The 56,425-nt window shown below is 63.1% G+C and carries 55 protein-coding genes (2 of these 55 only partly in view); 26 read left to right on the top strand and 29 right to left on the bottom strand.

The features are described from left to right. The 3 genes from zapE to E8E95_RS29390 form a co-directional block, all read right to left on the bottom strand. On the bottom strand, positions 1-731 hold the 5' portion of the coding sequence (gene zapE, locus E8E95_RS29400; RefSeq protein ID WP_280355885.1) for a cell division protein ZapE. The gene continues 364 nt to the left of window position 1, outside the view; the window shows 731 of its 1,095 coding nt (coding positions 1-731); it begins with the start codon at positions 729-731; its stop codon lies off the left edge, out of view. Between the two features lie 95 nt (positions 732-826). Further along, a complete protein-coding gene (locus E8E95_RS29395) occupies positions 827-2,173 on the bottom strand; it encodes a tryptophan--tRNA ligase (RefSeq protein ID WP_280355883.1) in 1,347 nt (448 codons plus the stop codon). 29 nt (positions 2,174-2,202) lie between these two features. Beyond that, a complete protein-coding gene (locus E8E95_RS29390) occupies positions 2,203-2,832 on the bottom strand; it encodes an alpha/beta fold hydrolase (RefSeq protein WP_280355881.1) in 630 nt (209 codons plus the stop codon). 126 nt (positions 2,833-2,958) lie between these two features. Between E8E95_RS29390 and E8E95_RS29385 the strand changes: the two genes are divergently transcribed. Further along, entirely contained in the window at positions 2,959-3,399 is a 441-nt protein-coding gene (locus tag E8E95_RS29385) for a DUF1043 family protein (RefSeq protein WP_028628476.1), read from the top strand. Positions 3,400-3,484: 85 nt separating this feature from the next. Here E8E95_RS29385 and cysN read toward each other — a convergent pair whose 3' ends face one another. After that, positions 3,485-5,386: a sulfate adenylyltransferase subunit CysN gene (gene cysN / locus E8E95_RS29380; RefSeq protein ID WP_280355880.1), complete on the bottom strand. Its 1,902-nt coding sequence runs from the start codon at positions 5,384-5,386 to the stop codon at positions 3,485-3,487. Positions 5,387-5,398: 12 nt separating this feature from the next. Then, entirely contained in the window at positions 5,399-6,316 is a 918-nt protein-coding gene (cysD, locus tag E8E95_RS29375) for a sulfate adenylyltransferase subunit CysD (RefSeq protein ID WP_077525922.1), read from the bottom strand. Between the two features lie 321 nt (positions 6,317-6,637). Here cysD and mltB point away from each other — a divergent pair, with 321 nt between their 5' ends. After that, positions 6,638-7,735: a lytic murein transglycosylase B gene (gene mltB / locus E8E95_RS29370; RefSeq protein ID WP_280355879.1), complete on the top strand. Its 1,098-nt coding sequence runs from the start codon at positions 6,638-6,640 to the stop codon at positions 7,733-7,735. A 48-nt stretch (positions 7,736-7,783) separates the two neighbouring features. Here the strand turns inward: mltB and E8E95_RS29365 are convergent, their stop codons facing one another. Beyond that, positions 7,784-8,542 carry a Nif3-like dinuclear metal center hexameric protein gene (locus E8E95_RS29365; protein WP_280355877.1) on the bottom strand — a complete coding sequence of 253 codons (759 nt, stop codon included), beginning with the start codon at positions 8,540-8,542 and terminating at the stop codon, positions 7,784-7,786. A gap of 111 nt (positions 8,543-8,653) precedes the next feature. Here E8E95_RS29365 and algW point away from each other — a divergent pair, with 111 nt between their 5' ends. The 3 genes from algW (at position 8,654) to E8E95_RS29350 (ending at position 12,775) form a co-directional block, all read left to right on the top strand. Beyond that, positions 8,654-9,805, top strand: coding sequence for a Do family serine endopeptidase AlgW (algW, locus tag E8E95_RS29360; protein ID WP_280355876.1), 1,152 nt, complete (start codon positions 8,654-8,656; stop codon positions 9,803-9,805). A 129-nt stretch (positions 9,806-9,934) separates the two neighbouring features. After that, positions 9,935-12,034 (top strand): TonB-dependent siderophore receptor, encoded by a 2,100-nt coding sequence (locus E8E95_RS29355; RefSeq protein WP_280355875.1) that lies wholly within the window; start codon positions 9,935-9,937, stop codon positions 12,032-12,034. Between the two features lie 12 nt (positions 12,035-12,046). Further along, entirely contained in the window at positions 12,047-12,775 is a 729-nt protein-coding gene (locus tag E8E95_RS29350; protein WP_280355874.1) for a DUF4198 domain-containing protein, read from the top strand. 64 nt (positions 12,776-12,839) lie between these two features. On the opposite strand, the gene hisC is transcribed toward E8E95_RS29350, so the two are convergent. The 10 genes from hisC to E8E95_RS29300 all read right to left on the bottom strand — a co-directional run bounded on the left by hisC (position 12,840) and on the right by E8E95_RS29300 (position 20,740). Then, a complete protein-coding gene (gene hisC, locus E8E95_RS29345) occupies positions 12,840-13,892 on the bottom strand; it encodes a histidinol-phosphate transaminase (protein ID WP_280355872.1) in 1,053 nt (350 codons plus the stop codon). A 2-nt stretch (positions 13,893-13,894) separates the two neighbouring features. Then, complete coding sequence (gene hisD, locus E8E95_RS29340) at positions 13,895-15,223, bottom strand: histidinol dehydrogenase (protein ID WP_280355870.1); 1,329 nt, start codon at positions 15,221-15,223, stop codon at positions 13,895-13,897. Between the two features lie 123 nt (positions 15,224-15,346). Continuing rightward, on the bottom strand, positions 15,347-15,982 hold the full coding sequence (hisG, locus tag E8E95_RS29335; RefSeq protein ID WP_077525003.1) for an ATP phosphoribosyltransferase: 636 nt from the start codon (positions 15,980-15,982) through the stop codon (positions 15,347-15,349). A gap of 89 nt (positions 15,983-16,071) precedes the next feature. Beyond that, the gene (gene murA, locus E8E95_RS29330) at positions 16,072-17,337 is read right to left on the bottom strand and encodes a UDP-N-acetylglucosamine 1-carboxyvinyltransferase (RefSeq protein WP_179061779.1); all 1,266 of its coding nucleotides are present in this window, start codon (positions 17,335-17,337) and stop codon (positions 16,072-16,074) included. 19 nt (positions 17,338-17,356) lie between these two features. Further along, entirely contained in the window at positions 17,357-17,596 is a 240-nt protein-coding gene (locus tag E8E95_RS29325) for a BolA family protein (protein WP_077525005.1), read from the bottom strand. A gap of 109 nt (positions 17,597-17,705) precedes the next feature. After that, the gene (locus E8E95_RS29320) at positions 17,706-18,014 is read right to left on the bottom strand and encodes an STAS domain-containing protein (RefSeq protein ID WP_280355867.1); all 309 of its coding nucleotides are present in this window, start codon (positions 18,012-18,014) and stop codon (positions 17,706-17,708) included. After that, positions 18,011-18,655: an ABC transporter substrate-binding protein gene (locus E8E95_RS29315; RefSeq protein ID WP_280355865.1), complete on the bottom strand. Its 645-nt coding sequence runs from the start codon at positions 18,653-18,655 to the stop codon at positions 18,011-18,013. The genes E8E95_RS29320 and E8E95_RS29315 overlap by 4 nt, the downstream gene beginning before the upstream one ends. 11 nt (positions 18,656-18,666) lie before the next feature. Then, a complete protein-coding gene (mlaD, locus tag E8E95_RS29310) occupies positions 18,667-19,134 on the bottom strand; it encodes an outer membrane lipid asymmetry maintenance protein MlaD (RefSeq protein WP_280355863.1) in 468 nt (155 codons plus the stop codon). After that, complete coding sequence (gene mlaE, locus E8E95_RS29305) at positions 19,134-19,931, bottom strand: lipid asymmetry maintenance ABC transporter permease subunit MlaE (protein WP_280355861.1); 798 nt, start codon at positions 19,929-19,931, stop codon at positions 19,134-19,136. Before mlaE ends, mlaD begins: the two co-directional genes overlap by 1 nt. After that, complete coding sequence (locus tag E8E95_RS29300) at positions 19,931-20,740, bottom strand: ABC transporter ATP-binding protein (protein WP_179061784.1); 810 nt, start codon at positions 20,738-20,740, stop codon at positions 19,931-19,933. The genes mlaE and E8E95_RS29300 overlap by 1 nt, the downstream gene beginning before the upstream one ends. A 229-nt stretch (positions 20,741-20,969) precedes the next feature. On the opposite strand from E8E95_RS29300, the gene E8E95_RS29295 reads away from it, so the two are divergent. From E8E95_RS29295 to E8E95_RS29250, 10 genes are all read left to right on the top strand, one after another. Then, positions 20,970-21,944: a KpsF/GutQ family sugar-phosphate isomerase gene (locus E8E95_RS29295; protein ID WP_280355859.1), complete on the top strand. Its 975-nt coding sequence runs from the start codon at positions 20,970-20,972 to the stop codon at positions 21,942-21,944. Next, on the top strand, positions 21,944-22,468 hold the full coding sequence (locus tag E8E95_RS29290; protein ID WP_179061786.1) for an HAD family hydrolase: 525 nt from the start codon (positions 21,944-21,946) through the stop codon (positions 22,466-22,468). The genes E8E95_RS29295 and E8E95_RS29290 overlap by 1 nt, the downstream gene beginning before the upstream one ends. Positions 22,469-22,476: 8 nt before the next feature. After that, the gene (gene lptC, locus E8E95_RS29285; protein WP_280355856.1) at positions 22,477-23,046 is read left to right on the top strand and encodes an LPS export ABC transporter periplasmic protein LptC; all 570 of its coding nucleotides are present in this window, start codon (positions 22,477-22,479) and stop codon (positions 23,044-23,046) included. Further along, positions 23,033-23,569, top strand: coding sequence for a lipopolysaccharide transport periplasmic protein LptA (gene lptA / locus E8E95_RS29280; protein ID WP_077525014.1), 537 nt, complete (start codon positions 23,033-23,035; stop codon positions 23,567-23,569). Before lptC ends, lptA begins: the two co-directional genes overlap by 14 nt. Next, positions 23,569-24,294: an LPS export ABC transporter ATP-binding protein gene (lptB, locus tag E8E95_RS29275; protein ID WP_077525015.1), complete on the top strand. Its 726-nt coding sequence runs from the start codon at positions 23,569-23,571 to the stop codon at positions 24,292-24,294. The genes lptA and lptB overlap by 1 nt, the downstream gene beginning before the upstream one ends. Before the next feature lie 149 nt (positions 24,295-24,443). Further along, complete coding sequence (locus E8E95_RS29270; RefSeq protein WP_280355852.1) at positions 24,444-25,940, top strand: RNA polymerase factor sigma-54; 1,497 nt, start codon at positions 24,444-24,446, stop codon at positions 25,938-25,940. An 84-nt stretch (positions 25,941-26,024) separates the two neighbouring features. Beyond that, on the top strand, positions 26,025-26,333 hold the full coding sequence (raiA, locus tag E8E95_RS29265) for a ribosome-associated translation inhibitor RaiA (protein ID WP_028628496.1): 309 nt from the start codon (positions 26,025-26,027) through the stop codon (positions 26,331-26,333). A gap of 16 nt (positions 26,334-26,349) precedes the next feature. Beyond that, on the top strand, positions 26,350-26,814 hold the full coding sequence (gene ptsN / locus E8E95_RS29260) for a PTS IIA-like nitrogen regulatory protein PtsN (protein ID WP_077525017.1): 465 nt from the start codon (positions 26,350-26,352) through the stop codon (positions 26,812-26,814). A 9-nt stretch (positions 26,815-26,823) separates the two neighbouring features. Next, positions 26,824-27,681 carry an RNase adapter RapZ gene (gene rapZ / locus E8E95_RS29255; RefSeq protein ID WP_280355851.1) on the top strand — a complete coding sequence of 286 codons (858 nt, stop codon included), beginning with the start codon at positions 26,824-26,826 and terminating at the stop codon, positions 27,679-27,681. 17 nt (positions 27,682-27,698) lie between these two features. Then, on the top strand, positions 27,699-27,971 hold the full coding sequence (locus tag E8E95_RS29250; RefSeq protein ID WP_179061791.1) for an HPr family phosphocarrier protein: 273 nt from the start codon (positions 27,699-27,701) through the stop codon (positions 27,969-27,971). Positions 27,972-28,037: 66 nt separating this feature from the next. Here the strand turns inward: E8E95_RS29250 and pmbA are convergent, their stop codons facing one another. Then, entirely contained in the window at positions 28,038-29,384 is a 1,347-nt protein-coding gene (gene pmbA / locus E8E95_RS29245; protein ID WP_280355850.1) for a metalloprotease PmbA, read from the bottom strand. A 144-nt stretch (positions 29,385-29,528) separates the two neighbouring features. Here pmbA and yjgA point away from each other — a divergent pair, with 144 nt between their 5' ends. Then, positions 29,529-30,050 (top strand): ribosome biogenesis factor YjgA, encoded by a 522-nt coding sequence (gene yjgA / locus E8E95_RS29240; protein ID WP_280355848.1) that lies wholly within the window; start codon positions 29,529-29,531, stop codon positions 30,048-30,050. Between the two features lie 18 nt (positions 30,051-30,068). On the opposite strand, the gene tldD is transcribed toward yjgA, so the two are convergent. The 8 genes from tldD to mreB are packed head-to-tail and all read right to left on the bottom strand — an operon-like array spanning position 30,069 to position 40,971. Then, a complete protein-coding gene (tldD, locus tag E8E95_RS29235) occupies positions 30,069-31,511 on the bottom strand; it encodes a metalloprotease TldD (RefSeq protein WP_179061793.1) in 1,443 nt (480 codons plus the stop codon). Then, on the bottom strand, positions 31,508-32,362 hold the full coding sequence (locus E8E95_RS29230; RefSeq protein ID WP_280355846.1) for a carbon-nitrogen hydrolase family protein: 855 nt from the start codon (positions 32,360-32,362) through the stop codon (positions 31,508-31,510). Before E8E95_RS29230 ends, tldD begins: the two co-directional genes overlap by 4 nt. A 56-nt stretch (positions 32,363-32,418) precedes the next feature. Then, entirely contained in the window at positions 32,419-36,237 is a 3,819-nt protein-coding gene (locus E8E95_RS29225; protein ID WP_280355845.1) for a YhdP family protein, read from the bottom strand. A gap of 8 nt (positions 36,238-36,245) precedes the next feature. Then, complete coding sequence (gene rng / locus E8E95_RS29220) at positions 36,246-37,703, bottom strand: ribonuclease G (RefSeq protein ID WP_280355843.1); 1,458 nt, start codon at positions 37,701-37,703, stop codon at positions 36,246-36,248. A 9-nt stretch (positions 37,704-37,712) separates the two neighbouring features. After that, positions 37,713-38,303, bottom strand: coding sequence for a Maf family protein (locus tag E8E95_RS29215; protein WP_280355842.1), 591 nt, complete (start codon positions 38,301-38,303; stop codon positions 37,713-37,715). Between the two features lie 51 nt (positions 38,304-38,354). Further along, positions 38,355-38,843 (bottom strand): rod shape-determining protein MreD, encoded by a 489-nt coding sequence (gene mreD / locus E8E95_RS29210; protein WP_077525027.1) that lies wholly within the window; start codon positions 38,841-38,843, stop codon positions 38,355-38,357. After that, entirely contained in the window at positions 38,843-39,901 is a 1,059-nt protein-coding gene (mreC, locus tag E8E95_RS29205) for a rod shape-determining protein MreC (protein ID WP_280356192.1), read from the bottom strand. The genes mreD and mreC overlap by 1 nt, the downstream gene beginning before the upstream one ends. 32 nt (positions 39,902-39,933) lie before the next feature. After that, positions 39,934-40,971, bottom strand: coding sequence for a rod shape-determining protein MreB (gene mreB / locus E8E95_RS29200; RefSeq protein WP_069082281.1), 1,038 nt, complete (start codon positions 40,969-40,971; stop codon positions 39,934-39,936). 218 nt (positions 40,972-41,189) lie between these two features. Here mreB and gatC point away from each other — a divergent pair, with 218 nt between their 5' ends. The 5 genes from gatC to E8E95_RS29175 are packed head-to-tail and all read left to right on the top strand — an operon-like array spanning position 41,190 to position 45,237. After that, positions 41,190-41,477 (top strand): Asp-tRNA(Asn)/Glu-tRNA(Gln) amidotransferase subunit GatC, encoded by a 288-nt coding sequence (gene gatC / locus E8E95_RS29195; RefSeq protein ID WP_077525030.1) that lies wholly within the window; start codon positions 41,190-41,192, stop codon positions 41,475-41,477. A 14-nt stretch (positions 41,478-41,491) separates the two neighbouring features. Further along, entirely contained in the window at positions 41,492-42,943 is a 1,452-nt protein-coding gene (gene gatA / locus E8E95_RS29190; protein ID WP_280355838.1) for an Asp-tRNA(Asn)/Glu-tRNA(Gln) amidotransferase subunit GatA, read from the top strand. An 11-nt stretch (positions 42,944-42,954) separates the two neighbouring features. Further along, positions 42,955-44,400, top strand: a complete 1,446-nt coding sequence (gatB, locus tag E8E95_RS29185; protein ID WP_280355836.1) for an Asp-tRNA(Asn)/Glu-tRNA(Gln) amidotransferase subunit GatB — start codon at positions 42,955-42,957, stop codon at positions 44,398-44,400. A 56-nt stretch (positions 44,401-44,456) separates the two neighbouring features. Then, on the top strand, positions 44,457-44,846 hold the full coding sequence (locus tag E8E95_RS29180) for a septal ring lytic transglycosylase RlpA family protein (RefSeq protein WP_280355834.1): 390 nt from the start codon (positions 44,457-44,459) through the stop codon (positions 44,844-44,846). Positions 44,847-44,859: 13 nt separating this feature from the next. Beyond that, a complete protein-coding gene (locus E8E95_RS29175) occupies positions 44,860-45,237 on the top strand; it encodes a carboxymuconolactone decarboxylase family protein (protein WP_280355833.1) in 378 nt (125 codons plus the stop codon). A 109-nt stretch (positions 45,238-45,346) separates the two neighbouring features. On the opposite strand, the gene E8E95_RS29170 is transcribed toward E8E95_RS29175, so the two are convergent. The 3 genes from E8E95_RS29170 to E8E95_RS29160 all read right to left on the bottom strand — a co-directional run bounded on the left by E8E95_RS29170 (position 45,347) and on the right by E8E95_RS29160 (position 48,305). Next, positions 45,347-46,288 carry an AEC family transporter gene (locus E8E95_RS29170; protein WP_280355832.1) on the bottom strand — a complete coding sequence of 314 codons (942 nt, stop codon included), beginning with the start codon at positions 46,286-46,288 and terminating at the stop codon, positions 45,347-45,349. Between the two features lie 175 nt (positions 46,289-46,463). Continuing rightward, positions 46,464-47,024: a response regulator transcription factor gene (locus E8E95_RS29165; protein WP_077525035.1), complete on the bottom strand. Its 561-nt coding sequence runs from the start codon at positions 47,022-47,024 to the stop codon at positions 46,464-46,466. Between the two features lie 24 nt (positions 47,025-47,048). Further along, positions 47,049-48,305 (bottom strand): ATP-binding protein, encoded by a 1,257-nt coding sequence (locus E8E95_RS29160; protein WP_179061803.1) that lies wholly within the window; start codon positions 48,303-48,305, stop codon positions 47,049-47,051. Between the two features lie 341 nt (positions 48,306-48,646). Here E8E95_RS29160 and E8E95_RS29155 point away from each other — a divergent pair, with 341 nt between their 5' ends. From E8E95_RS29155 to E8E95_RS29145, 3 genes are all read left to right on the top strand, one after another. Continuing rightward, entirely contained in the window at positions 48,647-49,363 is a 717-nt protein-coding gene (locus E8E95_RS29155; RefSeq protein WP_179061804.1) for an SIMPL domain-containing protein, read from the top strand. Positions 49,364-49,576: 213 nt separating this feature from the next. Further along, positions 49,577-51,178: an ABC transporter substrate-binding protein gene (locus E8E95_RS29150; RefSeq protein ID WP_280355827.1), complete on the top strand. Its 1,602-nt coding sequence runs from the start codon at positions 49,577-49,579 to the stop codon at positions 51,176-51,178. 54 nt (positions 51,179-51,232) lie between these two features. After that, positions 51,233-52,819, top strand: a complete 1,587-nt coding sequence (locus tag E8E95_RS29145; RefSeq protein ID WP_280355826.1) for an ABC transporter substrate-binding protein — start codon at positions 51,233-51,235, stop codon at positions 52,817-52,819. 399 nt (positions 52,820-53,218) lie between these two features. Here E8E95_RS29145 and E8E95_RS29140 read toward each other — a convergent pair whose 3' ends face one another. Continuing rightward, entirely contained in the window at positions 53,219-54,436 is a 1,218-nt protein-coding gene (locus E8E95_RS29140) for a Xaa-Pro peptidase family protein (RefSeq protein ID WP_280355824.1), read from the bottom strand. Between the two features lie 161 nt (positions 54,437-54,597). Here E8E95_RS29140 and E8E95_RS29135 point away from each other — a divergent pair, with 161 nt between their 5' ends. Both E8E95_RS29135 and E8E95_RS29130 read left to right on the top strand, forming a co-directional pair. Beyond that, on the top strand, positions 54,598-55,161 hold the full coding sequence (locus tag E8E95_RS29135) for a cupin domain-containing protein (protein ID WP_280355822.1): 564 nt from the start codon (positions 54,598-54,600) through the stop codon (positions 55,159-55,161). A 261-nt stretch (positions 55,162-55,422) separates the two neighbouring features. Then, positions 55,423-56,425 carry the 5' portion of an ABC transporter substrate-binding protein gene (locus E8E95_RS29130; RefSeq protein ID WP_280355821.1) on the top strand. The gene runs 599 nt beyond the window's last position, so 1,003 of the gene's 1,602 nt are visible here — the first part of the coding sequence; the start codon lies at positions 55,423-55,425; its stop codon lies off the right edge, out of view.

Raw genomic sequence — 56,425 nt, 5'->3', positions numbered from 1 at the left:
AGGGCTTCGTTTTCCTGCGCCATGGTGCAGTCGGGCAGCAGGCTCTTGAAGCTGCGGCTCAGGCTGGCCTCGGCCTCGGCGTCCAGCGGGAAGTGGAACAGCTCAGCCTGCTCCAGGGCACGCAGACGATAGTCCACGCCGCTGTCGACGTTGACGATATCGGTATGCTCCTTCAGCAACGCAATGGCGGGCAGGAAACGCGCGCGCTGCAGGCCATCCTTGTAGAGACCGTCAGGCACGATGTTCGAGGTGGCCACCAGACAGACGCCGTTCTTGAACAGCTCTTCGAGGAGCGTCGCCAGGATCATGGCGTCGGTGATATCGGAGACGAAGAATTCGTCGAAGCAGATCACCCGAGCCTCGTCGGCGAAACGCTTGCCGATGATGGTCAACGGGTTCTTCTCGCCCTTGAGGGTTTTCATCTCCTCATGGACGCGCTTCATGAAGCGGTGGAAGTGGGTACGCATCTTCTGCTTGAACGGCAGCGCGTCGTAGAAGGTATCCACCAGGTAGGTCTTGCCGCGACCTACGCCACCCCAGAAGTACAGGCCCTTGACCGGGCCCTGGCGCTTCTTGCCGAACAGGCTGCCCAACAGGCCGGGCTTGTTGCGGTCGTCGGCGATCAGGTCGTCGTACAGCCGCTGCAGATGGCGAACGGCGGTTTCTTGCGCGGCATCGTGGAAGAAATCCGGCCGCTTGAGATCGGACTGGTAGCGCTCGAGGGGGGTCATGATCGATAGCAAGGCAACGAAAAACGGGGCAGGTACTTTAGAGCCTGCCCCGTTGATTGGCAATTGGCCGGCAGAGCCGGCCGCTGGAAAGACAGTTATTCCTGAGGTGCGAGAGCCGAATAGAGGCGCTGGATCGCCGCATCTCGGGCCGCATCGTCAGCGAATGCGGGGCTGGAAGCGACCTGTTCATCATCCAGCCAGATACCGAATGCGTCGCCTTCTACACGCAGGTCCAGCTCCTCACCCGACTGCAGGCGCTTGCTGACCTGGCCGGCGGCCTTGCCATCGGCAAAGGAACGCGAGAGCAGCAATTGCTCGCCATCGACGTCCAGCAGGCGGAAGCGGAAGCTGCCGTCTTCATCACGGAAGCTGACGAAGCGAGCACTCTTGGCGGCTTTCTTCTTGGTGTCGCTGCCGGCCTGCACGTTAGTGCGGAAGGAACGCAGCCCCACTGCTTCACGCAGTTCATTGAGGAACGGCGTGGCAATTTTGCGAGCCTTGGCGGCGCCGGCCAGGAGGATATCCTCCAGGTCGGACGGACGCTCGATCAGCGCGTGATAGCGCTCGCGGGCCTCGCCCAGTTCGTTGTCCAGCAATTGGAACAGACGCTGCTTGGCTTCGCCCCAGGCTAGCCCCGCCAGCAGGTCGGCGCGGAACTCGGCCAGTTGCGCCGGCGTGGAGAAGGCCTGGTAAAGGGTGAACAGGTGGGAGTTATCCGGGTCTTTCGGCTCACCCGGTGCGCGGGAGTCGGTGACGATGCGGGCGATGGCATCCTTCAGCTGCTTGGCACTGCCGAACAGCGGGATGGTGTTGTCGTAGCTCTTGGACATCTTGCGGCCGTCGAGGCCGGGCAAGGTCGCCACTTCTTCCTCGATCACCGCTTCGGGCAGGGTGAAGAACTCGCGACCAGCGCCGAACAGGTGGTTGAAGCGCTGGCCGATGTCACGGGCCATTTCCACGTGCTGGATCTGGTCACGGCCGACCGGCACCTTGTGCGCGTTGAACATCAGGATGTCGGCGGCCATCAGCACCGGGTAGCTGTACAGACCCATGGTGACGCCAGCATCCGGGTCTTCGCCGTTTTCCAGGTTCTTGTCCACGGACGCCTTGTAGGCGTGGGCGCGGTTCAGCAGCCCTTTGGCGCTGACACAGGTGAGCAACCAGGTGAGTTCGGGAATTTCGGGAATGTCGGACTGGCGGTAGAAGGTCGCCTTGTCAGTATCCAGGCCACAAGCCAGCCAGGTGGCGGCGATCTCGAGGCGCGAACGCTGGATGCGCGCCGGGTCGTCGCACTTGATCAGCGCGTGATAGTCGGCCAGGAAGTAGAAGGAATCGACGTCGCTGGCGCGGCTGGCAACGATGGCCGGGCGGATGGCGCCTGCGTAGTTGCCGAGGTGCGGCGTGCCGGTAGTAGTAATGCCGGTAAGGATACGAGTAGTCATGGTGTTCGCTTGTCGGACTTAATTCGGAATCAGAGGCGCGGCAGGACCAGATCCTTGAGATCGGTCAGCTTGCCGTGGAAGAAGTGCCCGCATTCTGCCACTTTCAGCAGCTCATGGGGGCGCGCAAGGCCGGCGGACCAGTCGTAGACGGCCTGGGGTGCCACGACTTCGTCAGCATCGGGCTGGATGACCGCCAATTCACCACCTTCGGGTAGCGGGTTGTCCGCCGTCAGACGCATTACGGCCGGGGCGACCATGAACAGACGCGGCACCGCAATTCCCTGACGCTCCAGACGACCAGCCAGGCTGGCTGCAACGAAACCCCCAAAGGAAAAGCCGAACAGGGTCAGCGGCAGCTCCGGACGCTGCGCACGGAACCAGTGGGCCGCGGCTTCCGCGTCGTCCACTTCGCCTGTGCCCATGTCATGGCCGCCGGCGCTGGCACCCACGCCGCGATAATTGAAACGCAAGGTGCTGTAGCCTGCGTCACGGGCGGTGCGCTGCAAGGTGGAAACCACTTTGTTGAGCATGGTGCCGCCTTGCACCGGATTGGGATGACAGATCAGCGCCAGGCCCTTGGCCTCAGGCAGATCAAGGTGCAGCGCCTCGAGTTGGCCACAAGGACCATCGAGCAGAAGAGGGTTTTCGCGGATCAACAAGGGAAACTCCGTGACCCCGTGACGGGTCGACTCGTCTTGGATTAGCACAACAGGGCTTGCGTCGCGGTATACAGCGCGGATTCGAGCCGTTAACGTAAAGCAAAGCCGTTTATAGAGGAAGGACTCGTGGAACAGTCGCTCACCGTCTGGTTGTTACCAGCCTTCGCCCTGCTCGCCGGTATCGGCATCGGTTTCCTGATCGCCCGTCTGGTGCCCAATGCGGCTCCGAGCCGGACACAGCGCCAGCTGGATGATCTGCAGGAACGCTTCGATACCTACCAGAGCGAGGTGGTCACTCACTTCAACACCACCGCCAGCCTGGTGAAAAAGCTCACCCAGAGCTACCAGGAAGTACAAGAGCATCTGTCCGAAGGCGCCAGCCGCCTGGCTCTGGACGAGCTGACCCGCCAGCGCCTGCTGGCCGCTCTGCACGCTGACGAGGCTGCCAGCCCACGCGAGCGCCTGACCCCGCCCAAGAGCAACGAAGCACCGAAGGACTACGCCCCCAAGGCACCGGACGCCCCGGGCACCCTGGACGAGACTTTCGGCCTGAAAGGCAAGTACTGATTCCGACAAGGCCGGCTAACCGGCCGGCCGAATCGGAAGACAATAAAAAGCCCCGCAATCGCGGGGCTTTTTATTGGGCTGGACCTTAGATCGCACCGCGTTCGCGGAGAACCTCGAGCACCAGCTTCACACCTTCTTCCACGTTGACGGACTGGGTATCGATCACCACATCGGCATTCAGCGGCACATCGTAGGGGAAGGATTCGCCCGGGATGTTGTCCTGGCCCGCTGCGTAGAGGCCTTGCGGATCACGTTCGCGGCAGGCCAGCGGCGACGCCTGCACGTAGACGGTGATCAGGCGATCAGCGCCGATCAGCGCCTTGGCCTGCTCGCGACCTTCGGCATCCGGCGCCACGAAAGCGGCCAGGGTAACCAGGCCGGCTTCGTTGAACTGGCGCGCAACGTGAGCGGCACGACGCCAGTTCTCGGTGCGTCCGGCGCGATCCTGCGGCAATCCCTTGTTCAGGTCGTGGCGCAGGTTCTGGCCGTCCAGTACGTAAACGGCACGGCCCATGTCGAACAGCTTGCGCTCCACGGCATAGGCCAGGGTGCTCTTGCCAGCGCCGGAGAGGCCGCTGAACAGGACGGTGGCCGGCTGCTGGCCGAAGCGCGAGGCGCGCTCCTCGGGGGAGACGTGGGCCTGCTTGCCATGGTGGCCATCGACGTTACGACCGGCCTGCGGATCGGCGATGATCATGCCGGCGCCGACAGTGCCATTGGTCAGTCGATCGATGACGATGAAGGCGCCGGTCGTGCGGTTCTGCTCGTAGCCATCGAGGGCAACGGGGGCATCCAGGCTGACCTTGACCTTGGCGATCTCGTTCAGCTGCAGGCCGCTGCCCGGGGTTTCTTCAAGGGTGTTCACGTCCACTTTGTGCACGATGCTCGGGATGGAACCCGGCACATAGCTGGTCGCACGCTTGATGTCGTATTTCTTGCCCGGAAGCATGGGCTCCTCGGCCATCCATACCAGCATGGCGTCAAAGCTGTCGGTCACCACCGGACGGTTGTCGGCATGCACCAGCATGTCGCCGCGGGACACGTCGATCTCGTCTTCCAGGGTCAGGGTAACGGCCTGGCCCGGACCGGCCTGCTCCAGTTCGCCTTCGTAGGTGACGATGGATTTGACCCGGCTGCTCTTGCCGGACGGCAGGGCCACCACGTCGTCGCCCTTGCGCACGATGCCGCTGGCGAGGGTGCCAGCGAAACCGCGGAAGTTCAGGTTCGGACGGTTCACGTACTGCACCGGGAAGCGCATGTCGGAGACGTTGCGGTCGCCGGCGATTTCCACGGTTTCGAGGATCTCCATCAGCGACTGACCGGTGTACCAGGGCGAGCGCTCGCTCTTGTTCACCACGTTGTCGCCCTTCAGGGCCGACATCGGCACGAAGTGGATCGAAGTGGGGTTGAGCTTGATGCGTTCGGCGAACTGCAGGTAGTCGGCCTTGATGCTCTCGAACACACCTTGGTCGAAGTCTTTCAGGTCCATCTTGTTGATGGCGACGACGATGTGCTTGATACCCAGCAAGGATGCGATGTAGCTGTGCCGGCGGGTCTGGGTCTGCACGCCGTAGCGGGCGTCGACCAGGATGATGGCCAGGTCGCAGGTGGACGCGCCGGTTGCCATGTTGCGGGTGTACTGCTCATGGCCGGGGGTGTCGGCAATGATGAACTTGCGCTTGGCGGTACTGAAGTAGCGGTACGCCACGTCGATGGTAATGCCTTGCTCGCGCTCGGCCTGCAGGCCGTCCACCAGCAGCGCCAGGTCGACGTCGTCACCAGTGGTGCCGACCTTCTTCGAGTCGCGGGTGATGGCTTCCAGATGGTCTTCGTAGATCATCTTGGAGTCGTGCAGCAGGCGCCCGATCAGGGTGCTCTTGCCGTCGTCGACGTTGCCGCAAGTGAGGAAGCGCAGCAGTTCCTTGCGTTCGTGCTGGGCCAGGTACGCGAGGATGTCCTCGCTGATCAGATCGGATTGGTGGCTCATGATGCGGAATCCTTAGAAATAGCCCTGACGTTTTTTCTCTTCCATCGAGCCGGCGGCGTCGTGGTCGATGACCCGCCCCTGGCGTTCGGAAGTGCGGGTCAGGAGCATTTCCTGGATGATTTCCGGCAACGTGGTCGCCGAGGACTCCACCGCGCCAGTCAGCGGGTAGCAGCCCAGGGTGCGGAATCGCACCATGCGCTTCTCGATGCGGGCTTTCTCTTCGTCGGAGAGGTGCTCGAGGATGCGCTCGTCGTCAATCATGATCAGCGTGCCGTTCTTCTCGATGACCTCGCGCTCGGCGGCGAAGTACAGCGGGACGATCGGGATCTGTTCCAGATAGATGTATTGCCAAATGTCCAGCTCGGTCCAGTTGGACAGCGGGAAGACGCGAATCGACTCGCCCTTCTTCACCTTGCCGTTGTAGACGTTCCACAGTTCCGGGCGCTGGTTCTTCGGGTCCCAGCGGTGCTTGCTGTCGCGGAAGGAGTACACGCGCTCCTTGGCGCGGGACTTCTCCTCGTCGCGACGGGCGCCGCCAAAGGCCGCATCGAAACCGTACTTGTCGAGCGCCTGCTTGAGGCCCTCGGTCTTCATGACGTCAGTGTGCTTCGCGCTGCCATGGGTGAAGGGGTTGATGCCCTGGGCGACGCCTTCCGGGTTGACGTGGGTGATCAGGTCCAGGCCCATTTCGGCGACCATCTTGTCGCGGAACTGGTACATCTCCTGGAACTTCCACCGGGTGTCGACGTGCATGACCGGGAAGGGCAGCTTGCCAGGGAAGAACGCCTTGCGCGCCAGGTGCAGCATGACGGCGGAGTCTTTACCGATGGAATAGAGCATCACCGGGTTGTCGAATTCGGCGGCCACTTCACGAATGATGTGGATGCTCTCCGCCTCCAGCTGTTTCAGGTGCGTCAGTTTATCGAGCATGGCTACTCACGAAGGTCTTTCTGATACGACGGCCGGCGGGCCGTGGACGAGCGGGCACTCTATCACAGCGCAAGGCTCTAACTGGGGGACTGGTTATACCGAAAAAATATACTTATATAGCCGTACGAATTCAGTGACAGCGAAGCTGCCAGGACCCTTCCGCCTGAGCCACTGCGCAGCCTCGGACGCTGGGCTCGCGCCTTCGTCGGACTTCTTCCAGGAGCACGACAGTGCTGTCCAGGCTTACGCACTCCGCGACTTGTACCTGCGCAGCGCTGCGCTAGCATAGCCCGCACATTTTCCTGTCCCGAATGAATTCCCATGCGCCGCATCGTCTTCGCCCTGCCTTTGCTCGTCATGATCTCCGCATGCAGCAGCAAACCAGCTCCCGTCCTGCAGCCGGCTCAGAAGCCAAAGCAACCGACACTCATCACCCCCAGCACCCATCCGGCATTCGGTTCGGTGCAACCGATCACGCCGCTGCGCGGCGACTTCGCGGGTAACGTCAGTGCCCAGCGTTTCATCGATCGCATGGTCAGCCAGCACGACTTCAATCGCCAGCACCTGCAGGACCTGCTCGCCCAAACCCGCGAACTTGATTGGGTGATTCGCCTGATGGACCGCCAGGCACCGACCTACACACCGCCCAGCGGCCCCAATGGTGCCTGGCTACGCTACCGGAAGAAATTCATCACACCGGGCAACGTGCGGAACGGCGTGTTGTTCTGGGACCAGTACGAAGTTGACCTGCAGCGTGCCTTCCAAACGTACGGCGTACCGCCGGAAATCATTGTCGGCATCATCGGCGTGGAGACCCGTTGGGGACGCGTGATGGGCAAGACACGGATCATCGACGCGCTGGCTACCCTTTCCTTCTCTTATCCTCGCCGCGCCGAGTTCTTCAGTGGCGAACTGGAGCAGTTTCTTCTGCAAGCGCGCAAGGAAGGTGACGACCCACTGGCGCTGCGCGGCTCCTATGCCGGCGCAATGGGCTACGGACAGTTCATGCCGTCCTCCTTCACCCAATTTGCCGTGGATTTGGACGGCGACGGACAACGAGACCTGTGGAATCCCCGCGATGCGATCGGCAGCGTCGCCAACTACTTCAAGCAGCACGGCTGGATCACCGGCGACACCGTGGCCGTGCGCGCCACCGGCCAGGCGCGATCGCTGGAAGACGGCTTCAAGACCCAGTATCCGATCAGTGTGCTGAATGCAGCCGGGCTCCGGCCGCTGGGTTCGCTGGGCAATCACCAAAGTGCCAGCCTGCTGCGCCTGGACATGGGCAACACCTACCAGTACTGGTATGGCCTACCGAACTTCTACGTGATCACCCGCTACAACCACAGCACGCACTACGCCATGGCGGTGTGGGAATTGGGCAGGGCGGTACAGAGCCAACGTCACAGCTCTCGATGAAAAACGGCCGGCTCACTGAGCCGGCCGTTTTTTCTTTGCCACACGAATTCAGGCAGGGTTGGCGCAGTCGATGAACAAGTGCTCGATGGCAAAGCGCTTGGCCAGGTAGTCGCCCAGCGCCTGTACACCATAGCGCTCGGTGGCATGGTGGCCGGCGGCAATGAAGCTGACACCATTCTCCCGCGCACTGTGCACGGTCTGTTCGGAGACTTCGCCAGTGAGATAGGCATCGACACCCGCCGCAATCGCCTGATCGATATAGCCCTGGCCACCACCGGTGCACCAGCCGATACGGCTGATCATGCGGTCGCCCTCCACCAGCAGGGGCTCGCGTCCGAGCACCTCGCGCACGCGACGGGCGAAGTCGGTGGCGGTCATGGGTTCGGCCAGCGAACCGATCAAGCCGACGGTGCGCGGATTGTCCGGCTCCAGCGGGCCTTCGACGATGATGTCGAGTTGACGCGCCAACTGCACGTTGTTGCCCACTTCCGGGTGCAGATCCAGCGGCAGATGGTAGGCAAGCAGGCTGACGTCATGGGTCAACAGGGTCTTCAGGCGGCGCTGCTTCATGCCCACCACACAGGGGTTTTCCCCCTTCCAGAAATAGCCATGGTGCACCAGCACCACATCCGCCCCGGCCTCGATCGCAGCGTCCAGCAGCGCCTGGCTGGCGGTGACGCCGGTGACGATCCGACTGACCTGTGGACGTCCTTCGACCTGCAGGCCATTAGGGCAGTAATCCTGGATGCGCGAGGCGTTCAGGTAGCGCTCCGCTTCTTCCACCAGAGTGTTCAGGGCAATGGCCATGGCATTCCTCACAAGCTGTTGCGGACGACTCGTTTTTAACGGGCGCCCTCGTATAATGGCGCCACCTTAAGGGGCACCCCTGCCCCCCGCAACCCTCAGGATTCTCCCTCGATGCTCAAGGCGCTGCGATTCTTCAGCTGGCCCCTGGTTGTCGGCGTGCTCGTAGCACTGCTGATCATCCAGCAATACCCGGACTGGGTCGGCCTGCCCCGCGAGGAAGTGCATCTGCAAGAAGCCCCCAAGTTCAACTTCACCCGCCAGGGCCCGGACTCCTATGCCGACGCGGTGACCAGCGCATCGCCGGCAGTGGCCAACCTCTACACCACCAAGATGGTGAGCAAGCCGGCACACCCGTTGTTCGAAGACCCACAGTTCCGCCGGTTCTTCGGTGACAACCTGCCGCGCCAGCGGCGCATGGAGTCCAGCCTCGGTTCGGCGGTGATCATGAGCCCGGAAGGCTACCTGCTGACCAACAATCACGTGACCGCCGGCGCCGACCAGATCGTGGTCGCCCTGAAAGACGGCCGCGAAACCCTCGCACGCCTGGTGGGCAGCGACCCGGAAACCGACTTGGCGGTGTTGAAGATCGACCTCAAGGATCTGCCGCCCATTACCCTGGGCCGCTCGGACAACATCCGCATCGGTGACGTCGCCCTGGCAATCGGCAACCCCTTCGGTGTCGGTCAGACCGTGACCATGGGCATCATCAGTGCGACAGGCCGGAACCAGCTGGGCCTGAACACCTATGAAGACTTCATCCAGACCGACGCCGCGATCAACCCCGGCAACTCTGGCGGCGCACTGGTGGACGCCAACGGCAACCTGATCGGCATCAACACCGCGATCTTCTCCAAGTCCGGCGGCTCCCAGGGCATCGGCTTCGCAATTCCGGTCAAGCTCGCACTGGAAGTGATGAAGGCAATCGTCGAACACGGCTCGGTGATTCGCGGCTGGCTGGGCATCGAAGTTCAGCCCTTGACCCCCGAATTGGCGGAATCCTTCGGCCTGGAAGGACGCCCCGGTATCGTTGTCGCCGGTATTTACCGCGACAGCCCGGCTCAACGCGCCACTCTGCAACCCGGCGACATCATCCTCAGCATCGATGGCGAGCCGGCTGGCGATGGTCGTCGCTCGATGAACCAGGTGGCCCGCACCCGCCCCGGCGAGAAAGTGAGCATCCAGGTGATGCGCAATGGCGAGGAGCTGGAACTGACCGCAGAGGTCGGTGTGCGGCCGCCGCCCAGCAACAACGGCGGTAGCTGATCGATAAAAAACGGCGCCTAAAGGCGCCGTTTTCTTTTCCTCGATCCAAGCAGGATTCATCCGACACTGGACAGGAACGATTCTCGCCTCGCAAAATGTTATGTTATTACATTATTTGCGAGCCCCCTGATGCGCCTCCATCACTTTGCCCCCGCCAGCGGGCTACTCCTCAGCCTGCTCGGTGAAGCCACTGCTGCCGAAACCTCCCTGCCCCTGCTTCTGGACGACATTCAGATTGACGATCGCCGTCAGGAAAGGGCTGACGGCCCAGTACGTGGCTACCGTGCAACCCGTTCGGCCAGTGCCACCCGCACTGACACCGATATCCGTGACATCCCTCAAGCGATCAGCGTGGTTCCCGCGCAGGTACTGGAGGACCTGGATATTTCGCGGCTCGATCGAGCGCTGGACTTTGTCGGAGGTGTATCGCGGCAGAACAACTTCGGCGGCCTGACATTCCTCTCCTACAGCATCCGCGGTTTCACCACCGGAGAGCTGTACAAGAACGGTTTCGCCATCAATCGCGGCAGCTACAGCTCGCCGGACGCCTCCACTATCGAGCGCATCGAAGTACTCAAAGGTCCGGCTGCCAGCCTCTACGGCCGCGGCGATCCGGGCGGTACGGTGAACATCGTGACCAGGAAGCCCCAGGCCGAGCGTTTCTCCCGCTTGAAGGCGAGCACGGGGAGTTGGGACCGCTATCGCGCCAGCCTGGACGTCAACGCACCACTCGATGACGAGTACAGGCTGCTGTCACGCATCAACCTGGCCACCGAAGACAACGGCAGCTTCCGCGACCATGTCGGCAACCAGCGTCTGGTGGTCAGTCCATCCCTCGGCTGGCAGCTGAACGCCGATACCCGCCTGCTGCTGGAAACGGAGTTCGTCCAGCACGAATCGGTGTTCGATCGCGGCATCCCGGCCGTGAATGGGGAGTTGGGCTCGGTCAAGCGCTCCACCTTCCTCGGCGAGCCGAATGACGGCGATATCCGCAATCGCAACCAGATGATCCAGGCCAGCCTGGAGCACCATTTCAACGACAGCTGGAAGCTGCGCCTGGCCAATCATTACGCACAGGGACACCTGCAGGGCGATGCCACGGAGGCGTCGCGGCTGATCGGCAATCAGGTCAGCCGCTTCTATCGGCAGCGCGACTTCGAATGGAACGACAGCATTACCCAATTGGAACTGCACGGCCTGTTCGAGACCGGCAGCTGGCTGCACCAGACCCTCGCCGGACTGGAGTACGAGAACTACCGCAATAGCCAGAAATATCCACAGAGCCTCGCTTCCCTGGATTACGGGCAGGACATCTACAACCCGGTGTACGGCAAGCCGAAACCGCCCATCGTCAATCCGAACGACTTCTTCGAACGGGTGGAAAGCCGTGCGCTGAACCTGCAGGACCAGATCGATTTCGGCCATGGCTGGAAAGGCTTGATCGGTGCCCGTTTCGAGCGTTTCGAACAGACGGCGCTGAACCGCACGACGCGCGTCAGCAACGACCAGGACAAGGACAGCCTGACCCTGCGCAGCGGCGTGCTCTACCAACTGATACCCGAGGTCGGCCTGTTCGCCAACGCGGCGACTTCGGTCAGACCCAATGCAATCAGCAGCCAGGGCACCGTGTTCGAGCCGGAGAAGGGATTCGGCAAGGAGGCCGGCCTCAAGCTCGACCTGCTGGAAGGCCGCCTCGGAGCCACGGCCGCACTCTTCCACATCGCCAAGGAAAACGTACTGACGGCCGACCCGACCAATCCCGGCGAAAACATCGCTGCTGGCCGCGCTCGCAGCCAGGGTCTGGACCTTCAGGTCAGTGGTCAGTTGACCGACGCGGTTCGGCTGATTGGCGCCTTCGCCTACATCGACGCCGAAGTCACCAAGGACAACGTGCTTCCCGAAGGCAGCCGTCTGCTCGGAGTGCCTGAACACAGCGGCAACCTGTTGGCGGTCTACGAGTTCCAAGGCGGTCGATTGCGCGGCTCGGACGTCGGCGCCGCCTTCAACTATGTCGGTGATCGCTCCGGCCAGGCCGGCAGCCAGTTCGAGCTACCCGCCTACTCCACCTTCGACCTGCTCGCTCATTACAGGGCCAGCGAGCGAACAACCCTCGGTTTGAACCTCAACAACCTCTTCGATCGCAAGTATTACGAGCGCTCGTACAACAGCGTCTGGGTCATGCCCGGCGAGCCCCGCAACTTCAACCTCAGTCTCACCCTCGACCTCTGAAAAGGAATCTCCATGCGACTGAATAAACGCTTCCTCCTCACATCCCTCCTCGCCGCCGTCTTCGCAGGCAACGTCCATGCGCACGGCCTTTGGACCGAACAACGGCGCGGCAACATCGAAGTGATCTACGGCCACGGCGCCGAGGACGACGCCTTCAAGGCAGAAAAAGTCAGCGGTGCCTGGGCCTTCGATGCACAAGGACGAATGATCCCTGTGTCAGTCGAGCGCCTTGCGGACCATGCACGGCTCAAGCCCTTGAAAGCGCCGGCAACCCTCGCGGTTGCGCTGGACAATGGTCCGTGGTCGCAGACCGCCGACAAGCAGTGGACAAACGAGGGCCAGCGGCAGGTTCCCGGGGCTGTCGCCTCCATCCATACCTGGAAATACAGCCTGGCCTTCTATCAATCAGGTGCGCAGTTGCCGGACCTCAAGCGGGTTCGCCTGGCGATAGTTCCGGAAGCCGATCCGCTGGAAGTCGGGCCAGGCAATCCCCTGCCAGTGCGCGTGCTGCTGGACGGCAAGCCGGCATCCGGTATCGAACTGATCGGCGACTACCGCGGCGAGCCCAATACCGTAAGCACCAGCACCGACGCCGAAGGGCGGGCCAAGGTGTTGGTACGCAATGCGGGGCTGAACATCATCGCTGCCCAGGTCACCCTGGACACTCCGAACGATGTCGACGTTAAGCAACAGGGGCTGTTCAGCTCGCTGACCTTCCTCGGCGCGCCGCATCACGAGTAAGCGCCCAACAAAAAAAGCCGAGGCGGTGACCCGCACTCGGCTTTTCTTTACACACTCGCGAAAATCAGAGGTTGCGCAAGGCATCCAGCAACGCCTGGTTTTGCTCGGGCGTGCCAATGGTGATGCGCAGGAACTGGGCAATGCGCTCCTGCTTGAAGTGCCGAACGATCACGCCCTGTTCACGCAAACCAGCAGCGATGCCGGCGGCGTCCTTCTGCGGATGACGGGCGAAGACGAAGTTGGCCGCCGAGGGCAGTACCTCGAAGCCCAGCTTGCCCAACTCGGCCACCAGCAGTTCGCGACTGTCGATCACCTTGCGGCAGGTTTCCTCGAAGTAGGCCTTGTCTTCGAAGGCGACCGCCGCGCCGGCGATGGCCATGCGATCCAGCGGGTAGGAGTTGAAGCTGTTCTTGATTCGCTCCAGCGCTTCGATCAGGTCCGGGTGGCCGACTGCCAGACCAACCCGCAGCCCCGCCAGGGAACGCGACTTGGACAGGGTCTGGGTCACCAGCAGGTTCGGATAGCGGTCCACCAGGCTGATCGCGGTCTCGCCACCGAAGTCGATGTAGGCCTCGTCCACCAGCACCACGGTATCCGGATTGGCCTTGAGCAGACGCTCGATAGCTTCCAGCGCCAGCAGGCAGCCAGTGGGCGCATTGGGGTTGGGGAAAACGATGCCGCCATTGGGACGCGCGTAGTCTTCAACGCGGATCTGGAACTGTTCATCCAGCGGCAACGCCTCGAACGGGATGCCATACAACCCGCAGTAGACCGGATAGAAGCTGTAGCTCACATCCGGGAAGAGCAGCGGCTTGCCGTGCTGGAACAGACCGTGGAACGCGTGGGCGAGGACCTCGTCAGAGCCGTTGCCAACGAACACCTGGTTCGTCTGCACGCCGTAGTAGTCGGCGACCGCCTGCTTCAGGCGATCACTGTTCGGGTCCGGATACAGCCGCAGGTTGTCACCCACCTCGGCCTGCATGGCCGCTACTGCCTTGGGCGAGGGGCCGTAAGGGTTCTCGTTGGTGTTCATCTTGACCAGCTTCGCCAGCTTGGGCTGCTCGCCAGGAACGTAAGGCACCAGCCCCTTGACGAAGGGACTCCAGAATTTGCTCATGCTCACTCCCCCTTCTCTTTATTGGAAGCAATGCGGAATTCGGCACTGCGCGCGTGGGCGGTCAGCGACTCGCCGCGGGCCAGGATGGACGCTGTCTTGCCCAGTTCGGACGCACCGTCGGCCGAGCAGAAAATGATCGAGGAACGCTTCTGGAAGTCGTACACACCCAGCGGCGAGGAGAAGCGCGCGGTGCCGGAGGTCGGCAGCACGTGGTTCGGGCCGGCGCAGTAATCGCCCAGGGCTTCGGCGGTGTAGCGGCCCATGAAGATGGCGCCGGCATGGCGGATTTGCGGCAGCCAGGCCTGAGGATCGGCAACGGACAGTTCCAGGTGCTCGGGCGCGATTCGGTTCGCGACCTGGCACGCCTGGGCCTGGTCGGCCACGAGAATCAAAGCGCCACGATTCTGCAGGGAGGTGCGAATGATTTCGGCACGTTCCATGGTCGGCAGCAGTTTGTCGATGCTGGCGGCCACCTTGTCGAGGAAGGCGGCATCAGGACTGACCAGGATGGCCTGGGCGTCTTCGTCGTGCTCGGCCTGGGAGAACAGGTCCATGGCGATCCAGTCAGGGTCGGTACCGCCATCGCAGACCACGAGAATTTCCGACGGACCGGCGATCATGTCGATGCCGACCTGGCCGAAGACGTGACGCTTGGCCGTGGCGACATAGATGTTGCCCGGACCGACGATCTTGTCCACCTGGGGGACGCTCTCGGTGCCATAGGCCAGTGCAGCCACAGCCTGGGCGCCGCCGATGGTGAAGACGCGGTCCACGCCGGCTACACAGGCGGCCGCGAGGACGATCTCGTTGATCTCACCACGAGGCGTCGGCACGACCATCACCACTTCGGCGACGCCGGCGACCTTGGCGGGGATCGCGTTCATCAGCACGGAGGACGGATAGGACGCCTTGCCACCGGGTACATAAAGACCGGCGCGATCCAGCGGAGTCACCTGCTGGCCCAGCACCGTGCCGTCGGCTTCGGTGTAGGTCCAGGAATCCTGCTTCTGCTTCTCGTGGTAGCTGCGAACGCGAGCTGCAGCGGTTTCCAGTGCCTTGCGTTGCTCGGCGGTGATGCGCGTCAGGGCCAGTTCCAGACGCTCGCGCGGCAGGATCAGCTCGGCCATGGTGGTCGCCTGCACACCGTCGAAACGCTGGGTGAATTCGACTACGGCAGCGTCGCCACGCTCACGCACGGCCTGGATGATGTCGAGGACACGTTGATTGACCGCTTCGTCGGACACGCTTTCCCAGCTCAGCAGATGATCCAGGTGTCGCGCGAAGTCCTGATCAGCGGCATTGAGTCGGCGGATGGCGATTGGAGCGGTCATAGCGGGCCTCTTGAATGGCAATTGCTCGGGCGCCGCTAGAGTAGCAAGCCCACCGTGCGGGCACCCGAGAATATTGGCTATGACACGGATAGGCGCGTGCGGCGCAGGGCCGCACTCAAGGTGTCAGCTTTGGTGTCGCGACTCGACCGCGCCGCGCAGCACTTCGATCAGTGCCTGGATGCGCGCGTGCTGCATCTTCATCGATGCCTTGTTGACGATCAGTCGCGAGCTGATGGTAGCGATCAGCTCCTGGGGTTCCAGGCCGTTGGCGCGCAGGGTATTGCCGGTGTCGACGACGTCGATGATCTTGTCGGCCAGGCCCACCAGGGGCGCCAGCTCCATCGAGCCATAGAGCTTGATCACGTCGACCTGGCGGCCCTGTTCGGCGTAGTAGCGCTTGGCGACGTTGACGAATTTGGTGGCTACACGCAGGCGCCCCTTGGGCTCAGGCGCACCGACCGCACCTGCGGTCATCAGCTTGCAGCAGGCGATCCGGAGGTCCAGGGGCTCATAGAGGCCCTGGCCGCCGTACTCCATCAGCACGTCTTTGCCGGCAACGCCGAGATCGGCCGCGCCATGCTCGACGTAGGTCGGCACGTCGGTGGCACGCACGATGAGCAGGCGCACATCCTCCTGGGTGGTGGGGATGATCAGCTTGCGGCTCTTGTCCGGATTCTCGGTGGGTACGATACCGGCCTCGGCAAGCAGCGGCAGGGTGTCGTCGAGAATTCGGCCCTTGGACAGCGCGATGGTGAGCATGAAACAGGATTTCCTTGGCTACGGCCCTCTACGGGCCTGTTGCGCGGTCGTAACGGACCGGCCCACTCAGGGCCGGCCCGCGTTTCGACCTAACCCGGCACGCGGCGAATCTTGGCGCCGAGCAACTGCAGTTTTTCTTCGATGCACTCGTAACCACGGTCGATGTGGTAGATGCGGTCGATCAGGGTATCGCCCTCGGCCACCAGGCCGGCGATCACCAGGCTGGCGGAAGCCCGCAGGTCGGTCGCCATGACCGGCGCACCCTTGAGCTTCGGCACGCCGGTAACGATGGCGGTGTTGCCTTCAACGAGGATTTGAGCGCCCATGCGATTCATTTCGTAGACATGCATGAAGCGGTTTTCGAACACGGTCTCGATCACTGCACCGGTGCCTTCAGCCACGGCGTTCATGGAGATGAACTGGGCCTGCATGTCGGTGGGGAATGCCGGGTACGGCGCAGTGCGCACGTTGACCGCTTTCGGGCGATTGCCCTTCATGTCCAGCTCGATCCAGTTGTTCCCGGTGTTGATGTGCGCACCGGCCTCTTCCAGCTTCTGCAGCACGGCTTCGAGGATGGTCGGATCGGTGTCCTTCAACTTGACGCGGCCACCCGTGGCGGCAGCGGCCACCAGGTAGGTGCCGGTTTCGATACGGTCGGGCATCACGTTGTAGCGAGCACCGCCGAGGCGCTTCACGCCATCGATGGTGATGGTGTCGGTGCCGGCGCCCTGGATCTGCGCACCCATGGCGATCAGGCAGTTGGCCAGGTCGACCACTTCCGGCTCACGGGCGGCGTTCTGCAGAACGCTGCGGCCATTGGCCAGCGCTGCAGCCATCATGATGTTTTCGGTACCGGTCACGCTGACGGTGTCGAAGAAGAAGTTGGCACCACGCAGGCCGCCGGCCGGAGCCTTGGCCTTGATGTAGCCGCCTTCGACGTCGATCTTCGCACCCATGGCCTCGAGGCCGCGGATGTGCAGGTCTACCGGACGGGAGCCGATGGCACAGCCGCCGGGCAGCGCCACTTCAGCTTCACCGAAGCGAGCCACCATCGGACCCAGTACCAGGATGGAAGCGCGCATGGTCTTGACCAGCTCGTACGGCGCGACCAGGGTCTTGATGCTGCTGGCGTCGACTTCGACGGCCAGCTTCTCGTCGATCACTGGCTGCACGCCCATGCGACCGAACAGCTCGATCATGGTGGTGATGTCGTGCAGGTGCGGCAGGTTGGCCACGGTGACCGGGGTATCAGCCAGCAGGGTAGCGGCCAGGATCGGCAACGCAGAGTTCTTCGCGCCGGAAATGCGGATCTCGCCATCGAGGCGTTGACCGCCGGTAATAATCAGTTTGTCCATAGCTCTCTCGAAAGCTGGCTCAGGAACGCTGGGCCCAATCGGCCTGGCTGAAGAATTTCATGGTGACGGCATGGATGCTGCCATCGGCGATCCAGGCATTCAGGTGGGCGTATACCTGCTGCTGACGCTTCACCGGGCTCAGGCCGGCCAGCTCGTCGCTGATCAGGTTCAACTGGAAGTTGCAGCCTTCCCCTTCAACTTCCACCTGGGTACCTGGCAGTTTCGCCTCCAGGAGGCTTTTCACTTCTACGGCCTGCATGCTCAACCTCAATCGGCGCCCAACGCGCGCGGGTCGGCCATGATACAAAAAAGCCCTCCGCCTGCGAACCCCGCGCGCTCGGGGCCTGACGGAGGGCCGTTGGACCGGCTCAAGCTTCCAGTGGCAGCAGCTCGGTCAGCCCGGAGACGTCGGCAATCTGCCGCATGTCGTCCGGCATTCCACGCACCGTCACCGACTTGCCGGCAGCGCTGGCATCGCGCATGAACGCCAGCAGCAGGGCAAGGCCGACGCTGCTGGTCCTTTCTACTGCCGAGCAATCCAGCATCACGGAGGCGGTACCGCTCGCCTGGATCAGTTGCCTACCGGCCTCACGCAGTTGCGGTCCGGTGCTGTGATCGAGCACACCGACCAGGCGCAACTCGCCCGGAGCGGCCTGTTCGATACGGGCCTCGCTCATTGACCGCCCGCCTGCTTGGCTTCTTCGGTCACTTTCGCCTTGGCGACCACTTCGGCCCAACCATTGATGGTTTTGTCGAGGTCATTGCCATTGCGCTGCATGCTGTCGGCGAACTGGTCGCGGAACAGCTTGCCAATGTTGATGCCATTGATGATCACGTTGCGCAGCATCCACTGCCCATTGATGCTCACCATGGTGTACGACACCGGATAGATGGAACCGCTGCGCCCTGTGACTTCCATATTGACGCTGGCGCGCCCATCGTCACCCTCTTTGGCGTTGATTACGCGGATGTTCTGGTTGTCGTACTCCAGCAAGGCGTTGCCGTAGAACTGGATCAGGCTGCGCTTGAAGTTCTCCTGGAAGCGGGTCATCTGCTCAGGAGTAGCATTGCGCGAGTATTTCACGGTCATGATGCTGCGGGAGATGCCATCGGTATCCACCACTGGACCGAGGATCCCGTTCAGAGCGTCGTAAAAGGCATTCGGGTCGGTGCGATATTGCTCTTTGTTAGCCTTCAGATCAGCCAGCAGTTGGTCGGTGGTCTGCTGCACCACATCGCGCGCGTTAGGCGCGGCGGTAGCCAGCAGGGGCAGGGCCGCCAGCAGGACCAGCAGGCCGTTTCGCAGGGCTTTGATCATGTTTCGAATCCTCATTTGCTTTCTTTGTTGACCGTGTTCAGCAGGAACTTGCCAATCAGGTCTTCCAGCACCAGGGCCGATTGGGTATCACGGATGGTGCCGCCTTCCTTGAGCAGTTCCTCGTCGCCACCGACGCTGATACCGATGTACTTCTCGCCCAGCAACCCGGCAGTGAGGATGGAAGCAGTGGAGTCCGTCGGCAGGTTGTCCACACGCTTCTCGACTTCCATCGTGACGCGACCGGTATAGCTTTCGCGATCCAGATCAATGGCAGTGACCTTACCAATGGTGACACCAGCCATCGTGACCTTTGCTCTGACAGTCAAACCGGCAATATTGTCGAAATGCGCATAAAGCTTGTAGGTGTCATCACTGGCGCCGTAGGACAGGCCGCTGACCCGCAGGGCCAGAAGCAGCAAGGCCAACAGACCGGCCAGGAGGAACAGGCCGACACCAATCTCCAAGGTGCGGATTTGCATCAGAAATCTCCAAACATCAAGGCGGTCAGGATGAAGTCCAGCCCCAGCACGGCGAGTGAGGCGTAGACCACGGTTTTAGTCGTTGCGCGGCTGATCCCTTCCGAGGTCGGCTCGCAGTCATATCCCTGGAACACGGCGATCCAGGTCACCACGAAGGCGAATACGACGCTCTTGATCACGCCGTTCAGCACATCCTCGGTGAATTGCACGCTGTTTTGCATGTTGGCCCAGAAGGAGCCCTCATATACGCCCAGCCAGTCCACGGCCACCATGGCGCCGCCCCAGATGCCCACCACGCTGAAGATCATCGCCAGCAGCGGCATCGAGATGAAACCGGCCCAGAGTCGTGGGGCGATTATGTACTTGAGCGGGTCGACACCGATCATTTCCAGACTGGAGAGCTGCTCGGTGGATTTCATGTTGCCGATCTCGGCGGTCAGCGCCGAACCCGCACGACCGGCGAAGAGCAGGCCGGTCACCACCGGACCGAGTTCCCGCAACAGGGTCAGCGCGACCATCTGCCCCACCGCCTGTTCTGAACCGTAGTCGACCAGGATGTTGTAGCCCTGCAGGGCCAGCACCATCCCGATGAATACGCCGGAAACGACGATGATTGCCAGCGACAGCACCCCAACGGCATAGAGCTGCTTGAGCAGCAACTGGAAGCCATTGCCAACGCCGGTGCGGCCGAACAGGGCATGCATCAGGAACAGCGTGGAGCGCCCAAGCGCCTCCAGCACGTCCAGACCGGAACGCCCGAGCAGGCGGATGCGCTCGAGCAAGGATTTCTTGCGCATCAGCGCCCCCCCAGCAAGTCTTTACGGTAATCAGGTGCCGGGAAATGGAAGGGCACCGGTCCATCCGGAATGCCTTTCATGAACTGGCGGATACGCGGGTTATCGGAATTCATCAGCTCGTCCGGGGTCCCCTGCCCCAGCACCTGGGCATCTCCCACTACATAGATGTAGTCGGCGATGCTGGCGGTTTCCGCCAGGTCGTGGGAGACCACGATGCTGGTGATACCGAGCGCGTCGTTGAGCAGACGAATCAAGCGCACCAGCACCCCCATGGCAATGGGGTCCTGGCCGACGAACGGCTCGTCGTACATCAGGATCTGCGGATCGAGGGCGATTGCACGCGCCAGCGCCACGCGCCGCTTCATGCCGCCGGACAGCTCGTCCGGCATCAATTCGATAGCGCCGCGCAGCCCGACTGCCTGAAGTTTCAGCAGAACAATGTCACGAATCATTTCCTCGGGCAGTTTGGTGTGTACCCGCAGGGGAAATGCAACGTTCTCGAAGACATCCAGGTCGGTGAACAATGCACCGCTCTGGAACAGCACGCCAAACTGCTTGCGCATGTCGAACAGGTCGGCGCGGGAGAGTTTGGGCAGGTTCTGTCCATTGACCCAGACCTCGCCACTGGCGGGCTTGAGCTGGGCGGCGATCAGGCGCAGCAGCGTGGTCTTGCCGCAGCCGGAAGGCCCCATGATGCCGGTGACCTTACCGCGCGGGATACGGATATCGACATCTTGGAAAATGCTGCGCGTGCCACGTTTGAAGGTAACCCCCTTCAATTCCACAGCGTAGGTGTTATCGGCACTCATCTAGACTCCTTGCGATACAGCCTCCCTTGAAGACGACGCGCCCCGACGCAAGGACACTCCGCCCGGGACGGGCCGAACAAGGCGCGAACTATATCACCGCGCTATTGCGCCTCCCAAGGCCACGCCAGCGTCTGTTCAGCTTTGCGACAGCTTCCACGGCATTGGCGCGTGAGCTAAATCACCTTTATCGCTATAATCGGCGCCTTTTCCTTCGGCCACTTCACGCCCCATGAGCCAATCCAGCGATCTCATCAAGTCCGCACAACGCACTATCCAACTCGAACGCGAGGCGATCGACGCCCTCCTGCCGCGCATCGACGCCGATTTCGTTCGCGCCTGCGAGCTGATCCTGGCCTGCAAGGGACGCGTGGTGGTGGTAGGCATGGGCAAGTCCGGGCATGTCGGCAACAAGATCGCCGCCACTCTGGCCAGCACTGGCACACCGTCCTTCTTCGTCCACCCGGCCGAGGCCAGCCATGGCGACATGGGCATGATCACCCGTGAAGACGTGGTCCTGGCGCTCTCCAACTCCGGATCGACTGCCGAGATCGTCACCCTGCTGCCGCTGATCAAGCGCCTGGGGATCACCCTGATCAGCCTCACCGGCAAACCGGATTCGCCGCTGGCCAAGGCCGCGGCCGCCAATCTGGATGCCCGCGTGGCCCAGGAAGCCTGCCCATTGAACCTGGCCCCCACCTCTTCCACCACGGCCGCACTGGTTCTGGGCGATGCCCTGGCCATCGCCCTGCTGGAAGCCCGCGGTTTCACTGCCGAGGATTTCGCGTTTTCCCATCCGGGTGGCGCGCTTGGCCGTCGCCTGCTGCTGAAGGTGGAGAACATCATGCATGGCGGCGACAGCCTGCCCAGCGTTGCGCGCGGTACGCCGCTTCGCGAGGCACTCCTGGAAATGACCCGCAAGGGCCTGGGCATGACCGCAGTGGTGGAAACCGATGGCCACCTTGCTGGCATCTTTACCGACGGCGACCTGCGCCGCACCCTGGACAAGGGTGTCGACGTGCGCCTGGCCAGCATCGACGATGTCATGACCATCCACGGCAAGACGGTACGCCCGGACATGCTTGCCGCCGAAGCGCTGAAGATCATGGATGACCACAAGATCAACGTGCTGGTCGTGGTCGATACAGATGACCGCCCCATCGGCGCACTGCACATCCATGACATGACCCGCGCAGGAGTAATCTGATGAGCAATGAACTCCTCAGCCGCGCCAAGGCCGTCCGCCTGGCCGTGTTCGACGTGGACGGCGTGCTGACCGACGGCCGCCTCTACTTCCTGCCCGGAGGCGGAGAATTCAAGACGTTCAATACCCTCGACGGCCAGGGCATCAAGATGTTGATGAATGGCGGCGTTCGCACGGCCATCATCAGCGGTCGCCAGTCGGAAGTGGTCGAGCGCCGCGCACAGAATCTCGGCATCCAGCATCTGTTCCAGGGACGCGAAGATAAACTGGTGGTCCTTGATGGCCTGCTCGCGGAACTGGGCCTGAACTATGACCAGGTCGCCTATCTCGGGGACGACCTGCCCGACCTGCCGGTAATTCGTCGTGTCGGCCTGGGCATGGCCGTGGCCAATGCCGACGCATTCGTTCGCGAACATGCCCACGGCATCACCCAGGCGCGTGGTGGCGAAGGTGCGGCCCGCGAGTTCTGCGAACTCATCCTGCGCGCCCAGGGCAGCCTGGAAGCGGCGCAAGCCGCTTATCTCTGAGGTTACCGATGCCAAAGAACATCCGCCTTGCGCTGTTCCTGCTCCCGATCGCTGCGCTACTCATCGCCTTGGGCTACTGGAATATCCGCCCCGAAAGCTTCATGGACCGGACAAGCGCTCCAGGCAATGACAACGCCATCGATTTCTACGTGGAAAACGGCAAGAGCACCCAGTTCCAGGAAGACGGCAAGCTCCACTACGAAATGACTGCCACCCGCCTCGAACATATGAAGGCCACTGATGTCACACTGCTGACCAATCCGGACCTGCTTCTGCACCGCGGCACCGCCTATCCCTGGCATGTGCAGAGCGAGCGTGGCGAAGTCGGCCCTGAAGGCAAGCAGGTCGAATTGATCGACAAGGTCCGAGTGGCGCGCACCGACGGCAAAGGGCGCCCGACTATCCTGACCACCAGCCGCCTGACCGTGTTCCCTGACGAGGAATATGCGCAGACCCAGCAAGCCGTTAGAATCGACGCGGCCAATGGGGTGACCACGGCACAAGGAATGAAAGCGTACTTGAATGACAGCAGGATGATCCTGCAGTCCAATGTAAGAGGCCAGCATGAGGTTCGTTAAAACCCTCCCCCTGTTGCTCAGCCTGGGCACCGCACTCGGAAGTGCTGCCGCCTGGGCCCTGCCCACGGACCGCGATCAACCGATCCGCGTCCAGGCCGACAGCGCCGAGCTCGATGACAAGCAAGGCGTCGCGGTCTACCGCGGCAACGTCGTGATCACCCAGGGCACCCTGAAGATCACCGGCGACACCGTCACCATCACCCAGGACGCGAATGGCGATGTCGAGGTCTTCACCTCTGTCGGCAAGCCCGCGTACTACGAACAGAAGCCCGCAGTGGACAAGGAAATCGTCAAGGCCTACGGCCTGACCATCCAATACTTCGCTGCCAACGAGCGCATCATCCTGCTCGATCAGGCCAAGGTGATCCAGGAAGGCAATACCTTCGAAGGCGAGAAGATCGTCTATGACACCCAGCGCCAGATCGTCAACGCAGGGCGCGCTACTGGCACCAATGTCAGCACACCGCGTCCGCGGATCGACATGGTCATCCAGCCGAAGAAGAAAGAGCAGAAAGCACAGTAATGGCGACTCTCAAAGCCCAGCATCTGGCCAAGAGCTACAAGAGCCGCCAGGTGGTACGCGATGTCAGCCTGTCGATCGACAGCGGACAGATCGTTGGCCTTCTCGGCCCCAACGGCGCCGGCAAGACCACCTGCTTCTACATGATCGTCGGCCTCGTCCAGGCCGACCAGGGTCGCGTCCTGATCGACCAGCAGGATGTCACCCACCAGCCCATGCACGGCCGCGCCCGTGCGGGTATCGGCTATCTGCCGCAGGAAGCCTCGATCTTCCGCAAGCTCAGCGTCGCGGACAACATCATGGCGATCCTCGAGACCCGCAAGGACCTGGATCGCGCCGCACGCCGCAAGGAGCTGGAAAGCCTGCTGCAGGAGTTCCACATCAGCCACATCCGCGACAGCCTCGGCATGAGCCTGTCGGGCGGTGAGCGCCGTCGTGTGGAAATCGCCCGTGCGCTGGCCACCTCCCCCAAATTCATCCTGCTGGACGAACCCTTCGCCGGCGTGGATCCCATTTCCGTGGGCGACATCAAGCAGATCATCCATCACCTCAAGGCCAAGGGAATCGGTGTACTTATCACCGACCACAACGTGCGTGAGACCCTGGACATCTGCGAGACCGCCTACATTGTCAGTGACGGACAACTGATCGCAGAAGGTAGCGCGGAAGCCATCCTGGCCAACCAGTTGGTGAAGGAAGTCTATCTGGGCCACGAGTTCCGCCTGTAGCGTCCCGCGACATCGCCTACAAGATGGCTTGCGCGAGCTAGGAAAATCCTTCAAGGTCAGGCATATAATTTGCTTCCTGGTGGCGCTTAAGGCGCCCTGTAGTGGATGGCGCGTTAGCGCCGGCGAATCAAGGTGCAAAGCCCTCTGCCATGAAACCATCGCTAGTCCTCAAGATGGGCCAGCAGCTGACGATGACCCCGCAGCTGCAACAGGCCATCCGCCTACTCCAACTCTCCACCCTGGACCTCCAGCAGGAGATCCAGGAAGCGTTGGAATCCAATCCGATGCTCGAGCGGCAGGAGGATGGCGACGATTTCGACACCTCCGACCCAATGGCCGAAGGTGACCAACAGCCCAATACGGGCAGCCAGGAATCCAGCTTCCAGGAGTCCAGCGTCGAAACCAATGCCGAAGCCATGGAAGATGGCGAATGGCATGAGCGCATTCCGAGCGAACTGCCGGTCGACACAGCCTGGGAAGACGTCTACCAGACCAGCGCCAGCAGCCTGCCAAGCAACGATGACGACGAGTGGGATTTCACCTCGCGCACCTCGGTCGGCGAAAGCCTGCAAAGCCACCTGCTCTGGCAGCTGAACCTGGCTCCCATGTCGGACACCGACCGCCTGATCGCGGTCACCCTGATCGACTGCATCAATAACGACGGCTACCTCGAAGAGTCGCTGGCGGAGATCGTCGAAGCCTTCGACCCTGAGCTCGGCATCGAGCTGGACGAAGTCGAAGTCGTCCTCCATCGCATCCAGCAGTTCGAGCCCGCCGGCATCGGCGCCCGCGACCTGCGCGAATGCCTGATCCTGCAACTCCGCCAACTGCCACCGGGCACCCCGTGGCTGACCGAGGCCCAGCGCCTGGCCGGTGACTTCCTCGATCTGCTCGGCAGCCGTGACTACAGCCAGCTGATGCGGCGCATGAAGGTCAAGGAAGATGAGCTGCGTCAGATCATCGAACTGATCCAGGCCCTGAATCCGCGTCCCGGCTCGCAGATCGAGGCCAGCGAGCCTGAGTACGTGGTGCCCGACGTGATCGTCCGCAAGCACAACGAACGCTGGCTGGTCGAACTGAACCAGGAAGCCGTGCCACGCCTGCGGGTCAATCCGCACTACGCCGGTTTCGTTCGTCGTGCCGACTCCAGCGCCGACAACACCTTCATGCGCAATCAGCTTCAGGAAGCGCGCTGGTTCATCAAGAGCCTGCAGAGCCGCAACGAGACCCTGATGAAGGTCGCCACCCAGATCGTCGAGCACCAGCGCGGCTTCCTGGAGTATGGCGACGAGGCGATGAAGCCCCTGGTTCTGCACGACATCGCCGAAGCCGTGGGTATGCACGAGTCCACCATTTCGCGCGTGACCACTCAGAAATACATGCACACTCCCCGCGGAATCTACGAGCTGAAGTACTTCTTCTCCAGCCACGTCAGCACCTCGGAAGGCGGCGAATGTTCGTCTACCGCGATCCGCGCGATCATCAAAAAACTGGTCGCTGCGGAAAATCCGAAAAAGCCGTTGAGCGACAGCAAGATCGCTGGTTTACTGGAGGCACAGGGCATTCAAGTGGCCCGTCGCACAGTAGCCAAGTATCGCGAATCCCTTGGGATAGCGCCTTCCAGCGAGCGGAAGCGACTGATGTGACGCGGAAATTGACCCACGCCAAAGTGTTCCGGTGGCAGGCCCGTTAGCCTGTCTCTTATACACGGGCAATAAGGAGAAAGCGGTATGCAAGTCAACATCAGTGGACATCAACTGGATGTGACCGACGCCCTGCGCGATTATGTCGGCGAGAAACTTGGCCGGCTCGAGCGCCACTTCGACAAGATCACCAATGTGCAAGTCATCATGGAGGTCGAGAAACTGAAGCAGAAGATCGAAGCCACCTTGCACATCGCTGGTGGGGAGGTCGTGGCCAATGCGGAACATGAAGACATGTACGCTGCCATCGACCTGCTTACCGACAAACTTGACCGCCAACTGATCAAACACAAGGAAAAGCAGTTGAATCGCCAGCAGGGCGCTACGGCCCGCTGACACTCTTCCCCTTCCTATGATTCGACTCGAGCAAATCCTGACCCCCGGCCGTTCCCTGGTGAACGTGCCGGGTGGCAGCAAAAAGCGTGTACTGGAACAGATTGCCAAGCTGGTTTCCCGTGATCTTCCCGACCTCGACAACCAGGATATCTTCGAAAGCCTGGTAGCTCGGGAGAAGCTTGGCTCCACCGGTTTCGGCAATGGCATCGCCATTCCCCACTGTCGCCTCACCGGCTGCATGGCGCCCATAAGCGCCGTGCTTCGCCTTGACGCTCCAGTCGATTTCGACGCCATCGATGGCGCTCCGGTTGACCTGCTGTTCGTCCTGCTGGTCCCGGAAGCTGCTACCGATGAGCACCTTGAACTGCTCCGACAGATAGCCAGCATGCTCGACCGCAGCGATGTACGCGAGCGACTGCGCCAGGCTCCCGACAGCGCCAGCCTCTACCAGGTAGTGGTGGACGTGCAGAGCGGACGCTAGGGCTTCACCATGCGCCTGATCATCGTCAGCGGCCGCTCCGGGTCGGGCAAGAGCACCGCCCTCGATGTTCTCGAGGACCACGGTTACTACTGCATCGACAACCTCCCCGCCGGCCTGCTTCCCGAGCTGGCCGAACGGGCGCTGTTGCACACCGAACTGCTGCAACCCCAGGTCGCCGTCTCCATCGACGCGCGCAACCTGCCCAGCCATTTGCAACGCTTCCCCGAGCTACTCGCCGAGGCGCGCCATCGTCACATCAAATGCGATGTGCTCTACCTCGACGCCGAGCACGACACCCTGCTCAAGCGCTTTTCCGAAACGCGCCGGCGCCATCCGCTGACCAATGACAATCGCTCCCTGGCTGAAGCCATTCGGGACGAGGAAGTGCTGCTGGCGCCCATTGCCGATCTCGCTGACCTGAAGATCGACACCACGCATCTCAACCTCTATCAGCTGCGTGACAGCATCAAGCTACGCCTGCTCAATCAACCCGAGCCTGGTACGGCCTTCCTGATCGAATCTTTCGGCTTCAAGCGCGGCATGCCTGTGGATGCTGACCTGGTGTTCGACGTGCGCTGCCTGCCCAACCCCTACTGGAAGCCTGAATTGCGCGACCATTCTGGGCTTGATTCGGTGGTGGCCGAATACCTTGCCGGCCAGCCGGATGTGGAGGAGATGTATCAGGATATCCACAGCTACCTGAGCAAATGGCTACCACGCTTCGCTGCCAGCAACCGGGCTTATGTCACTATCGCCATCGGCTGCACCGGCGGGCATCACCGCTCGGTGTACATTGCTGATCGCCTGGGCGCGGCATTGAAACCCAGTTTGAAGAATGTCCAGGTTCGCCACCGCGACCTCAGTTAGAAGGATTGGAAAACGCGATGCCTGCCTGCGAGATCACGATCATCAACAAGCTCGGCCTGCACGCCCGGGCGGCGGCGAAGTTCGTCGGCGTGGCCGGTCGCTATCCCTGCCAGATCCGCGTCGGCCGCACCCCCGAAAGCCTGGTCGATGGCAAGAGCATCATGGCGGTGATGATGCTGGCTGCGGGCAAGGGCACGCCCATTCACCTGCACACCGAAGGCGATCAGGATGACGACGCCCTCAACGCCTTGATCGAGCTGATCAACAACAAGTTCGACGAAGGTGAATGACCGTCATCTGCCCCAATGAAAAACGCGCCCATCAGGGCGCGTTTTTCATTCTGGAGAAAGCCAGTCTCAGCTACCGGCCACCGTCATTTTCTCGATGAGCACCGAGCCGGTGCGGATATTGCCACGCAGCTCCAGGTCGCTGCCCACCGCCAGGATCCGGCGGAACATATCCTTGAGATTGCCGGCAATGGTCACTTCCTGCACCGGGAACTGGATTTCGCCGTTCTCCACCCAGTAGCCAGCGGCGCCACGGGAGTAGTCGCCGGTCACCATGTTCAGCCCCTGCCCCATCAGCTCGGTCACCAGCAGGCCGCGGCCCATGCGACGCAGCAGGGCTGCGAGGTCTTCCTGGCCATGGCTGACGAAGAGGTTGTGCACACCACCGGCGTTGGCGGTGCTCGGCAGGCCCAGCTTGCGGCCGGAATAGGTGCCGAGGATGTAAGACACCAGCTCACCTTTCTCGACAAAAGGTTTGGCATAGGTCGCCAGGCCGTCGTTGTCGAAGGCGGCGCTGGCCATTGCGCGCGGAATATGCGGACGCTCGTCGATGGACAGCCACTCCGGGAACAACCGTTGGCCCAGGGCACCCTCGAGGAACGAGGATTTGCGGTACAGGTTGCCGCCGGAAATGGCGCCGAGGAAGCTGCTGAACAAACCGGTTGCGAGCTCGGCGGCGAACAGCACCGGCACCTCGCAGGTGGGCACCGGGCGGGCGCCAAGACGAGCAGCGGTGCGTTCGGCAGCGCGACGGCCAATGCTGGCCGGATCGGCAAGCTGGCTGCCAATTCGGCTGACGTCATACCAGTAGTCGCGCTGCATCTGCCCCTGTTGCTCGGCAATCATCACGCAACTCAGGCTGTGCCGCGTGCTCGCATAACCACCGACGAAACCATGGCTGTTGCCGTAAACGCGGCAACCCTGGTGGGTATTGAGGGTGGTGCCGTCCGCCTTGCTGACGCGCTTGTCAGTCTCGAATGCCGCCGTCTCGCAGATCAGCGCCTGCTCCACCGCCTGCTCGGGGGTAATCGACCATGGATGGTAGAGATCCAGTTCCGGCAGGTCGCGGGCCATCAGCGCCGCGTCGGCCAGACCGGCGCATTCGTCCTCGGAAGCATGCTTGGCGATGGCGAGCGCAGCGGCGACGGTTTCTCGAATCGCGTCCTCGCCACTGGCCGAGGTGCTGGCCGAGCCCTTGCGCTGGCCGACATACAGGGTGATGCCGAACCCCTGATCACGGTTGAACTCGACTGTTTCCACCTCGCCATGGCGAACCGTGGTGGAGAGTCCCTGCTCTACTGAAACAGCCACCTCACAGGCGCTGGCGCCCTGGCGCCGGGCCTCGGCGAGGATGCGCTCGACCCGCGCCTGCAGTTCCGGCAATGCTTCCGGGCCGACCACTTCTACTTCACTCATAGCCACTCCAGTTCAAATAGTGTTCGACGCGGCAGGCGCAACCCAGCGCCTCGCCGCATTTACCGCACTCCGGCGGCGCCAGCCGGGCCGGACAACGCGGCCCCGACTGGTTATCATGGCGGCGTTTCCCATTGGACCACCCCCATGTCTGAATTCTTCGACGACGACTTCTCTGGCGAGAAGAGTAAATCCCAGGTCAAACGCGAGCTGCATGCCCTGCAGGAACTCGGCGAACGCCTGACCACCTTCAAGGCCGACGTGCTGGCCAAGCTGCCGCTGACCGACGCCCTGCAAAAAGCCCTGGCGGAAGCGCCGAAGCACAAGGCGAACGTCGCCCGCAAACGGCACATCCAGTACATCGGCAAGCTCATGCGCGAGCAGGACGTCGAGGCCATCGTCGCCCTCATCGACCAGCTCGACAGCTCCACCCGCGAGTACAACGAACGCTTCCACGCGCTGGAGCGCTGGCGCGATCGCCTGATCGAAGGTGGCGATACCGCCCTGGAAAGCTTCGTCGCCGACTACCCGGAAACCGACCGCCAGCACCTGCGCGGCCTCATCCGTCATGCCCAGCACGAAGCAGCCCACAACAAACCGCCGGCCGCCGCGCGCAAGGTGTTCAAGTACATCCGCGACCTGGACGAAGCCAAGCGCGGCTTGCGCTGATCCTACCGGGGGCCGTCATCAGGCCCCCGTCCCACCGACCGTGATCGCATCGATCTTCAGGGTCGGCTGACCCACGCCAACGGGCACTGATTGCCCGTCCTTGCCGCAAGTACCCACACCGCTGTCCAGCGCCAGGTCATTGCCGACCATGGACACCCGGCTCATCGCCTCCGGACCGTTGCCGATCAGGGTGGCGCCCTTCACCGGCGCGGTGATCTTGCCGTTCTCGATCAGGTAGGCCTCGCTGGTGGAGAAGACGAACTTGCCGCTGGTGATATCCACCTGACCGCCGCCCAGGTTCGCGCAATAGATGCCGCGTTCCACCGACGCAATGATTTCCTGCGGATCACTCTTGCCGGCCAGCATGTAGGTGTTGGTCATGCGCGGCATCGGCAGGTGCGCATAGGACTCACGGCGGCCGTTGCCAGTGCGCGCCACCTTCATCAGGCGGGCGTTGAGCTTGTCCTGCATGTAGCCCTTGAGCACGCCATTTTCGATCAGCGTCGTGCATTGGGTCGGCGTACCTTCGTCGTCAACGCTGAGGGAGCCACGGCGATAGGCCAGGGTACCGTCATCGACGATGGTGCAGAGGCTGGAAGCGACCTTCTCGCCGATGCGACCGCTGTAGGCTGAGCTGCCTTTGCGGTTGAAGTCGCCTTCAAGGCCGTGACCCACGGCTTCGTGCAGCAGTACGCCGGACCAGCCCGCCCCCATCACCACCGGCAGGGTGCCAGCCGGTGCCGGAATGGCTTCCAGGTTGACCAGCGCCTGGCGCAGTGCCTCACGGGCGTAGCCCATGGCACGGTCTTCCTGAAGGAAGTAGCGGTAGTCGGTACGCCCGCCGCCGCCGTGGCCGCCGCGCTCGCGACGACCATTCTGCTCGACGATGACGCTGACGTTGAAACGCACCAATGGGCGCACATCCGCGCCCAGGCTGCCGTCGCTGGCGGCGATCAGAATGCGTTCCCAGACACCAGCCATGCTCACGGTGACCTGCTTGATGCGCGGGTCCAGCGCGCGGGTCGCGGCGTCCACCTGCTTCAGCAATTCCACTTTCTCGGCACGGCTGATCACGTCCAGCGGGCTGCTGGAATCGTAGAGCCGGGTGATCTGCGGGCTGGCGAAGGCCTGGACTCGACCCTCCTGGCCAGCACGGGAGATCGAACGTGCGGCACGCGCCGCCTGGCGCAGCGCTTCGCCGGTGATGGCATTGCTGTAGGCGAAGCCGGTCTTCTCGCCGGACTGGGCACGCACGCCCACGCCTTGATCAAGGTGGAAGCTGCCTTCCTTGACGATGCCGTCCTCCAGCACCCAGGACTCGGAGATCTGTCCCTGGAAGTAGAGATCAGCGGCATCGATACCAGGACCGGCCAACTCACCGAGGATCTCCGGCAACTGCTCGATGCTGAGGTCACCGGGCGCCAGCAGATGCTCGCTGACGGATAACAAGAGGTCGCTCATAACTTCTCCGTACGCGCCGGCCCGGGAGTGGCCGGCGTAATGAATCTTCTGTGGGTGCTAACCGGCATGCGCTGGCGAACCGCCGCCTGTTCGTCGGCATCGCGCTCCGCAATCAGCACGGCTTCGCCACTGGGCTTCTCGGCCAGTACACGGCCCCACGGGTCGACGATGGCGGAATGGCCGAAGGTTTCCCGTGGGCCGGGATGCACACCACCCTGCCCGGCTGCCAGCAGGTAGCACTGGGTTTCGATGGCACGGGCGCGGACCAGCACCTGCCAGTGGGCAGCGCCGGTCACGGCGGTAAAGGCCGCGGGTGCGCTGATCAGCTCGGCACCGGCCTCGCGGAGGGCGCCATAAAGCTCGGGGAAACGCAGGTCATAGCAGACGGTCAGGCCAAGGCGCCCCACCGGCGTATCGGCCACCACCACCTGAGCGCCATGGGCATAGTCATCGGACTCACGATAGCGGCCACGGTTGTCGGCCACATCCACATCGAACAGATGGATCTTGTCGTAACGCGCGACCCGCTCGCCCTGCTCGTCGATCAGCAGGGAACAGGCGTTCGCCTTGTCCGCTGGCCGTCCGTCGGGCGGCAAGGGCAAAGTACCCGCTACTATCCACAGTTTGAGATCACGTGCTGCCTGGCGCAGCCAGGGCAGGATCGGACCCTGCCCTTCTGCTTCGGCGCGGCCCAGGTCGGCCAGGTCGCGACGACCGATGGCCGCGAAGTTCTCTGGCAGCACGGCCAGGCGGGCGCCACCTTCAGCGGCCTGCTCCAGCAGGCGCCGGGCGCTGGTGAGGTTGGCCAGGACATCGTCCTGACTGACCATCTGAATCACGGCAAGTGACATCGGAATCTCCGCACAAGGCATGGGATGCATGCTAACCCAAGCCACGAAAGCTCGCTTTAACGAGACTTTTCAAATGGCTTTTCAAAGGTGATCTTGGGGCTCTTCCAGGAACCTTCAACCTTGTATTGCACGCTGGCGAAGCGCGCCACCTTATCGCCCAGCAACTTGTCCACGACGAAAAGCGCGCCGCCAATGGCCGGTGCACCGACAATCAGCGCCGCCAGTGGCAGGTTGTTGGTCACCGGGAGGGTCACCAGCAGTTTGGCGTCGATGCGATCGGCGGCCAGATCCAGGGTGCCATCCAGTTCCAGGCCGCTGGACGGGCCTTCGAGCGTGATCGGTTTGCGCGTCACAAAGCGCCCTTCGCTCCCCACCAACAAACCTTTCACCCGGTCATAGGCCAGGCCTTTTCCCAGCAGGTCGGAGAAGTCCAGACGCAAGCGGCGGCCGATGGAGTTGAAGTTGAGGAGGCCGAACACCCGCAATGCCTGGGCGCCCCCTTCTACTTCGACGAACTGGCCATTACGCAGGCTGGCATCCAGGGACCCGGAGAATCGTTTCAGGCTGACCCAGGCGGGAGATCCGGGCCAGCGGCCATCGGCGTCGAGGCGGAAGCGCTCGCTGGTGGCTGAAGGTGCGAAGTTCCAGGCCTTGAGCACATCAGCCAGGTTCTTGCCTTCGAGTCGCCCCTTGTACCAGGACGCACTGCCTTCAGCCGCTTCTTCCCAACCTGCCGTCCCCGAGACCTTCAGCCCCTTGAGGTCGAGGTCCAGTTCACTGAACGCCACGCCCTTGGCACTGGGACGAGCCTTGAACGACCAGGCACCCAGCGGAGAGTCGCCCAGCATCACTTGATCGATACGCACGTCCATTGCCGGGACCTTATGGGGGTCGATGCCCGCCAGGGGGTCGGGCTTGGCGTCGGCTTCCGCATCGTTTTCAGGGGGTTTGGGCAGCCGAATCTGCTTCATGCGGATGGCAATGGGCACATCCCTGGCGTCCGCCATCACCACTGTTCCCTGCATGAGCGCGCTGTCCAGCCCAAGATTCCAGCCCGTACTGGAGCGGTCGAGGTTGACCTTGAGATTCTCGAAGGTCGTGCCGAAGCCCTTGAACTGGCCGATCTCCAGATCGGCGCTGCGCAACATGCGGGCCTTCTCTGCGCCGTCCTTCGGTGTGTATTGCTTGGCCAGCGCCAGCCAGGGCGCTGTGTCCAGTTCCGCGACCCGGCCCCGGACCCGCAGGCCCTTGGTACCCGGCACCGTTGCGGCGCCACCGCCCAGCACCAGCTCGCCACGTCCGTCCTCCAGCTTGCCCAGCGGGGCCGCCAGGGCGAGGCTGGCGAGTCCTGCGTAGTCCAGCCAATAGCTCCGCTCGTCGCCTTCCAGGGTCATGCGCCAGCTGGCATCGCGGCTGTCATCGGCGGCCTTGCCAAAAGGAGCGGGCACGTCGATCGCCAGGCCCTTCAGGTTGGAATCGATGCGCAGCTGGCTGTTCGGGCCGTCCAGGCTCAGGTTCAGGCTGTAGGGCAAGGTGCCCGAAGCCGGCAACTGCTGCGTAACACCGAGCCATTTGGTGAGGTCGTTCAGGGCGATGCTGCCCGTGGCGAGGATTCGCGAGCGGGCCTTGCCGTTGCTGCCCTCGGCCTTGGCACTGGCGCGGACTTCGCGACCGAACGCATGGCCACGAATATCCTGGGCGCTGAGCCCCGTGTCGGTGTCGTAGCGGAAGGCGCCCTTGAGCTGGCTGAGGGACAATTCCGGGCGGGCGATCCTCAACTGCGCATCCCGTGTAGCGAGGTCCACCACCACATGGGGCGGATGTCCCTTCTCCAACGGGATGTCCAGCTTCAAATTGCCATCGAGGGTGCCCTGCCCCTGCCAGCCAGCGAAGATGTTCGCCGTTTCCATCGGGGCTTCCTGGAGGATTTTCAGTCCATCGGTGAAGCTGCTGTCGAGCTTGGCATCCAGTTGCAGGCGCGGCACTTGCCCGGGCTCGACATGGGGCACCTCGGCCTCGGCATCGCTCACCCGGGAATCGAGGATGCGCCCGGCCGGTACTTTGATGCGCACGCCGCTGTCCTCGATGAATACGTCGCCGCGAGCCTCGCGCAGCGCCGGCCAGCCGGGCTGATAGGCGAGTTCGGCATCGTGGACCTTGAAAAACAGGCTGATGGAACGGGCCGCGGGGCTCGCCTCACGGGCCAGGGAGCCCTGGTACTGGAAGAAGCCCTCGTCCACCGCGCCGCCCTTGATCGCCTGCTTGAGCCATTTGGCCAGGGCCGGGCTAAGCCCTGGGGACCGGGTGGGCAGATACTTCTCGGTATAGCGGGCATCACCATTGCGCAGCCCCACGCGCAAGTCCATGTAGTCTTCCGCCTCGGGCTCACGCATCAACCGGATCATCATGTCGCCGGCAATGCTGCCCTCCTCGCCTTCCAGCCTCATGTAAGGGCTGGCCAGGGTCACGGCGGTTTCGTCCAGGCTCCAGGTCAGCCGGGCATTGGCCTCCCGATAGCGCCAGGCCTTGGGGAACAGGTGATCGAGGTGCAGGGCGAAGTCACTCGAATCCAGGCGCAGTTCACCCTGGTAGAGATCACCCGCCACGCTGCCGCTGACATTCTCGACCGCCGGGGCACCGTGATAAGCGTCGATACCGACGGCGTCCAGGTTGCTGCTGAACTCCAGCCGTTTGGCACCTTCCTGTTGAGGACGGTAATGCAGGCTGAGGTTGCGCAGGGCACCGCGAGGCTTGAGGCCGGCGACAGCGGCTGCCGCCTGTTCGGGAAGCGGTGCGAGCGCCTCCACTACGGGCAGCAGCGGCCCTACGTCGAGACGATCGGCAACCAGCGACCATTCCGGCTGCTCGCCGGACTTGTGGTCGAGGCGCAGGTGAGCCTCGCCCCAACGCTCCTTGCCGATGTTCGCGGCAAGGGAATCGAGCAGGACCTGAAAACCTTCATCGTTGCGGGTGAAGAAGACATTCAACCCGAGGTTCGCGAGGGTGACCGCCTTGCGCTCGGCATAGGCGCCACGAATCTCCGGCGCATGCAGACGTATTGCCGCACGCTGCAGATCGCCCTTGGCCCACTCGCCCCAGATTTCGCCGCCGGCCTGCAGGCGCTGCAGATGCCAGTCGCGGGTGAGGCTGGCGGGCAGCCAGCGTGCCCAGTCGGTTTGCGGCAGGCTGAGATAGAGTTCGGCCTCGCTCTGCAACCAAGCGTCGGCATTGAGACGGGAACGCAGCCGCACGGCCAAGGGTTGCCCATCCGGCAGTGTCAGGTGGCCATCGAGGCGCTGGCGACTGCCGCTGGCCCTCAGGCTGAGGCTGACATCGGTAAGGCTTGCGGGCTTGTGCCCGTGCGGCTCCAGCGTGAGCCGGCTGTTCAGCACGGATACAAGACCGACCTGCTTCAGCAGGTCACGCAACTGCCGGGGTCCCGGCAGGGGCTTGTCGGAACTGGGAGTGAGCCCTTCGAGCTGCCACTTGCCGGCTTCATTCTGGCGCAAGCCAAGCTGCACCCCGTCCAGTTCCAGGCGGGCAATCCGTGGCTGCTGCGCCAGCAGGCTGCCCATCACGTCGGGCATCAGACGAATCTGATCCAGGCGCAGGGCATTGTCGCCCTCCCCCAGCACCACATCGTGAGCGACCAGCAACGGAGAAAGCCCATGCCAGCGGCCCTCCAGGGCACCAAGCGTCACCCGCTGCCCCAGCGCCGCCGACGCCTTGGCTTCCGCCTCGGCGCGGTACTCGGCCACCAGGGGCACGAGCTCCCGTCCGAGGCTGACGTAGAGCGCCGCCAGTACCAGGAAAAGCGCGCAAAGCCCCAGCGACCAGCGCAGCAGGCGCATCAACCAGCGGGCGAAGGCGTCCACTCAGCGCCTCAGAGCAGGACCACGTCGTACTGTTCCTGGGAATACATGGTTTCCACCTGGAACTTGATCGGACGCCCGATGAAGGCCTCCAGATCGGCGACGTTGCCCGATTCTTCGTCCAACAGGCGATCCACGACTTTCTGGTTCGCCAGCACCAGGTAGCCTTCCGCCTGATAGGCCCGGGCCTCCCGCAGGATTTCGCGGAAGATTTCGTAGCAGATGGTTTCCGCGGTCTTCAGCAGGCCCCGCCCCTGGCAACTGACGCAGGGTTCGCAGAGCACCTGGATCAGGCTCTCGCGGGTGCGCTTGCGGGTCATCTGCACCAGGCCGAGTTCGGTGATGCCGATGATGTTGGTCTTGGCGTGGTCGCGCTCCAGCTGTTTTTCCAGGGTCCGCAGGACCTGGCGCTGGTGTTCTTCATCTTCCATGTCGATGAAGTCGATGATGATGATGCCGCCCAGGTTGCGCAGGCGCAGCTGGCGGGCGATGGCGGTGGCGGCCTCGAGATTGGTCTTGAAGATGGTCTCTTCGAGGGTGCGGTGACCCACGAAGGCGCCAGTGTTCACATCGATGGTGGTCATCGCCTCTGTCGGGTCGATGATCAGGTAGCCGCCGGATTTCAGCAGGACCTTGCGCTCGAGGGCCTTCTGGATTTCATCCTCGACGCCGTAGAGGTCGAAGATCGGCCGCTCGCCGGGGTAGTGCTCCAGGCGGTCGGCGACTTCCGGCATCAGCTCATCGACGAACTGGGTGACCTTCTGGAAGGTTTCGCGGGAATCGATGCGGATCTTCTCGATGCGCGGATTGACCAGGTCGCGCAAGGTTCGCAGGGCCAGGCTCAGGTCCTCGTAGATGACCGAGGGCGACGAAGCGGTCTGCATCTGCGAGGAAATCTGCTCCCACAGGCGGCGAAGATAGCGGATGTCCGCAAGGATCTCGTCGGCGCGGGCACCATCGGCGGCGGTCCGCAGGATGAAGCCACCCGCTTCCTCGATGCCCTCGGCGGCGATGCAATCGGCCACGACCTGCTTGAGGCGCTCACGCTCGGCCTCGTCCTCGATCTTCAGGGAAATGCCCACATGGCTGGTGCGCGGCATGTACACCAGGTAACGCGAGGGAATCGACAGCTGTGTGGTCAGACGTGCGCCCTTGCTGCCGATCGGGTCCTTGGTGACCTGCACGATCAGGCTCTGGCCTTCGTGGACCAAGGCACTGATGCTTTCCACCGCGCTGCCTTCGCGGTTGCTGATTTCCGAGGCATGGATGAACGCCGCGCGGTCCAGGCCGATATCGACGAACGCCGCCTGCATGCCCGGCAGTACGCGCACCACCTTGCCCTTGTAGATGTTGCCGACGATGCCCCGACGCAGGGTGCGTTCGACATGCACCTCCTGCAGCACGCCGTTCTCCACCACCGCCACACGCGACTCCATTGGGGTGATGTTGATCAGAATCTCTTCGCTCATGCCGTTGACCTATCCCAGGTGCTGCCAACAAGGAATGCCGAAACCGGCGAGCAACTCCGCCGTTTCCAGCAGCGGCAATCCCACTACCGCTGAATAACTGCCTTCAACGCGACTGACGAATACCGCACCCAGCCCCTGAATAGCGTAGCTGCCGGCCTTGTCGGCGGGTTCGCCGCTGGCCCAATAGGTTTCCAGCTCGGCTCGCGCGATGGCGCGGAAGCGCACCCGGCTCGCAACGACGCGCGTTTCGCAGCGGTTCGCGTCGGCCAGGGCGATGGCGGTGAGCACTTCGTGCTCGCGGCCGGACAACAGTTCGAGGGTCGCCAGGGCGTCGTCGCGATCGGCCGGTTTGCCGAGGATGCGACCCTCCAGCACAACCGCGGTATCCGCACCCAGCACGCAGGCGTCGCCGGGTTCGGCCAGGCTGGCGAGGCCGGCCAGCGCTTTCTCGCGGGCCAGGCGCTCGACGTAGGCGGAAGCGACTTCGTCAGGCTGGGCGGTTTCGTCGATGGAGGCGATCAGGGTGATATGGGGAACGCCGATCTGTGCCAGCAGTTCACGCCGGCGCGGCGACCCCGAAGCCAGGTACAACGTGGCCATGCGGACTTCTCCCTGTCGAGGACAGAGGCTTGCGACATGGCCGCAAGCCGATCAGTTGACGTTGAGGCGGCGACTCGTGCCGCGCAAGGCGGCGTATACCCAAGGCCAGAGCAACGCGCTGACCAGTGCGGGCAGCAGGAAGACCAGGGTCGGGGGACGATTACCGGTGAGGGCATTGAGCCACAGCTGTACCAGCTGGGCCAGACCGAAGACAACGAGCAGCACGAGGCACTGCTGCCACATGGGGAACATACGCAGGCGCTGGTGCAGGGTCAGCACCAGGAATGTGATCAACGCGAGGATGAGGGCGTTCTGCCCGAGCAGCGTGCCATACAGCACGTCCTCCGCCAGGCCCAGCAACCAGGCCGTGGTCATGCCCACGCGATGCGGCAGGGCGAGCGTCCAGTAGGTGAGGAAAAGCGCCAGCCAGAGCGGACGGCCGATTTCCATGAAACTGGGGATAGGGCCGACGCTGAGCACCAGGGCCAGGATCAGGCTGATCCATATGACCCAGCCGTTGTTGGAGCGCTGGCCGACCATCAGTGACTCTCCTGGGTGTTCTGCGCGGCTGGCGGTTTGTTCGGCGCGGCGGGCACGGCAGCCGGAGCGACCTGAGTGGCAGGCGCTGCGGGAGTGTTGCCAGCAGCAGGTGCCTGGGCTGCGGGTGCGGCCGGTGCAGCTGGAGCGGTCGTGCCGTCGGGTGCCGGCTGGCCAGCCGCTTCGCGATCGGCGGCCTCCTGGGCCTTGGCCGCAGCGTTGGCGCGCTCTTCGGGGCTACGGGTATCGGTGAACACCAGCAGCATGTAGCGGCTGCGATTCAGTGCAGCGGTCGGGACGGCGCGAACGATGGCGAAAGGCTGGCCGGAGTCATGGATGACTTCCTTGACCGTCGCTACCGGGTAGCCGGCCGGGAAGCGCTGGCCGAGGCCGGAGCTCACCAGCAGGTCGCCTTCCTTGATGTCGGCGGTGTCCGCGACGTGACGCAGTTCGAGGCGCTCCGGGTTTCCGGTGCCGCTGGCGATGGCGCGCAGGCCGTTGCGATTCACCTGCACCGGGATGCTGTGGGTGATATCGGTCAACAGGAGTACGCGAGCGGTGTACGGCATCACTTCGACCACCTGGCCCATCAGGCCACGGGCATCGAGCACCGGCTGACCGAGGAACACGCCGTCCTTCTCGCCTTTGTCGATGAGGATGCGGTGGGTGAAGGGGTTGGGGTCGACGCCGATCAGCTCGCCGACCAGGACTTTCTCATCCACGAGGGCCGAGGAGTTGAGCAGCTCGCGCAGCCGCACGTTCTGCTCGGTGAGGGTCGCCAGCTTCTGCAGGCGACGCTGCATCAACAGGGCTTCGGCCTTGAGCTTCTCGTTCTCGGCAATCAGGGTGCTGCGACTGGTGAACTGGTCGCTGACGCCATCCCAGGCACGGACCGGCAAATCAGCCAGCCAATAGAAAGGCGTGAGTACAAGCCCCATCTGACCGCGCATGGGCTTGAGGGTGTCGAAACGGGCATCGACCACCATGAGTGCGGCCGAGAGCACGGCGAACACCAGAAGGCGTACGCCGAGCGAAGGTCCCTTGGTGAATAGCGGCTTGATGGCCCGCTCCTATGGCTATGCGCTCTCCAACCTTATTCGGTGGAGAGCAGGTCCATCGCGTGGCGGTCCATCATCTCCAGGGCACGGCCGCCACCACGGGCGACGCAGGTCAGCGGGTCTTCGGCGACGATCACCGGCAGGCCGGTTTCCTGGGCAAGCAGTTTGTCCAGATCACGCAGCAGCGCGCCACCACCGGTCAGCACGAGGCCGCGCTCGGCGATGTCGGAGGCGAGTTCCGGCGGGGATTGCTCCAGGGCGCTCTTCACCGCCTGGACGATGGTCGCCAGGGACTCCTGCAGGGCTTCCAGCACTTCGTTGGAGTTCAGGGTGAAGCTGCGCGGGACGCCTTCGGCCAGGTTGCGACCACGGACGTCGATCTCGCGGGTCTCACCACCTGGGAAGGCGGTGCCGATTTCCTGCTTGATGCGCTCGGCGGTGGATTCGCCGATCAGGCTGCCGTAGTTGCGGCGCACATAGGTGACGATGGATTCGTCGAAGCGGTCGCCACCGACACGTACGGATTCGGCGTAGACCACGCCGTTCAGGGAGATCAGGGCGATTTCGGTGGTACCGCCACCGATATCCACGACCATGGAGCCGCGGGCTTCTTCCACCGGCAGGCCGGCGCCGATGGCGGCGGCCATGGGCTCTTCGATCAGGAAGACTTCGCGGGCGCCGGCGCCCAGGGCGGATTCACGGATGGCGCGGCGTTCCACCTGGGTGGATTTGCACGGCACGCAGATCAGGACGCGCGGGCTCGGCTGCAGGAAGCTGTTCTCGTGAACCTTGTTGATGAAGTACTGCAGCATCTTTTCGCAGACGCTGAAGTCGGCGATCACGCCGTCCTTCATCGGGCGGATGGCGGAAATGTTGCCAGGAGTACGGCCCAGCATGCGCTTGGCGTCGGTACCTACAGCTACCACGCTCTTCTGGTTGCCATGGTTACGAATGGCGACCACGGAAGGCTCGTTGAGGACGATACCGCGCTCGCGCACGTAAATAAGGGTATTGGCAGTGCCCAGGTCGATCGACAGATCACTGGAAAACATGCCACGCAGTTTCTTGAACATGGGAGAGGGACCCTAGGCAACGCGTGGGTAAAAAAGTGCGGCAAACTCTAACAATGACAGGGATTTTGGGCAAGGCGCCGATATGTTAAATTGCCTGTTTTTCCGGGCCAGCAAGGCCCATCATCGCGGCCTTTGACCGCCCGTTCGCAGCACCGTTCCCCGCTCGATTCCCGCACGGTCGACTGCCCACGCAGGCCGCTTCTAGTTGGAGACCCCCGATGGCGCTTGAACGCTCCGACGTGGAAAAAATCGCCCATCTCGCCCGACTGGGCCTGAACGAGGCCGATATCCCGCGTACCACCGAGACCCTGAACAACATCCTCGGCCTGATTGACGCCATGCAAGCGGTGGATACCGACGGTATCGATCCCATGGCCCACCCCCTCGACGCCACCCAGCGCCTGCGCGCCGACAGCGTCACCGAGGAAAATCGTCGCGACGCCTACCAGGCCATCGCACCGGCCGTCGAGAACGGCCTGTACCTCGTGCCCAAAGTCATCGAATAAGGAAAGGGTTTCCCATGCATCAACTGACCCTCGCCGAGATCGCCCGCGGCCTCGCCGCCAAGGAATTCTCCGCCGAAGAGCTGACCCGCGGCCTGCTCGCGCGCATCCACCAGCTCGATCCGCAATTGAACAGCTTCATCAGCATCACCGACGAACCGGCCATCGAACAGGCCAAGGCAGCCGACGCACGGCGTGCCGCCGGTGAGCAAGGCGCCCTGCTCGGTGCCCCGATCGCCCACAAGGACCTGTTCTGCACCGAAGGCGTGCTGACCAGCTGCGCCTCGAAAATCCTCAGCGGCTTCAAGGCCCCCTACGACGCCACCGTGGTCGCGCGCCTCAAGGCCGCCGGCGCGGTCAGCCTCGGCAAGCTGAACATGGACGAGTTCGCCATGGGCTCCTCCAACGAATCCAGCCATTACGGCGCGGTGAAGAACCCCTGGGCGCTGGACCGCGTTCCTGGCGGTTCCTCGGGTGGCTCCGCCGCGGCCGTCGCCGCGCGCCTGGTGCCCGCCGCCACCGGCACCGACACCGGCGGCTCGATCCGCCAGCCGGCCGCCTTCACCAACCTCACCGGCATCAAGCCTACCTACGGCCGGGTTTCCCGCTGGGGCATGATCGCCTACGCCTCCAGCCTCGATCAGGGCGGCCCGTTGGCCCGCACCGCCGAGGACTGCGCGCTGATCCTCGGCGCCATTGCCGGCTTCGATCCCAAGGACTCCACCAGCGTCGACCAGCCGGTCGATGACTACCTGGCCGGCCTGAACCAGCCGCTGGCCGGCCTGCGCATCGGCCTGCCGAAGGAGTATTTCGGTGCCGGCCTCGACAGCCGCATCGCCGATGCCGTGATGGCCGTGGTCGAGGAGCTGAAGAAGCTCGGCGCCAGCGTCAAGGAAATCAGCCTGCCGAACATGCAGCACGCCATTCCGGCCTACTACGTGATCGCCCCGGCGGAAGCGTCCTCCAACCTGTCGCGCTTCGACGGCGTGCGCTTCGGCTATCGCTGCGAGAACCCGCAGAATCTGGAAGACCTCTACAAACGCTCCCGCGCCGAAGGCTTCGGCGCCGAAGTGAAGCGTCGCATCATGGTCGGCACCTACGCCCTGTCGGCCGGCTATTACGACGCCTACTACCTGAAGGCACAGAAGATTCGCCGCCTGATCAAGAACGACTTCGTCAGCGCCTTTGGTGAGGTCGACGTGATCCTCGGCCCGACCACGCCGAACCCGGCCTGGAAACTCGGCGAGAAGAGCAACGACCCGGTCGCCCAGTACCTGGAAGACATCTACACCATCACCGCCAACCTGGCGGGCGTGCCGGGGCTCTCCATGCCCGCCGGCTTCATCGATGGCCTGCCGGTCGGCGTGCAGCTGCTGGCGCCCTACTTCCAGGAAAGCCGCCTGCTCAACGTCGCCCACCAGTATCAGCAGGCGACCGATTGGCACAAACGCGCTCCGGCCGGATTCTGAGGACGACTCACATGCAATGGGAAACAGTGATCGGGCTGGAAATTCACGCCCAGCTCAGCACCCAATCGAAGATTTTCTCCGGCAGCGCCACCACTTTCGGCGCCGAGCCCAACACCCAGGCCAGCCTGGTTGACCTCGGCATGCCCGGCACCCTGCCGGTGCTGAACGCCGAAGCGGTTCGCATGGCCTGCAAGTTCGGCCTCGCCATCGACGCCGAAATCGCCGAGAAGAATGTCTTCGCCCGCAAGAACTACTTCTATCCGGACCTGCCCAAGGGCTACCAGACCAGCCAGATGGACCTGCCGATCGTCGGCAAGGGCCACCTGGACATTACTCTGGAAGACGGCACCGTCCGGCGCATCGGCATCACTCGCGCGCACCTGGAAGAAGACGCCGGCAAGAGCCTGCACGAAGACTTCCACGGCATGAGTGGCATCGACCTGAACCGCGCGGGCACCCCGCTGCTGGAAATCGTTTCCGAGCCGGACATCCGCAGCGCCAAGGAAGCGGTGGCCTATGTCAAGGCCATCCACGCCCTGGTCCGCTACCTCGGCATCTGCGACGGCAACATGGCCGAAGGCTCCCTGCGTTGCGACTGCAACGTCTCGGTTCGCCCGAAAGGCCAGGAAGCCTTCGGCACTCGCGCCGAGATCAAGAACGTCAACTCGTTCCGCTTCATCGAAAAGGCCATCAACCACGAGATCCAGCGTCAGATCGAGCTGATCGAGGATGGTGGCAAGGTGGTACAGGAAACTCGCCTGTACGACCCGAACAAGGACGAAACCCGCTCCATGCGCAGCAAGGAAGAAGCCAACGACTACCGTTACTTCCCCTGCCCCGACCTGCTGCCAGTGGTGATCGAGCAGAGCTTCCTCGACGAGGTGCGCGCCCAGTTGCCGGAGCTGCCGGTGCAGAAGCGCGAACGCTTCGAGAGCCAGTTCGGCCTATCCACCTACGACGCCACGGTGCTCGCTGCCAGCCGCGAATTGGCCGACTACTTCGAGGCCGTCCAATCGGTCTGCGGCGACGCCAAGCTGGCCGCCAACTGGGTGATGGGTGAGCTCTCCAGCCTGCTCAACAAGGACGGCCTGGAGATCGAGCAATCGCCGGTTTCCGCCGAGCACCTGGGCGGCATGATCCTGCGCATCAAGGACAACACCATCTCCGGCAAGATCGCCAAGATGGTCTTCGAAGCCATGGCCGCCGGCGAAGGTTCTGCCGACGAGATCATCGAGAAGAAGGGTCTGAAGCAGGTCACCGACAGCGGTGCCATCGATGCCATGCTCGACGAAGTGCTGGCCGCCAACGCCGCACAGGTCGAGCAGTATCGCACCAGCGACGAAGCCAAGCGCGGCAAGATGTTCGGCTTCTTCGTCGGTCAGGCGATGAAGGCGTCCAAGGGCAAGGCCAACCCCGGCCAAGTGAACGATTTGCTCAAGAAGAAGCTCGAAGGCTGAAACACCCTTTGAGGACGCCGGGCATGCCCGGCGTTTTCTTGTCCGAGGCATGCACGATGTTTCGATCCCTGTTCTGGGTTCCCACGTTCGCCCTTCTGCTCGCAGGTTGCAGCACCTCCCCCTTTGGGGGCGGTGACAGCACGTCCGGCCACGGCTATCACGCCGAAGGCAAGGCCTCCTATTACGGCTCCCGCCACCATGGTCGGCGCACGGCGAGTGGAGAACGCTTCGACCAGCATGCCCTCACGGCCGCCCACCGCACGCTGCCTTTCGGCACCCGAGTGAAAGTGACCAACCTGAACAACGACCGCACGGTGGTGGTTCGCATCAACGATCGCGGCCCGCATGTCCGTGGCCGGATCATCGACCTGTCGCGCGAAGCGGCCGAACGGCTGGGCATGCTGCGGGCCGGCGTGGCCCCCGTGCGCGTGGAATCCCTCGACTGACTGGAGAATCACAATGAGCGAAGAACGCAAACCCGGACTGCAAGTGCGCCGCGAAGTCATGGGCGACGCCTTCGTCGACCGCGCCCTGGGCAATGCCACCGAGTTCACCCAGCCGCTGCAGGACTTCGTCAATGAACACGCCTGGGGTGGTGTCTGGAACCGCGAAGGCCTGCCGCGCAAGACCCGCAGCCTGATCACCCTCGCCGCCCTCACCGCGCTGAAGTGCCCGCAGGAGCTGAAAGGGCACGTGCGGGGCGCGCTGAACAACGGCTGCACGTTGGAGGAAATCCGCGAAGCCCTGCTGCATTGCGCCGTCTACGCCGGTGTTCCTGCCGCCATCGATGCCTTCCGCGCCGCCCAGGAAGTCATCGACGACTACCAGAAGGCCTGACATTTTTTCGTAGGGTGGGTCGGGCGGCGTTCCGCTTCAGCCCACCTTGTCCTGCCTTCGCCCAAGTCCACCCTCGATAAACAGCGTGGGCTGAAGCCCACCCTACTGCTCAGATCCAGCCAGCCCACTGCAACAGGAACAGCCCGATATTGGTGGTCACCACGGCCGCCAGGGTGGTCATCACGATGATGGCCGCCGCCAGCTCATGGTTGGCGTTCACCGCACGAGCCATTACGAAACTCGCCGCCGCCGTCGGGCTGGCGAAGTAGAGGAAGAGGATCGCCAGGTCCGCCTCGCGGAACCCGCACAACCAGGCACCGAAGGTCGCCAGGATCGGCAGCCAGACCATTTTCATCAGGCTGGCGCTGACGGCGATCTTGCCGCTGGAGCGCAAGGACGCCAGCGAGAGGGTGCCACCAATGCAGATCAGCGCCAGTGGCAGGGTCATCTGCGCGAAGTATTCGCCCGAGGTCATCAGCCATTTCGGCAGCGGCAATTCCCAGTACGCCACCGGAATAGCCGCCAGTACGCCGATGATCAGCGGATTACTGATGATGCTTCTGGCGAGGCTCAGCGGGTCGCTCTTGGCATTCGGACTGTAGATCGCCAGCACGATCGACGAGAGGGTGTTGTAGCTGAGGATCACCACCGCGCCGAGAATACTGCCCACTGACAGGCCGTAGTCGCCATACATGCTGGTGGCCAGCGCCAGGCCGACAATGCCGTTGTTACCGCGGAAGGCGCCCTGGGTGTAGATGCCGCGATCCTCCACCGGACAGCGCAGGATGGCCCAGCCCCAACCAAGCAAAAAGCAGACGATCGTCGCTGCGACGAAGTAGGCGAGCAGCGCCGGCTGCAATGCCGTGCGCAGGTCCGCCTGGACGATCCCGAGGAACAGCAGGGTCGGCATCGTGCCCTTGAACACCAACGACGAGGCGGTGTTGATGAAGGAGTCGTCGATCCAGCGCAGGCGCTTGAGGCCAACGCCCAGGAACAGCATGGAGAACACCGGTGCGGTGATGCTGAGGGTCTGCTGGACGACGGCGAGCATGGGGCAACCTTGGCGGCGGAAATAGTTAGGCGGCTAAGGATACCAATAGCGGAAGGGAAATTACCTTGTGGGGGCGAATTCATTCGCCAAGGGACACGCAGTGTTCCCCATAGGACCTTCGGGCAGGCCTACGGCCTGCTTAGCGAATGAATTCGCCCCCACAAGGAACAGGCATTCAGCGGCGCACGGGGCGCTTCTGCAGTTTGCGCTGCAAGGTCCGGCGGTGCATGCCCAGGGCGCGGGCAGTGGCGGAGATGTTGCCGTCATGCTCGGCCAGCACACGCTGGATGTGCTCCCACTGCAGGCGGTCCACCGACATCGGGTTTTCCGGCACCAGGCTGTCCAGGTCGGCGTGCTCGGAGAGCAGCGCGGTCAGCACGTCGTCGGCGTCGGCCGGCTTGCACAGGTAGTTGGTGGCGCCGCGCTTGATGGCTTCCACGGCGGTGGCGATGCTCGAATAGCCGGTGAGGATCACCACGCGCATTTCCGGGTCCAGCTCCAGCAGCTTTGGCAGCAGCACCAGGCCGGAATCGCCGTCCATTTTCAGGTCCAGCACGGCGTAGTCGGGCAGGTCGTCCTTAGCCAGCAGCAGGCCTTCTTCGGCGGAGCCGGCAACCGAAACGCGCAGGCCGCGACGGGCCATCGCCCGGGCCATTACGCGGGTGAAGGTGGCGTCGTCGTCCACCAGCAGCAGATGGGGTTGTTCTTCGCCTTCGATCAGGGGTTCGTCAGTCATCTCGCTTCCTCTTCGTCAAGGCACTCAGGCGACGCCGTAGCTGCGCGGCAGACGCAACTCGGTCAGGGTGCCGCCTTCTTCATGGTTATAAAGTTTAACCGTACCGCCGGCTCGGGTAACGCTGGCCTGGCTCAGGAACAGGCCGAGGCCAAAGCCCTTGCCTTTGGTAGTGAAGAACGGCCGGCCAATCTGTTCGGCAATTGCCAGGGGGACGCCGGCACCGTGGTCACGGATGGTCAGGATCATCCACTGGTGATCCCAGTTCACGCGGATGTCGAGCTTTTCCGGGCAGGCATCAGCAGCATTATTGAGCAGATTCAGCAGCGCTTGACTCAGGTCCGCTGGCGGCTTCAGCCGGGGCGCCACACCGAGACCCATGCACTGGTAGCGATAGGTCGCTTCAGGGCGCATCAGGTGCCAGCGATTAAGGGTGACCTCCAACCACTCGATCACCGACTGCTCCACCACTGCCTGGCGACGATCCGCCTCGGCGGCGCGCACCAGGTGCTGCAGGGTGTCCTTGCAGAGCATCACCTGCTCCTGCAACAGGGCGAGGTCGTCCTGCAGGCCGGGCTTGTCGCCATACTCCTGGCGCAGCTCCTTGAGCAGCACGCTCATGGTCGCCAGCGGCGTGCCCAGCTCATGGGCGGCACCGGCAGCCTGGGTGGCCACGGCCAGCAGTTGCTGGTCGCGCATGCTTTCCTCGCGGCGTACCGCCTGCGACTGGTCCTGCCGGCGCAACTCTTCGGCCATTCGGGCCACGAAGAAGGTGATCAGCGCCGCGGCCAGGGCGAAGCTCAGCCACATGCCATAGATCAGCAGGGACTCCCGCTGGCCGGTGGGCATTTCCAGCGGATGGAACAGCACCAGCAGCAGCGTGTAGGCCGCCAGCGCCAGACCGGCGAGCGTGAGCGTGTAGAGCCAGGGCAGCGTCGCTGCGGCGATGGTCAGCGGTACCAGGTAATAGGAAACGAAGGGGTTGGTGGAGCCCCCGGAGAAATACAGCAGCACGCTGTGGATAACCAGGTCGAAGCCGAGCTGGACCGAGTATTCCAGCTCCGTCACCGGCCAGGGGCCGCGCAGGCGCAATGCCGTGCCGACGCAAAGCACCAGCGAGACGCCGAGGGTCAGACTCAGGGCGATCCACGGCAACTGCAGCAGTTGAGCCTTGTAGGCAAGGCCCACCGAACCGGCCTGGGCGGCCAGGACGAGGATGCGGATCAGGGTCAGCCGCAGGAGGTTCTGGCGGCTGGCAGACAGTAGTTGTACGGGTTCTAGCATGGACACTCCCAGGAATCGCCGGAGTATAACCAAGGCACGTGCCGCACCGCCTCTGTGCGGCAACTCGCCGCAGATCCGCGCTGGGGACGTTTAGGGAACTTCTGTGGGGGCGAATTCATTCGCTAAGGGACGCGGAGCGGCCCACACCATCCGGGCAGGCCTGCGGCCTGCATAGCGAATGAATTCGCCCCCACACGGCACTTAGCCACCGCCACTCTGGAACATCCGTCCCGATTTCTGGTCAATTTGCGTCGCTGTTAACCCGAATGGCCGTTTACCCTCGTCCAATACGGAGAATCACCGCGCAACCCGCGCGGCAACCTGTCCCACAAGGAGTTGTCATGCCCAAGTTCACTCGCCTCGCCGCCGCCCTCGCCCTTTGCGCCGCCAGCCTCGGCAGCCTCTCGGCCCAGGCCGCTGACGAAGTGCACTACAACCAGGTGGCCGTGCGTGCCGAGGTCAGCCAGGAAGTGGCCCATGACCTGATGCACGTCACCCTCTACAGCGAGTCGCAGAACACCGACCCGGCCAAGCTCGCCGACGAGATCACCCGCAGTCTCAACGCTGCCGTTGAAAAAGCCCGCAAGACCAAGGGCGTAACCGTCAGCCTGGGCAGCCGCAACAGCTACCCCGTGTACGACGAGAAGGGCCAGAAGATCACTGCCTGGCGCGAGCGCGCGGAGCTGCGCCTGGAGAGCGCGGATTTCGCCACGCTGTCCCAACTCAGCGCCGACATGCTGGGTGACCTGAAGATGGCGGGGATGAACTTCAGCATCGCCGAGAAAACCCGCAAGACCCACGAAGACGAGCTGATCAAGCAGGCCGTGGACGCCTTCAAGGCCCGCGCCCAGCTGGCCACGAACGCCCTCGGTGGCAAAGGCTACAAGCTGGTGAACCTGAACCTGAACAGTGCCGGCTTCCAGCCGCCGCAACCGATCATGATGCGCGCCATGGCCGCCAAGGGTTACGCCGACGGCGCCGCCGCCCCCGAGATCGAAGCCGGCACCAGCCGCGTCAGCGTCAGCGCCGACGGCACCATCGAAGTGCAAATGCCCTGATCCGGCATCGGGCGCCGCCTTTTTCGGGGGCGGCGCCCTTTCCTTTCCCGCGGCCTGCATTTGCAGAATTGCGACAAGGCCTTACAGCTTTATTCCGCCGACTACACTCTTTCCCGTCCAGCTATTGCGTCCGGCATATGCCCTGCATAGCTTCTCGCAAGGCCCCCACAAAGGGCCCCTCACGATGACAAACAGAATAAATATGAGGTCAACATGCGTAAAAACGCCGTCATCCAGGCACTTGTCGCGGCTGGGCTGATCGCCAGCGCACCTTTCGCCAGCGCTGCAAGCAACCTGGTGTTCTGCTCCGAAGGCAGCCCCGCCGGTTTCGATCCGGGCCAATACACCACCGGCACCGATTTCGACGCCGCCGCTGAAACCGTCTTCAACCGCCTGACCCAGTTCGAGCGTGGCGGCACCGCGGTGATCCCGGGCCTGGCCGAGAAGTGGGACGTTTCCCCCGATGGCCTCAACTACACCTTCCACCTGCGCAAGGGCGTGAAGTTCCACACCACCGACTACTTCAAGCCGACCCGCGACTTCAACGCCGACGACGTGCTCTTCACCTTCCAGCGCATGCTCGACAAGGAACACCCGTTCCGCAAGGCGTACCCCACCGAATTCCCCTACTTCACCGACATGGGCATGGACGCCAACATCGCCAAGGTGGAGAAGGTCGACGACAGCACCGTCAAGTTCACCCTCAATGGCGTGGATGCAGCCTTCATCCAGAACCTGGCCATGAGCTTCGCTTCCATCCAGTCGGCGGAATACGCCGACCAGCTGCTCAAGTCCGGCAAAGCCGCCGACATCAACCAGAAGCCCATCGGTACCGGCCCCTTCGTCTTCAGCCGCTACCAGAAAGACGCGCAAATTCGCTTCAAGGGCAACAAGGACTACTGGGTGCCTGGCGACGTGAAGATCGACAACCTGATCTTCGCCATCAACACCGACTCCTCGGTGCGCATGCAGAAGCTCAAGGCCGGCGAATGCCAGGTCACCCTCTTCCCCCGTCCGGCCGACCTGGACGCGCTGAAGAAGGACGCCAACCTGAACATGCCGTCGCAGCCGGGCTTCAACCTCGGCTACATCGCCTACAACGTCACCCACAAGCCGTTCGACAAGCTTGAAGTGCGCCAGGCGCTGGATATGGCGGTGAACAAGAAAGCCATCATCGACGCCGTCTACCAGGGCGCCGGTCAGCTCGCCGTGAATGGCATGCCGCCGACCCAGTGGTCCTACGACGAGTCCATCAAGGACGCCGGCTACAACCCGGACAAGGCCAAGGAACTGCTGAAAGCCGCCGGCGTTGCCGAAGGCACCGAGATTACCCTGTGGGCCATGCCGGTTCAGCGTCCGTACAACCCCAACGCCAAGCTGATGGCCGAAATGCTCCAGTCCGACTGGGCCAAGGTGGGCATCAAGGCCAAGATCGTCACCTACGAATGGGGCGAGTACATCAAGCGCGCCAAGGGCGGCGAACACGACGCCATGCTGATCGGCTGGAGCGGCGACAACGGTGACCCGGACAACTGGCTGGGTACCCTCTACGGCTGTGACGCCGTCGACGGCAACAACTTCTCCAAATGGTGCGACGCCAGCTACGACAAGCTGGTGAAAGCCGCCAAGGCCACCAGCGACGTGGCGAAACGCACCGAAATGTACAAGCAGGCCCAGCACATCCTGAAAGACAACGTGCCGATCACCCCGATCGCCCACTCCACTGTCTATCAACCGATGCGCAAGAACGTGCAGGACTTCAAGATCAGCCCGTTCGCGCTCAACTCCTTCTATGGCGTGAGCGTCGGCAAGTAAGCCGGCAAACGGGGCCTTCGGGCCCCGTTTTCTTTTCTGCAATAAGGAAGCCCGATGCGCCGACGCCTGTTGTCCCTCGCCCTCTGCCTTCCCCTCTACGCCGCAGCTAACCAATCCCTGGTGGTCTGCACCGAAGCCAGCCCCGAAGGCTTCGACATCGTCCAGTACACCGCGGCCACCACGGCCGATGCTTCCGCCGAAACCATCTTCGACCGTCTGGTTCAGTTCGCGCCCGGCACAACCCGGCTGCAACCGGGCCTGGCGGAAAGCTGGACCATCAGCCCCGACGGCCTCACCTACGAATTCGAGTTGCGCAAGGGCGTCACCTTCCACAGCACACCCTGGTTCACCCCCAGCCGTGACTTCAATGCCGACGATGTGCTTTGGACCTTCCAGCGCCAGCTGGACCCTGCGCATCCCTGGCACAAGCTGTCCCCGCGCGGGTTCCCCTATGCCGAATCCATGGCCTTCGCCCAATTGATCGAGCGGATCGAGAAACTCGGCGAGCACCGCGTCCGCTTTACCCTTAAGCACCCTGAGGCGCCCTTCCTCGCCGACCTGGCCATGGGCTTCACGTCCATCTATTCCGCCGAGTACGCCGACCAGTTGCTCAAGACCGGCAAGGCGGGCCAGCTCAACCGCGAGCCGGTGGGCACCGGCCCCTTCGTCTTCGAGCGCTACCGCAAGGACGCGCAGATCCGCTTCCGCGCCAACCCGACGTACTGGGCGGGCAAGCCGGCTGTGGAAAAGCTCCTGTTCGCCATCACCCCCGATCCCAACGTTCGCGTACAGCAGCTCAAGGCCGGCGCCTGCCAGGTCGCGGTCTATCCGCGCCCCACCGACATCGCCGCCCTGCGCCAGGAGCCTGAGCTGCAAGTGCTCGAGCTGGACTCCCTGCTCACCGCCTACGTCGGCATCAACACCCGCCATCCCCCCCTGGACGACGTTCGCGTGCGCCAGGCCATCAACCTCGCCTTCGACACCCGCGCCTATCTGCGCGCGCAGTTCGGCGAAGGCAATGCCAGCCTCTCCGTCGCGCCATACCCGGCCACCCTGCTGGGCTTCAACGACAAGATCTCGCCATGGCCCCATGACCCGGAGAAGGCTCGCCAGCTATTGGCCGAGGCCGGCCACAAGGACGGTTTCAAACTCGCCATCTGGACCCGCCCCGGCGGCGGCCCGACCAACCCCAATCCGGGTATTGGTGCGCAAATGCTCCAGGCCGACCTGGCCGCCATCGGCATCAAGGCAGAGATTCGTGTGTATGAATGGGGCGAACTGATCAAGCGCGCCAAGAATGGTGAACACGATCTGGTGTTCATGGGCTGGGCCGGCGACAACGGCGACCCGGACAACTTCCTCACGCCGAACCTGTCCTGCGCAGCAGCGAAATCCGGCGAGAACCAGGCCGGTTGGTGCAACGAGAAGTTCGACATCCTGATCCGCGAGGCCCGCGCCATCACCGACCCGGCCCGGCGCGCCGAACTCTATCGCCAGGCCCTGGCGATCTTCCACGAGCAGGCGCCGTGGATTCCCCTCGCGCATCCCAAGCAATTTGCCGCCGTGCGCAAAGGAGTGGAGGGATTCCAGCTGAATCCGATGGGGTCGAACAATTTCGCGCGGGTAAAGGTGAACCCGTAGGGCGATTCCTGTAGGGGCGAATTCATTCGCCAAGCAGACCGCAGGTCTGCCCTTCCCTCTCCCCAGCCCTCTCCCTGGAGGGAGAGGGAGCTATCGGCGCGGAAGTGAGCCCCCGTGCAGTCCTGTAGGAGCGACTTCAGTCCGTAGGTTGGGCCGGGCGGCGTTCCGCGAGCGCAGCGAAGTCCAACGTTGCCTGGCTCGGTCCCGCCGTTAGGCTTCGCGTAGCTCAGCCGCAACCTACGATTGGACAGGGGAGGGATTCCGGCTGAACCCGATGGGGCGCGAACAACCTCTCGCGAGTACGAATCCTTCCGTAGGTTGGGCAGAGCGCAGCGAAGCCCAACGTTGCTTGGCTCGGCCTCGCCGTTGGGCTTCGCGTAGCTCAGCCGCAACCTACGATTAGACGTTCAAACCAAACGGATCGTCGATGGAATGGCTCGGCTGGGTAAACCAGCGCGGCCCGGACGCCGTCATATAGAAGTGATCCTCCAGGCGAATACCAAACTCGCCCGGCACGCAGATCATCGGCTCGTTGGAGAAGCACATGCCCTCGGCCAGCGGCGTCTCATCACCGCGGACCAGATAGGGACCTTCGTGGATATCCATGCCGATGCCGTGTCCAGTGCGGTGCGGCAGGCCAGGGAGCTGGTAATCCGGGCCCAGGCCGCCGGCTTCCAGGCAACGACGCGCGGCGGCGTCGACCGAGCCGCAGGGTTCGCCAGGACTTGCGGCATCGAAGGCAGCCCGCTGTGCGGCCTTCTCCAGGTTCCAGAGCGCACGCTGGCGGTCGCTCGGGGTGCCGAACACATAGCTGCGGGTGATATCCGACTGGTAGCCGTGGAGCTGGCAACCGGTGTCAATCAGCACCATGTCGCCGTCCTTGAGCACCTGCGCATGCTTCACGCCATGGGGGAAGGCGCTGGCCTCACCGAACAGCACGATGCAGAAGGTCGACCCCGGCGCGCCGACCTTGCGGTGCGCCTGCTGGATGAACTCCGCGACCTCGGTGGTGCTGATGCCCTCGCGCAGGATGCTGGCGGCGGCCTTGTGCACTTCCAGGGTCATGTCCTTGGCCCGCTGCATCAGCGCCAGTTCGGTAGCGGTCTTGTGGAAGCGGCACGGGTTGATCACGCAGGCTGCATCAATGAAATCGAACGTCGAGCCGAGACGACGGATGCCGTCGTACATGAAGAAGGCCAGCGAGGGGCACAGGCCCACCTTGGCATCAGCGGCGATGCCCATCCCGGCCAGCATCTCCAGCAGCAGGCGATAGGGGCTTTCGTGCTCCTGCCAGGTGTGGATAACCCCATCCACCTCGCGAAAATCGCGGATGGTGCCTTCCTCGAAGGCGGGGGCGATGTAAGCCAACTGGCCATCGGCGGGCAGCACGGCACCCACCATGCGTTCGCTCGGGCTCCACTTCACCCCGGTGAAGTAGCGCAGGTTGCTGCCGGCGTTGAGGTAGATGGCCGCGATGCCCTGATCACGCATCAGGCCCTGGGCGTTGGCAATGCGCGTGTGGTACTCGTCCATACCGATCGGGCCCATGCCCGCGACCATGTTCGACAGACCGGCCAGCGCCTGTTCCGGAGTCTTGCCACCTACACCCACTGTCATTGTCGTTCTCCCGAGTCGAGTTGCAGTGCGCCGAATTTAAGTGCGACTTAAATAGCCGTCAACGCCAATTTTCAGTCCCACTTAATTTCAATAAGGCGACAAGCCTTTTCTACAATGCGCCGCCCGTTATACTGGCGCCCTTCAGAACAAGAGCCACGCCAATGACCGTAGAACAGATCGGCGAACGGTTGCGCCGCTATCGCCGCGCCGCCAACAAGACCCTGAACCAAGTCGCCGCCGAGTCGGGTCTCACGGCCAGCTTCCTGTCCCAGGCGGAGCGCAACCTCACCGGCGTGTCGATCTCTTCCCTGGCGAACATCGCCAAATCCCTGGGCATTCCGCTCAACGCCCTGTTCGACCAGCCCCTCCAGCACCAGCCCGACTCCCACCAGGGCCAGCGCGTGCGCTACACCATCGGCGGCCAGCCGCTGGCCTACGAGCGCCTGTCCAGCAACTTCCCCGGCAACCTGATCAACGCGGTGAAGATGAGCATGCCGGTGGGCTACCAGTCCGAACTTATTTCCCATGAAGGCGCCGAGTTCGCCTATGTCCTGTCCGGGCAGATCGTCTACACCATCGAAGGCCGCAACTATCCCCTGGGGCCGGGAGACTCGGTGCACTTCGACGCGGCCAAGCCGCATTTTCTCGCCAATGCGGGGGAAGAAGTGGCCGAGGTGCTGACCGTCACCACCATGGGGCTTTTCGACGATCACCCCACGCCCTGACCGACCGGTTTCCGGAAGTAAGCACCACTGAATTTAAGTTGACCTTAATTTCAGCATCACTTAAGTTCGGCCTCGGCCGGCGGAGGGCAAATACTCCTTCCCCTTTCGCCGCCATCGCCCGCCCGGGAACACCGGCCTTCGGCCCCGGCTCGCGAATGACGGGCAACCTGCGGCCCACGAAGTCGCAGGGTCAGGTGCAAAAGACACCGCAGGCTTCAACACCTGATATGCCGCCCTCAGAAAAACAACAACGAGGTTCGCATGCGTCAGAAAACCGCGCTCAAGTCCATGATTGCCGCTGGTCTCATCCTCGGCTCCGGCTTCACCCACGCCGCCAGCAACCTGGTCTTCTGCTCCGAGGGCAGTCCCGCCGGCTTCGACCCGGGCCAGTACACCACCGGCACTGACTTCGATGCGGCCTCGGAAACCCTCTTCAACCGCCTGGCCCAGTTCCAGCGTGGCAGCACCAAGGTCGAACCGACCCTGGCCAGCAGCTGGGACATCAGCGAAGACGGCAAGCGCTATGTGTTCCACCTGCGCCCGGGCGTGAAGTTCCACACCACCGACTACTTCAAGCCGACCCGCGAGTTCAACGCCGACGACGTGGTGTTCACCTTCCAGCGCATGCTGGACAAGAACCACCCCTTCCGCAAGGCGTACCCCACCGAATTCCCCTACTTCACCGACATGGGCCTGGACAAGAACATCGCCAAGGTGGAGAAGGTCGACGACATGACCGTGGCCTTCACCCTGAACGAGGTGGACGCCGCCTTCATCCAGAACCTGGCGATGAATTTCGCCGCGATCCAGTCCGCCGAATACGCCGACCAGTTGCTCAAGGCCGGCAAGGCCGCCGACATCAACCAGAAGCCCATCGGCACCGGCCCCTTCGTGCTCAAGCGCTACCAGAAGGACGCGCAGATCCGCTTCACCGGCAACAAGGACTACTGGAAGCCCGAAGACGTGAAGATCGACAACCTGATCTTCGCCATCAACACCGATGCCTCGGTACGTGCCCAGAAGCTCAAGGCCGGCGAGTGCCAGATCACCCTCAACCCGCGCCCTGCCGACATCGAGGCCCTGAAGAAGGACCCGAACCTGCAGGTGCCGAGCGAGCCCGGCTTCAACCTCGGCTACATCGCCTACAACGTCACCCGCGCCCCCTTCGACAAGCTCGAAGTGCGCCAGGCGCTGGACATGGCGGTGAACAAGAAAGCCATCATCGACGCCGTCTATCAGGGCGCCGGCCAGCTCGCAGTGAACG

The sequence above is a fragment of the Pseudomonas sp. BN414 genome, from assembly GCF_029871275.1.
Taxonomy (GTDB): domain Bacteria; phylum Pseudomonadota; class Gammaproteobacteria; order Pseudomonadales; family Pseudomonadaceae; genus Metapseudomonas; species Metapseudomonas resinovorans_C.
This window is presented reverse-complemented; position numbering and strand designations above follow the sequence as displayed.

Bases quoted from the DNA above. Each gene is read 5' to 3' on its own strand.
- E8E95_RS29365 (WP_280355877.1), bottom strand. From the start codon at position 8,542: ATGGCCATTGCCCTGAACACTCTGGTGGAAGAAGCGGAGCGCTACCTG.
- E8E95_RS29180 (WP_280355834.1), top strand. From the start codon at position 44,457: ATGTTTCGATCCCTGTTCTGGGTTCCCACGTTCGCCCTTCTGCTCGCA.
- mreD (WP_077525027.1), bottom strand. From the start codon at position 38,843: ATGGTCGGCCAGCGCTCCAACAACGGCTGGGTCATATGGATCAGCCTG.
- E8E95_RS29155 (WP_179061804.1), top strand. From the start codon at position 48,647: ATGCCCAAGTTCACTCGCCTCGCCGCCGCCCTCGCCCTTTGCGCCGCC.
- gatC (WP_077525030.1), top strand. From the start codon at position 41,190: ATGGCGCTTGAACGCTCCGACGTGGAAAAAATCGCCCATCTCGCCCGA.
- E8E95_RS29300 (WP_179061784.1), bottom strand. From the start codon at position 20,740: ATGAGTGCCGATAACACCTACGCTGTGGAATTGAAGGGGGTTACCTTC.
- pmbA (WP_280355850.1), bottom strand. From the start codon at position 29,384: ATGAGTGAAGTAGAAGTGGTCGGCCCGGAAGCATTGCCGGAACTGCAG.
- algW (WP_280355876.1), top strand. From the start codon at position 8,654: ATGCTCAAGGCGCTGCGATTCTTCAGCTGGCCCCTGGTTGTCGGCGTG.
- E8E95_RS29355 (WP_280355875.1), top strand. From the start codon at position 9,935: ATGCGCCTCCATCACTTTGCCCCCGCCAGCGGGCTACTCCTCAGCCTG.
- gatA (WP_280355838.1), top strand. From the start codon at position 41,492: ATGCATCAACTGACCCTCGCCGAGATCGCCCGCGGCCTCGCCGCCAAG.
- cysD (WP_077525922.1), bottom strand. From the start codon at position 6,316: ATGCTCGATAAACTGACGCACCTGAAACAGCTGGAGGCGGAGAGCATC.
- E8E95_RS29160 (WP_179061803.1), bottom strand. From the start codon at position 48,305: ATGCTAGAACCCGTACAACTACTGTCTGCCAGCCGCCAGAACCTCCTG.
- E8E95_RS29315 (WP_280355865.1), bottom strand. From the start codon at position 18,655: ATGATCAAAGCCCTGCGAAACGGCCTGCTGGTCCTGCTGGCGGCCCTG.
- E8E95_RS29325 (WP_077525005.1), bottom strand. From the start codon at position 17,596: ATGCAGGCCGTAGAAGTGAAAAGCCTCCTGGAGGCGAAACTGCCAGGT.
- rapZ (WP_280355851.1), top strand. From the start codon at position 26,824: ATGCGCCTGATCATCGTCAGCGGCCGCTCCGGGTCGGGCAAGAGCACC.
- E8E95_RS29175 (WP_280355833.1), top strand. From the start codon at position 44,860: ATGAGCGAAGAACGCAAACCCGGACTGCAAGTGCGCCGCGAAGTCATG.
- mreB (WP_069082281.1), bottom strand. From the start codon at position 40,971: ATGTTCAAGAAACTGCGTGGCATGTTTTCCAGTGATCTGTCGATCGAC.
- E8E95_RS29140 (WP_280355824.1), bottom strand. From the start codon at position 54,436: ATGACAGTGGGTGTAGGTGGCAAGACTCCGGAACAGGCGCTGGCCGGT.
- E8E95_RS29230 (WP_280355846.1), bottom strand. From the start codon at position 32,362: ATGTCACTTGCCGTGATTCAGATGGTCAGTCAGGACGATGTCCTGGCC.
- E8E95_RS29320 (WP_280355867.1), bottom strand. From the start codon at position 18,014: ATGAGCGAGGCCCGTATCGAACAGGCCGCTCCGGGCGAGTTGCGCCTG.
- E8E95_RS29135 (WP_280355822.1), top strand. From the start codon at position 54,598: ATGACCGTAGAACAGATCGGCGAACGGTTGCGCCGCTATCGCCGCGCC.
- murA (WP_179061779.1), bottom strand. From the start codon at position 17,337: ATGGACAAACTGATTATTACCGGCGGTCAACGCCTCGATGGCGAGATC.
- mlaE (WP_280355861.1), bottom strand. From the start codon at position 19,931: ATGCGCAAGAAATCCTTGCTCGAGCGCATCCGCCTGCTCGGGCGTTCC.
- hisC (WP_280355872.1), bottom strand. From the start codon at position 13,892: ATGAGCAAATTCTGGAGTCCCTTCGTCAAGGGGCTGGTGCCTTACGTT.
- yjgA (WP_280355848.1), top strand. From the start codon at position 29,529: ATGTCTGAATTCTTCGACGACGACTTCTCTGGCGAGAAGAGTAAATCC.
- E8E95_RS29250 (WP_179061791.1), top strand. From the start codon at position 27,699: ATGCCTGCCTGCGAGATCACGATCATCAACAAGCTCGGCCTGCACGCC.
- mltB (WP_280355879.1), top strand. From the start codon at position 6,638: ATGCGCCGCATCGTCTTCGCCCTGCCTTTGCTCGTCATGATCTCCGCA.
- E8E95_RS29350 (WP_280355874.1), top strand. From the start codon at position 12,047: ATGCGACTGAATAAACGCTTCCTCCTCACATCCCTCCTCGCCGCCGTC.
- E8E95_RS29395 (WP_280355883.1), bottom strand. From the start codon at position 2,173: ATGACTACTCGTATCCTTACCGGCATTACTACTACCGGCACGCCGCAC.
- E8E95_RS29215 (WP_280355842.1), bottom strand. From the start codon at position 38,303: ATGGCCACGTTGTACCTGGCTTCGGGGTCGCCGCGCCGGCGTGAACTG.
- lptB (WP_077525015.1), top strand. From the start codon at position 23,569: ATGGCGACTCTCAAAGCCCAGCATCTGGCCAAGAGCTACAAGAGCCGC.
- E8E95_RS29150 (WP_280355827.1), top strand. From the start codon at position 49,577: ATGCGTAAAAACGCCGTCATCCAGGCACTTGTCGCGGCTGGGCTGATC.
- tldD (WP_179061793.1), bottom strand. From the start codon at position 31,511: ATGAGCGACCTCTTGTTATCCGTCAGCGAGCATCTGCTGGCGCCCGGT.
- lptC (WP_280355856.1), top strand. From the start codon at position 22,477: ATGCCAAAGAACATCCGCCTTGCGCTGTTCCTGCTCCCGATCGCTGCG.
- raiA (WP_028628496.1), top strand. From the start codon at position 26,025: ATGCAAGTCAACATCAGTGGACATCAACTGGATGTGACCGACGCCCTG.
- E8E95_RS29290 (WP_179061786.1), top strand. From the start codon at position 21,944: ATGAGCAATGAACTCCTCAGCCGCGCCAAGGCCGTCCGCCTGGCCGTG.
- ptsN (WP_077525017.1), top strand. From the start codon at position 26,350: ATGATTCGACTCGAGCAAATCCTGACCCCCGGCCGTTCCCTGGTGAAC.
- E8E95_RS29165 (WP_077525035.1), bottom strand. From the start codon at position 47,024: ATGACTGACGAACCCCTGATCGAAGGCGAAGAACAACCCCATCTGCTG.
- E8E95_RS29170 (WP_280355832.1), bottom strand. From the start codon at position 46,288: ATGCTCGCCGTCGTCCAGCAGACCCTCAGCATCACCGCACCGGTGTTC.
- mlaD (WP_280355863.1), bottom strand. From the start codon at position 19,134: ATGCAAATCCGCACCTTGGAGATTGGTGTCGGCCTGTTCCTCCTGGCC.
- E8E95_RS29295 (WP_280355859.1), top strand. From the start codon at position 20,970: ATGAGCCAATCCAGCGATCTCATCAAGTCCGCACAACGCACTATCCAA.
- hisG (WP_077525003.1), bottom strand. From the start codon at position 15,982: ATGCTCACCATCGCGCTGTCCAAGGGCCGAATTCTCGACGACACCCTG.
- hisD (WP_280355870.1), bottom strand. From the start codon at position 15,223: ATGACCGCTCCAATCGCCATCCGCCGACTCAATGCCGCTGATCAGGAC.
- rng (WP_280355843.1), bottom strand. From the start codon at position 37,703: ATGAGCGAAGAGATTCTGATCAACATCACCCCAATGGAGTCGCGTGTG.
- cysN (WP_280355880.1), bottom strand. From the start codon at position 5,386: ATGAGCCACCAATCCGATCTGATCAGCGAGGACATCCTCGCGTACCTG.
- E8E95_RS29270 (WP_280355852.1), top strand. From the start codon at position 24,444: ATGAAACCATCGCTAGTCCTCAAGATGGGCCAGCAGCTGACGATGACC.
- gatB (WP_280355836.1), top strand. From the start codon at position 42,955: ATGCAATGGGAAACAGTGATCGGGCTGGAAATTCACGCCCAGCTCAGC.
- E8E95_RS29145 (WP_280355826.1), top strand. From the start codon at position 51,233: ATGCGCCGACGCCTGTTGTCCCTCGCCCTCTGCCTTCCCCTCTACGCC.
- lptA (WP_077525014.1), top strand. From the start codon at position 23,033: ATGAGGTTCGTTAAAACCCTCCCCCTGTTGCTCAGCCTGGGCACCGCA.